Annotated in this window: 55 protein-coding genes and 1 riboswitch (1 of these 56 only partly in view); of the genes, 19 read left to right on the top strand and 36 right to left on the bottom strand. The window is 74.7% G+C overall.

Annotated features, from left to right (window positions below; all coding sequences use genetic code 11):
• The 5 genes in view from PHK61_RS14795 to PHK61_RS14775 are tightly spaced (each overlapping or abutting the next) and all read right to left on the bottom strand, a layout consistent with a single transcriptional unit that may run on beyond the window.
• Positions 1-8 carry the 5' portion of a CaiB/BaiF CoA transferase family protein gene (locus PHK61_RS14795; RefSeq protein WP_274281758.1) on the bottom strand. The gene continues 1096 nt to the left of window position 1, outside the view, so the window shows 8 of its 1104 coding nt (coding positions 1-8); its start codon is at positions 6-8; its stop codon lies beyond the left edge, outside the window.
• A complete protein-coding gene (locus tag PHK61_RS14790) occupies positions 5-745 on the bottom strand; it encodes an SDR family NAD(P)-dependent oxidoreductase (protein WP_274281757.1) in 741 nt (246 codons plus the stop codon). Before PHK61_RS14790 ends, PHK61_RS14795 begins: the two co-directional genes overlap by 4 nt.
• Positions 742-1257 (bottom strand): Rossmann-fold NAD(P)-binding domain-containing protein, encoded by a 516-nt coding sequence (locus tag PHK61_RS14785; RefSeq protein WP_274281756.1) that lies wholly within the window; start codon positions 1255-1257, stop codon positions 742-744. The genes PHK61_RS14790 and PHK61_RS14785 overlap by 4 nt, the downstream gene beginning before the upstream one ends.
• Complete coding sequence (locus PHK61_RS14780) at positions 1254-2408, bottom strand: thiolase family protein (RefSeq protein ID WP_274281755.1); 1155 nt, start codon at positions 2406-2408, stop codon at positions 1254-1256. The genes PHK61_RS14785 and PHK61_RS14780 overlap by 4 nt, the downstream gene beginning before the upstream one ends.
• Entirely contained in the window at positions 2405-2848 is a 444-nt protein-coding gene (locus PHK61_RS14775) for a Zn-ribbon domain-containing OB-fold protein (RefSeq protein ID WP_274281754.1), read from the bottom strand. Before PHK61_RS14775 ends, PHK61_RS14780 begins: the two co-directional genes overlap by 4 nt.
• 233 nt (positions 2849-3081) lie before the next feature.
• On the opposite strand from PHK61_RS14775, the gene PHK61_RS14770 reads away from it, so the two are divergent.
• The 5 genes from PHK61_RS14770 (at position 3082) to PHK61_RS14750 (ending at position 8293) form a co-directional block, all read left to right on the top strand.
• The gene (locus tag PHK61_RS14770) at positions 3082-4197 is read left to right on the top strand and encodes an NDMA-dependent alcohol dehydrogenase (protein ID WP_274281753.1); all 1116 of its coding nucleotides are present in this window, start codon (positions 3082-3084) and stop codon (positions 4195-4197) included.
• 8 nt (positions 4198-4205) lie between these two features.
• The gene (locus tag PHK61_RS14765) at positions 4206-5531 is read left to right on the top strand and encodes an MFS transporter (RefSeq protein ID WP_274281752.1); all 1326 of its coding nucleotides are present in this window, start codon (positions 4206-4208) and stop codon (positions 5529-5531) included.
• Positions 5532-5645: 114 nt separating this feature from the next.
• Complete coding sequence (locus tag PHK61_RS14760; protein WP_274281751.1) at positions 5646-6419, top strand: dienelactone hydrolase family protein; 774 nt, start codon at positions 5646-5648, stop codon at positions 6417-6419.
• Between the two features lie 67 nt (positions 6420-6486).
• A complete protein-coding gene (locus PHK61_RS14755; RefSeq protein WP_274281886.1) occupies positions 6487-7485 on the top strand; it encodes a zinc-binding dehydrogenase in 999 nt (332 codons plus the stop codon).
• A 25-nt stretch (positions 7486-7510) separates the two neighbouring features.
• Positions 7511-8293 carry an enoyl-CoA hydratase-related protein gene (locus tag PHK61_RS14750; protein WP_274281750.1) on the top strand — a complete coding sequence of 261 codons (783 nt, stop codon included), beginning with the start codon at positions 7511-7513 and terminating at the stop codon, positions 8291-8293.
• 192 nt (positions 8294-8485) lie between these two features.
• On the opposite strand, the gene PHK61_RS14745 is transcribed toward PHK61_RS14750, so the two are convergent.
• Together PHK61_RS14745 and PHK61_RS14740 are read right to left on the bottom strand one after the other, a co-directional pair.
• Positions 8486-8716 carry a hypothetical protein gene (locus tag PHK61_RS14745; RefSeq protein ID WP_274281749.1) on the bottom strand — a complete coding sequence of 77 codons (231 nt, stop codon included), beginning with the start codon at positions 8714-8716 and terminating at the stop codon, positions 8486-8488.
• A gap of 34 nt (positions 8717-8750) precedes the next feature.
• Positions 8751-9494: an alpha/beta fold hydrolase gene (locus PHK61_RS14740; RefSeq protein WP_274281748.1), complete on the bottom strand. Its 744-nt coding sequence runs from the start codon at positions 9492-9494 to the stop codon at positions 8751-8753.
• A 103-nt stretch (positions 9495-9597) separates the two neighbouring features.
• On the opposite strand from PHK61_RS14740, the gene PHK61_RS14735 reads away from it, so the two are divergent.
• Entirely contained in the window at positions 9598-10563 is a 966-nt protein-coding gene (locus PHK61_RS14735) for a quinone oxidoreductase family protein (protein ID WP_274281747.1), read from the top strand.
• A gap of 42 nt (positions 10564-10605) precedes the next feature.
• On the opposite strand, the gene PHK61_RS14730 is transcribed toward PHK61_RS14735, so the two are convergent.
• Both PHK61_RS14730 and PHK61_RS14725 read right to left on the bottom strand, forming a co-directional pair.
• Positions 10606-11445, bottom strand: coding sequence for an alpha/beta fold hydrolase (locus tag PHK61_RS14730; protein WP_274281746.1), 840 nt, complete (start codon positions 11443-11445; stop codon positions 10606-10608).
• Positions 11442-13421, bottom strand: coding sequence for an FAD/NAD(P)-binding protein (locus tag PHK61_RS14725; RefSeq protein WP_274281885.1), 1980 nt, complete (start codon positions 13419-13421; stop codon positions 11442-11444). The genes PHK61_RS14730 and PHK61_RS14725 overlap by 4 nt, the downstream gene beginning before the upstream one ends.
• 110 nt (positions 13422-13531) lie before the next feature.
• Here PHK61_RS14725 and PHK61_RS14720 point away from each other — a divergent pair, with 110 nt between their 5' ends.
• On the top strand, positions 13532-14203 hold the full coding sequence (locus tag PHK61_RS14720) for a gamma-glutamyl-gamma-aminobutyrate hydrolase family protein (RefSeq protein WP_274281745.1): 672 nt from the start codon (positions 13532-13534) through the stop codon (positions 14201-14203).
• Between the two features lie 79 nt (positions 14204-14282).
• Here PHK61_RS14720 and PHK61_RS14715 read toward each other — a convergent pair whose 3' ends face one another.
• Together PHK61_RS14715 and lepA are read right to left on the bottom strand one after the other, a co-directional pair.
• The gene (locus PHK61_RS14715; RefSeq protein WP_274281744.1) at positions 14283-16178 is read right to left on the bottom strand and encodes a DEAD/DEAH box helicase; all 1896 of its coding nucleotides are present in this window, start codon (positions 16176-16178) and stop codon (positions 14283-14285) included.
• Positions 16179-16323: 145 nt separating this feature from the next.
• Positions 16324-18237 carry a translation elongation factor 4 gene (lepA, locus tag PHK61_RS14710; RefSeq protein WP_274281884.1) on the bottom strand — a complete coding sequence of 638 codons (1914 nt, stop codon included), beginning with the start codon at positions 18235-18237 and terminating at the stop codon, positions 16324-16326.
• Positions 18238-18419: 182 nt separating this feature from the next.
• On the opposite strand from lepA, the gene rpsT reads away from it, so the two are divergent.
• A complete protein-coding gene (gene rpsT / locus PHK61_RS14705; RefSeq protein WP_274281743.1) occupies positions 18420-18713 on the top strand; it encodes a 30S ribosomal protein S20 in 294 nt (97 codons plus the stop codon).
• A gap of 60 nt (positions 18714-18773) precedes the next feature.
• On the opposite strand, the gene holA is transcribed toward rpsT, so the two are convergent.
• Complete coding sequence (gene holA / locus PHK61_RS14700; RefSeq protein WP_274281742.1) at positions 18774-19826, bottom strand: DNA polymerase III subunit delta; 1053 nt, start codon at positions 19824-19826, stop codon at positions 18774-18776.
• Positions 19827-19980: 154 nt separating this feature from the next.
• Positions 19981-20092, top strand: a riboswitch (SAM riboswitch).
• A gap of 11 nt (positions 20093-20103) precedes the next feature.
• Here holA and thrC point away from each other — a divergent pair.
• On the top strand, positions 20104-21363 hold the full coding sequence (gene thrC / locus PHK61_RS14695; RefSeq protein ID WP_274281741.1) for a threonine synthase: 1260 nt from the start codon (positions 20104-20106) through the stop codon (positions 21361-21363).
• 129 nt (positions 21364-21492) lie between these two features.
• On the opposite strand, the gene PHK61_RS14690 is transcribed toward thrC, so the two are convergent.
• The 5 genes from PHK61_RS14690 to rsfS all read right to left on the bottom strand — a co-directional run bounded on the left by PHK61_RS14690 (position 21493) and on the right by rsfS (position 26899).
• A complete protein-coding gene (locus tag PHK61_RS14690; protein ID WP_274281740.1) occupies positions 21493-23913 on the bottom strand; it encodes a ComEC/Rec2 family competence protein in 2421 nt (806 codons plus the stop codon).
• On the bottom strand, positions 23910-24977 hold the full coding sequence (locus tag PHK61_RS14685; protein ID WP_274281739.1) for a ComEA family DNA-binding protein: 1068 nt from the start codon (positions 24975-24977) through the stop codon (positions 23910-23912). Before PHK61_RS14685 ends, PHK61_RS14690 begins: the two co-directional genes overlap by 4 nt.
• A 151-nt stretch (positions 24978-25128) precedes the next feature.
• Positions 25129-25893, bottom strand: a complete 765-nt coding sequence (octT, locus tag PHK61_RS14680; RefSeq protein ID WP_274281738.1) for a diglucosylglycerate octanoyltransferase — start codon at positions 25891-25893, stop codon at positions 25129-25131.
• Entirely contained in the window at positions 25890-26504 is a 615-nt protein-coding gene (locus tag PHK61_RS14675) for a histidine phosphatase family protein (RefSeq protein WP_274281737.1), read from the bottom strand. Before PHK61_RS14675 ends, octT begins: the two co-directional genes overlap by 4 nt.
• Positions 26501-26899, bottom strand: coding sequence for a ribosome silencing factor (gene rsfS, locus PHK61_RS14670; protein ID WP_274281736.1), 399 nt, complete (start codon positions 26897-26899; stop codon positions 26501-26503). The genes PHK61_RS14675 and rsfS overlap by 4 nt, the downstream gene beginning before the upstream one ends.
• Positions 26900-27011: 112 nt before the next feature.
• Here rsfS and PHK61_RS14665 point away from each other — a divergent pair, with 112 nt between their 5' ends.
• Positions 27012-28169 (top strand): FIST signal transduction protein, encoded by a 1158-nt coding sequence (locus PHK61_RS14665; protein WP_274281735.1) that lies wholly within the window; start codon positions 27012-27014, stop codon positions 28167-28169.
• Between the two features lie 82 nt (positions 28170-28251).
• Entirely contained in the window at positions 28252-28668 is a 417-nt protein-coding gene (locus PHK61_RS14660; protein ID WP_274281734.1) for a TIGR03618 family F420-dependent PPOX class oxidoreductase, read from the top strand.
• A 4-nt stretch (positions 28669-28672) separates the two neighbouring features.
• Here PHK61_RS14660 and PHK61_RS14655 read toward each other — a convergent pair whose 3' ends face one another.
• A complete protein-coding gene (locus PHK61_RS14655; protein WP_274281733.1) occupies positions 28673-28921 on the bottom strand; it encodes a hypothetical protein in 249 nt (82 codons plus the stop codon).
• Between the two features lie 233 nt (positions 28922-29154).
• On the opposite strand from PHK61_RS14655, the gene PHK61_RS14650 reads away from it, so the two are divergent.
• A complete protein-coding gene (locus PHK61_RS14650) occupies positions 29155-29295 on the top strand; it encodes a hypothetical protein (RefSeq protein ID WP_274281732.1) in 141 nt (46 codons plus the stop codon).
• A gap of 19 nt (positions 29296-29314) precedes the next feature.
• Here the strand turns inward: PHK61_RS14650 and PHK61_RS14645 are convergent, their stop codons facing one another.
• From PHK61_RS14645 to PHK61_RS14630, 4 genes are all read right to left on the bottom strand, one after another.
• Entirely contained in the window at positions 29315-30373 is a 1059-nt protein-coding gene (locus PHK61_RS14645; RefSeq protein ID WP_274281731.1) for a DUF6777 domain-containing protein, read from the bottom strand.
• Positions 30374-30486: 113 nt separating this feature from the next.
• Complete coding sequence (nadD, locus tag PHK61_RS14640) at positions 30487-31122, bottom strand: nicotinate-nucleotide adenylyltransferase (protein ID WP_274281730.1); 636 nt, start codon at positions 31120-31122, stop codon at positions 30487-30489.
• Positions 31123-31150: 28 nt separating this feature from the next.
• On the bottom strand, positions 31151-32665 hold the full coding sequence (locus PHK61_RS14635; RefSeq protein ID WP_274281729.1) for a VWA domain-containing protein: 1515 nt from the start codon (positions 32663-32665) through the stop codon (positions 31151-31153).
• 55 nt (positions 32666-32720) lie between these two features.
• Entirely contained in the window at positions 32721-33548 is an 828-nt protein-coding gene (locus PHK61_RS14630; protein WP_420791392.1) for an AAA family ATPase, read from the bottom strand.
• Positions 33549-33628: 80 nt separating this feature from the next.
• On the opposite strand from PHK61_RS14630, the gene PHK61_RS14625 reads away from it, so the two are divergent.
• From PHK61_RS14625 to PHK61_RS14595, 7 genes are all read left to right on the top strand, one after another.
• A complete protein-coding gene (locus tag PHK61_RS14625) occupies positions 33629-35239 on the top strand; it encodes a hypothetical protein (RefSeq protein WP_274281727.1) in 1611 nt (536 codons plus the stop codon).
• Between the two features lie 249 nt (positions 35240-35488).
• Positions 35489-37618, top strand: coding sequence for a RecQ family ATP-dependent DNA helicase (locus tag PHK61_RS14620; RefSeq protein WP_274281726.1), 2130 nt, complete (start codon positions 35489-35491; stop codon positions 37616-37618).
• A 132-nt stretch (positions 37619-37750) separates the two neighbouring features.
• Complete coding sequence (locus PHK61_RS14615) at positions 37751-38071, top strand: DUF3040 domain-containing protein (protein ID WP_274281725.1); 321 nt, start codon at positions 37751-37753, stop codon at positions 38069-38071.
• A gap of 63 nt (positions 38072-38134) precedes the next feature.
• Positions 38135-39028: an MOSC domain-containing protein gene (locus PHK61_RS14610; RefSeq protein ID WP_274281724.1), complete on the top strand. Its 894-nt coding sequence runs from the start codon at positions 38135-38137 to the stop codon at positions 39026-39028.
• A 33-nt stretch (positions 39029-39061) separates the two neighbouring features.
• On the top strand, positions 39062-40567 hold the full coding sequence (locus tag PHK61_RS14605) for an acyl-CoA synthetase (protein ID WP_274281723.1): 1506 nt from the start codon (positions 39062-39064) through the stop codon (positions 40565-40567).
• Positions 40564-41262 (top strand): ComEA family DNA-binding protein, encoded by a 699-nt coding sequence (locus PHK61_RS14600; protein WP_274281722.1) that lies wholly within the window; start codon positions 40564-40566, stop codon positions 41260-41262. Before PHK61_RS14605 ends, PHK61_RS14600 begins: the two co-directional genes overlap by 4 nt.
• A gap of 166 nt (positions 41263-41428) precedes the next feature.
• Positions 41429-42073, top strand: coding sequence for a hypothetical protein (locus tag PHK61_RS14595; protein ID WP_274281721.1), 645 nt, complete (start codon positions 41429-41431; stop codon positions 42071-42073).
• Between the two features lie 143 nt (positions 42074-42216).
• Here the strand turns inward: PHK61_RS14595 and PHK61_RS14590 are convergent, their stop codons facing one another.
• The 14 genes from PHK61_RS14590 to PHK61_RS14525 all read right to left on the bottom strand — a co-directional run bounded on the left by PHK61_RS14590 (position 42217) and on the right by PHK61_RS14525 (position 56870).
• On the bottom strand, positions 42217-43494 hold the full coding sequence (locus PHK61_RS14590; protein ID WP_274281720.1) for an aldehyde dehydrogenase family protein: 1278 nt from the start codon (positions 43492-43494) through the stop codon (positions 42217-42219).
• Positions 43491-44630 (bottom strand): glutamate 5-kinase, encoded by a 1140-nt coding sequence (proB, locus tag PHK61_RS14585; protein WP_274281719.1) that lies wholly within the window; start codon positions 44628-44630, stop codon positions 43491-43493. The genes PHK61_RS14590 and proB overlap by 4 nt, the downstream gene beginning before the upstream one ends.
• Positions 44627-46111 (bottom strand): GTPase ObgE, encoded by a 1485-nt coding sequence (gene obgE / locus PHK61_RS14580; protein ID WP_274281718.1) that lies wholly within the window; start codon positions 46109-46111, stop codon positions 44627-44629. Before obgE ends, proB begins: the two co-directional genes overlap by 4 nt.
• A gap of 143 nt (positions 46112-46254) precedes the next feature.
• Positions 46255-46524, bottom strand: coding sequence for a 50S ribosomal protein L27 (gene rpmA / locus PHK61_RS14575; protein ID WP_274281717.1), 270 nt, complete (start codon positions 46522-46524; stop codon positions 46255-46257).
• A 10-nt stretch (positions 46525-46534) separates the two neighbouring features.
• Positions 46535-46834 (bottom strand): 50S ribosomal protein L21, encoded by a 300-nt coding sequence (gene rplU, locus PHK61_RS14570; protein WP_274281716.1) that lies wholly within the window; start codon positions 46832-46834, stop codon positions 46535-46537.
• A 180-nt stretch (positions 46835-47014) separates the two neighbouring features.
• Positions 47015-50347 (bottom strand): translation initiation factor IF-2 N-terminal domain-containing protein, encoded by a 3333-nt coding sequence (locus PHK61_RS14565; RefSeq protein WP_274281715.1) that lies wholly within the window; start codon positions 50345-50347, stop codon positions 47015-47017.
• A 184-nt stretch (positions 50348-50531) separates the two neighbouring features.
• The gene (locus PHK61_RS14560; RefSeq protein ID WP_274281714.1) at positions 50532-51362 is read right to left on the bottom strand and encodes a TIGR03936 family radical SAM-associated protein; all 831 of its coding nucleotides are present in this window, start codon (positions 51360-51362) and stop codon (positions 50532-50534) included.
• On the bottom strand, positions 51362-51868 hold the full coding sequence (locus tag PHK61_RS14555) for a GNAT family N-acetyltransferase (protein ID WP_274281713.1): 507 nt from the start codon (positions 51866-51868) through the stop codon (positions 51362-51364). Before PHK61_RS14555 ends, PHK61_RS14560 begins: the two co-directional genes overlap by 1 nt.
• Complete coding sequence (locus tag PHK61_RS14550; RefSeq protein WP_274281712.1) at positions 51865-53841, bottom strand: TIGR03960 family B12-binding radical SAM protein; 1977 nt, start codon at positions 53839-53841, stop codon at positions 51865-51867. The genes PHK61_RS14555 and PHK61_RS14550 overlap by 4 nt, the downstream gene beginning before the upstream one ends.
• A gap of 87 nt (positions 53842-53928) precedes the next feature.
• A complete protein-coding gene (ndk, locus tag PHK61_RS14545; RefSeq protein ID WP_274281711.1) occupies positions 53929-54333 on the bottom strand; it encodes a nucleoside-diphosphate kinase in 405 nt (134 codons plus the stop codon).
• 76 nt (positions 54334-54409) lie between these two features.
• Positions 54410-54835, bottom strand: coding sequence for a DUF4233 domain-containing protein (locus PHK61_RS14540; protein ID WP_274281710.1), 426 nt, complete (start codon positions 54833-54835; stop codon positions 54410-54412).
• A complete protein-coding gene (folC, locus tag PHK61_RS14535; protein ID WP_274281709.1) occupies positions 54832-56400 on the bottom strand; it encodes a bifunctional tetrahydrofolate synthase/dihydrofolate synthase in 1569 nt (522 codons plus the stop codon). The genes PHK61_RS14540 and folC overlap by 4 nt, the downstream gene beginning before the upstream one ends.
• An 11-nt stretch (positions 56401-56411) precedes the next feature.
• Positions 56412-56687, bottom strand: coding sequence for a DUF6457 domain-containing protein (locus tag PHK61_RS14530; RefSeq protein ID WP_274281708.1), 276 nt, complete (start codon positions 56685-56687; stop codon positions 56412-56414).
• A gap of 36 nt (positions 56688-56723) precedes the next feature.
• Positions 56724-56870 carry an MFS transporter small subunit gene (locus PHK61_RS14525; protein ID WP_274281707.1) on the bottom strand — a complete coding sequence of 49 codons (147 nt, stop codon included), beginning with the start codon at positions 56868-56870 and terminating at the stop codon, positions 56724-56726.
• Positions 56871-57027 lie beyond the last annotated feature (157 nt).

The following is a 57027-nucleotide window of genomic DNA, read 5'->3' as shown; positions in this document are numbered from 1 at the left end:
CTGGTCACGATGCCTCCTCGACGGGCGTGGCGTAGGGCGCGCCGATGCTGCGCCCGCCGCACACGACCAGCACCTGCCCGGTGACGTAGCCGGCGCCGGCCAGGTAGGAGACGGCGTCGGCGACGTCGTCGGGGCGGCCGGCGCGTCCGACGGGGATGGCCTCGAGCGTGCGTCGGCGGACCTCCGGCGGGAGGCCCTCGGTCATGGGTGTCTCGACGAATCCGGGCGCGACGGCGTTGACCGTGATCCCGTGGCGGCCCAGCTCGAGAGCCAGCGAGCGGGTGGCGCCGACCAGCCCGCCCTTGGCGGTGGAGTAGGCGGTCGAGCCGAAGGTCCCCAGCCACGCCCGGGAGGCGATGTTGACGATCGCCCCCGCACCGCGCGCGGCCATGTCCGGTGCGACCAGGCGCGCCAGCGCGATCGGGCCCAGGAGGTTGATCTCGGTCAGCCGCCGGAACACCGGGGGTTCCAGCCGGCGCACGCGGGCGTCGCGCAGCACACCCGCGCAGTTGACCAGCAGGTCGCACCCGCCGGTCCTGGTCACCGCCTCGCGCCGGGAGTCGGGGTCGGCGACGTCGAGCACCCAGGGCTCGGCCCCGACCGCCTCGGCGGCCTCGCGCACCGCCGTCGCGTCCCGGTCGGCGAGCAGGACGCGGAACCCGTCGCGTGCCAGCCGGGCACCGATGCCCCGTCCGATGCCGCCGGCGCCGCCGGTGACCAGTGCCGTCCGCGTCGTGGTCGTCACGGCCGCGCCCTCCCCAGGTCGGTGCCCGCGGTCAGGTAGATCTCCTGCCCGGTGATGGCCTCGCCGCCGGCGCCCAGCAGCGCGCCGAGCTGAGCGGCCAGCGCACCGGGAGCGGGGGCGTCCACGTCGGCCGCGACGACGTTGACGGTGACGCCGTCGCGGGCCAGCTCGATCGCGAGCGTCCGCGCCATCGACAGCACGCCGTGGGCCACCGCGGAGGCGGCGACGCCGTCGGCGACGCCCATCAGCGGGGCGTGCGGGAGCACGAACACCAGGCGGTCCAGCGGCTGCCCGAGCGTGGCCCGGACATCGGCGAGCACCGCGTCGAGCGTGTCGCCGACCAGCGCGTCGAGCCGGTCGTCACCCAGCTCGGCGAGCGGTCCGGGGCCGGGCACGGCGGGGACCACGACCGCGGCCGGGGCCGCCGGGCGCACGGTCGAGAGCGCGGCCCGGACCGCGGACAGGACGCTGCCCTCGCCGCGTACGGCGACCTCGACGACGGGGGTGCTCATCGGGCCATCACCACCGTGGTGACCGACCCGCCGTCCGTGCCGTTCACGGTGCCGCCCTTGCAGTAGGCCAGCCCGGTCCGGGCGCCGTCGACCTGCCGCCCGCCGGCGACGCCGCGCAGCTGCCAGGTCAGCTCGCAGACCTGGGCGGCGCCGGTGGCTCCGACCGGGTGGCCGCGGGACAGCAGCCCCCCGCTCGGGTTGACCGGCAGCCGGCCGCCCAGCGTGGTGTGCCCCTCGGCGGTCAGGGCGGCCCCTCCGCCGTGCGGGAGCAGGCCGAGCCCCTCCAGGCGCACGATCTCCGCGATGGTGAAGCAGTCGTGCATCTCGACCAGGTCGAGGTCCTCGGGGCCGACCCCGGAGAGCTTCCAGGCCTCCGCGCCGGCGCGTCGCGAGACCTCCTCCGCGTTGAGGTCACCGGTGCCGCTCTGCACCGACCCGCTGACCAGGCCGACGCCGAGCACCCGCGGCACGGGATCGTCGATGCCGAGGCGGCGCAGCCCGGCCGGGCCGGCCAGCAGCACCGCCGCGGCGCCGTCGGAGATGGGGCTGCAGTCGAGCAGGCCGAGCGGCTCGGCGATCGGGCGGGCGCCGAGCACCTGCTCGAGGGTGATCGGCCGTTGGTACTGCGCGTACGGGTTGTGCACCGAGTGGGCGTGGTTCTTCACCGCGACGGCCGCGACCTGCTCGCGGGTCGCGCCGTGGTCGGCCATGTAGCGGCGGGCGCTCATCGCGTGTCCGGCAGCCATGACGTAGCCGACCGCCGCGTCGAGGTCGCCCGGGTCGGGCCGGACGCCGCCGGCGACACGGTCGGTCATCTTCTCGACGCCGACCACCAGGACCACGTCGTGCAGGCCCGCCGCCAACGCGACCCAGGCCTCGCGGAGCGCGGTCGCCCCGCTGGCGCAGTAGTTCTCGTGGTTGGAGACGGGCAGGCCGTCGATGCCGAGACGGGCGGCGATCCGCTGCCCCGCGACCGGACCGCCGAAGACGTGGCCGACGTAGAGCCCGTCGACCGCGGTCCGCGGCGCGCCGGCGTCGCCGAGGGCGCGGCGGGCCGCGCCGACGGCGAGGTGCTCGAGGGTGACGTCGGCGGGGTACTTGCCGAAGCGGACCATGCCGACGCCGGCCACGTGGGCGGGGGCCAGGGTCATGCCGGAGCCTCCTGCGTCGCGCGGAAGCGGTGTCCGAGCAGCTCGACACCATCGTCGCCGGTCCCGAACGGGACGAGCTCGAGGGTCACCGGCAGGCCGAGCACGACGTCCTCGGGCGCCGGCCCCACGACCTGGGCCATCAGCCGGACGTCGTCGGCGGGCAGGTCGATCCAGGCCAGGACGTACGGCACCGGAGTCCCGGCCGGCGCCTGACGCACCACGGTGAACGAGTGCACCCGCCCCTCGGTCGAGAGCGCGGTGGGTGCGGGGGCGTCCTCGGCGCGGCAGGACGGGCAGACGTCGCGGGCGGGGAACGTCGTGACACCGCAAGCGCCGCACCGCGCGCCGATCAGATGCGGCGGATCGAGGGACAGCAGCCCTTCACGGAACGGGCGAGCGACGTGCTGCGGATCGCCCGGGGGACTCGCGGGGCAGGGCATCGACGCCTCCAAGGGCCAGGAGCAGAGGTCAATGTTTGATACAAGATGCAGGTTCTTGGCGTGCGCGTCAACGCCCCGGCCGTCCGGTTCGGCGAGGCTAAGCCGCTGGGACGTGCAGACCACGACCAGGACGGCGGGCTTGTGTTCACCGTTCTCCTCATGTTTTTGTATCAAATATTGGCCGTCACCGCGTCCTCGGTGTCACCGTCGACCTCCGTTCCAGGGAGCGCCCCATGAAGACACGCGCCGCCGTCCTCACCGGCTATCACCAGCCCTTCCAGATCCGCGAGATCGAGCTCGACGAACCCCGCGCCGGCGAGGTCCTGATGCGGATGTCGGCGGCCGGGCTGTGCCACTCCGACCTGCACATGGTCGACGGAGACAACATCGTCCGGTTCCCGATCATCGGTGGCCACGAGGCCGCCGGCGTCGTCGAGCGGGTCGGTCCGGGCGTCACCCGCGTGCAGCCGGGCGACCACGTGGTCTGCAGCTTCACCCCGTCCTGCGGGACGTGCCGGTACTGCTCCACCGGCAAGCAGAACCTCTGCAACGCCGGGGCGACCATCCTCGAGGGCTCGATGCCCGACGGCACCTTCCGCGCCCACGACGACGAGCTCGGCGACATCGGCGCCCTGTGCATGCTGGGCGCCTTCGCCGAACACGCCACGGTCCACGAGTTCTCGTGCGTCAAGGTCGACGACTGGCTGCCGCTCGACAAGGCGGTGCTCGTCGGCTGCGGGGTCCCGACCGGGTGGGGCAGCGCCGTCAACGCGGGCGGCGTCCGCGCCGGGGACACAGTGGTGATCTACGGCCTCGGCGGGGTCGGGATGAACGCCGTGCAGGGCGCGGCCCACGCCGGCGCGAAGTACGTCGTCGGCGTGGACCCGGTCGCGTTCAAGCGCGACACGGCCCTGGAGTTCGGCGCCACCCACGTCTTCGCCACGGCGGCGGAGGCCGCGCAGGCCACCCACCAGCTGACCTGGGGTGAGGGTGCCGACCAGGCCATCTGCGTCGTCGGCGTGATGACCGAGCAGGTCATCAGCGACGCCTTCGCCGTCATCGGCAAGGGCAGCACCGTGGTCGTCACCGGCGTCGCGAACCCGAACGATCTCACCGTGCACGTCTCGGGCTCGGAGATGGTGTTCCACCAGAAGACGATCAAGGGCACGCTCTTCGGCTCGTCCAACCCGCAGTACGACATCGTCCGCATGCTGCGGCTCTACGACGCGGGTCAGCTCAAGCTCGACGAGCTCATCACCCAGCGCTACAGCCTCGACGAGATCAACGAGGGCTACCAGGACCTTCGCGACGGCAAGATCATTCGCGGCGTCATCGACCACACGAAGTGAGCACGCCGATGACCTCCTCCCCCGCCTCCGCCGTGCCCCGCCGGGTCGTCGCCGCGACCCTCATCGGCAACTTCACCGAGTGGTTCGACTTCGCCGTCTACGGTGCGGTCGCCGTGACCCTCGGGAAGGTCTTCTTCCCGTCCGGCGACGCGGTCGGTTCGTTGCTGGCCTCGCTCGCCGTCTTCGGTGTCGCGTACGTGTTCCGCCCCCTCGGGGGTGCCCTGCTGGGCTCGATCGGCGACCGGCTCGGGCGGCGGGTGGCGCTGTCCGCCGCGGTGCTGGGCATCAGCGGGGCCACGACGCTGATCGGCCTGCTGCCGTCCTACGCCGCCATCGGCTTCTGGGCCCCGGCCCTGCTCGTGCTGCTGCGCTCGGTCCAGGGGCTCTCCGCCGGTGGTGAGTGGACGAGCGCGTCGGCCTTCCTCGCCGAGTACGCACCGGCAGGCCGACGCGGGGCCCGTGCCGCCCTCATCTCGGCCTCCGCCGGGCTGGCCATCGTCGTGGGCGTCGTGGCGGTGCTCGTGCTGGAGACGGTGCTCGACCCCGCGTCGATGCAGGCCTGGGGCTGGCGACTGCCGTTCCTGGCGGCCGCCCCGCTCGGGCTCGTCGGGTTCTACCTGCGCTCGAAGCTCGACGAGACGCCGGTGTACCGCGAGCTCCGCGAGCAGGACGAGGTGTCGGCCACTCCCCTGCGCGACGCCTGGCGCACCGAGCGGCCCGCCATGTTCGTGGCGTTCGCGTGCACCTCGGTGACCGGGGTCGGCTTCTACTACCTCGCGACCTACTTCGCGAACGCCATGTCGGTCGGGGGCGACCGCCACACCGCACTCGTCGTCACCTCGGTCGCGATGGTCTTCTACAGCGCGCTCTGCCCGCTCGCCGGGTGGGTCTCCGATCGGATCGGCCGGCGTCCGGTGTACATCGGCGCCGCGCTCGCTCACGCGGTGCTCGCGATCCCGGTGCTGTTGCTCATCGGGTCCGGGTCGGCGTGGCTCGCGCTGGTCGGCATGGTCCTGTTCGCGATCCCGCAGTCGGGCCTCAACGTGATGTCCTCGATCGTGCTGGTCGAGCTCTTCCCGGCCCGCACCCGCTCCAGCGGCGCGGCCGTGGCGTTCAGCCTGGGAGTCGGTCCGGTCGCGGGGACGGCGCCCCTCGTCGCGGCCGCACTCGCCTCCTCGGCGGGCAGCGCCGTCGGCAGCGCCGTCGCCTCCGCGCTCTACCTGGCGGTGATCGCGCTGGTCGTGGGCCTCGTCCTGGTCCGCGTCCTGCCCGAGACCAGGAACCGGTCGCTCACCGACGACGTCGAGACGTCGGTGGTCGCGGCGTCGCGGTGAGGTGGGCTCAGCGCAGCGGCCGGGTCCGGAGGAGTGCTGGGGACCGGAGCCCGATCGTCCGCCGGCCGCGAACACGGCCCCGGAGGGCCCGTCGCCTGCCTAGCGTCGACGGGCATGACGGTCACGACGCGCACGGTCTCCTACCCGGCGGACGGCCTGACGATGGTCTCCCACCTCGCGCTCCCGGCGGGCGACGACCGGCGTCCCGCGGTGCTGATCGGGCCGGAGGGACCGGGGCTCAACGCGTTCCAGCGCCGCCGCGCCGACGCCCTCGCCGAGCTCGGGTACGTCGCGTTGGCCTTCGACATCCACGGCGGGCGGTGGTTCTCCGACCCGCAGGAGATGCTGGCGCGCTGCCTGCCGCTGCTCGAGGACCCCGAGCGGATGCGCGCCATCGGGCACGCGGCGCTGGACGCGCTGCGCGCCGAACCCCGCACCGACCCCGACCGGATCGCCGCGATCGGCTACGGCACCGGCGGCGCGATCGGGCTCGAGCTGGCCCGCGCCGGCGTGCCTCTGCGCGCCGTCGCGACGGTGAACGGGCTGATCACGGGCCGGCCCGGCGAGGCCGCGGCCATCCGCTGCCCGGTGTGGGCGGGCGTCGGGTCGCAGGACCCGATCCAGCCGCCGGCGCAGCGCGAGGCCTTCACCGCCGAGATGCAGGAGGCCGGCGTCGACTGGCGCCTCGTGGTCTACGGCGGCGCGCAGCACGCCTTCCACCACCCGCCCACGCACCCCGACGGGAGCATCGCCGAGGACGGCGAGTACGGCCAGACGCTGCTCCCCGGTGTCGGGTACCACGCCCGCCACGCGCAGCGGGCCTGGGACGACGTGGTCGGGCTGCTCGCCGAGTGCCTGCCACTGGAGCGTTCCCCGGCTCCGGCCTGACGGGGCGGACGCGCGTCCACACGTTGACGGGCGCCCGACGCGCGGCAGGATCGTCCCCGTGGCGAGGATGCGTGCCGTCGTGCTCAGCGGTCCGGGGGACCTCAAGGCCCTGCAGATCAAGGAGCTGATCGTCCCCGAGCCGGAGCCCGGCCAGGTGCTCATCGCGGTGAAGGCGTTCGGGGTCAACCGCTCCGAGCTGCACACCCGGCTCGGGCTCGCCGAGGGCGTGACGTTCCCCCGCGTGCCCGGGATCGAGGCCGCCGGAGTCGTGGCCGTGTGCCCGGGCGGCGAGTTCACCCCGGGCCAGCAGGTGGTCACGATGATGGGCGGGATGGGCCGCACCTTCGACGGCGGCTACGCCGAGTACACCTGCGTGCCCGCCGCGCAGGTCATCCCGTTCACCAGCGACCTCGACTGGCCGACGCTCGGCGCGGTCCCGGAGATGCTGCAGACCGCGTACGGCGCGCTCACCGACGGGCTCGACGTGCAGGCCGGCCAGACGCTGCTCGTCCGGGGCGGCACGTCGTCGGTGGGCCTCGCCGCCGCGGCGCTCGCGAAGGCCCGCGGGCTCACCGTCGTCGCGACCACCCGCACCGGCGCGAAGATCGCCCGGCTGCGGGCGGTCGGGGTCGACCACGTGCTCATCGACGACGGCGAGGTCGCCCGCCAGGTCCACGACGCGCTCGGCGGCGGGGTCGACGCCGCGCTGGAGCTCGTCGGCACCCCGACCCTGCCCGACACGCTGCGCGCCACCCGGCGCCACGGGGTCGTGTGCTTCGCGGGGATGCTGTCCAACGAGTGGACGGTGCCGGACTTCTACCCCATCGACTACCTGCCCCGCGGCGTGCGGCTCACCGCGTACGCCGGCGACGCCTCCGACCTCCCCGCCGCCGTGCTGCAGACGTTCCTCGACGACGTCGCCGCCGGGCGCGCCAGCGTCCCGCTCGGCCAGGTCCTCCCCATCGAACGGATCCGCGACGCCCACTCGATCATGGAAGCGGACCGGGCGACGGGCAAGATCGTCGTCCTGCCCCGCCCGCTGCGCTGGCGCCCGCGGCCCCGCTGATCCGCCCCGTGTCACAGTGACGGTCATGGACCCGGACACCGGCGAACTGGTGCACCTCGACGTCACCGGCGGCACCGCGACGATCACGCTCGACTCGCCGCGCAACCGCAACGCGCTCTCCGCGCAGCTGCGCCGCGAGCTGTCGGCACACCTCGACGCGGCCGTCGACGACGAGGCCGTGCGCGTGATCGTGCTGACGCACACCGGGCCGGTGTTCTGCTCCGGCATGGACCTGCGCGAGTCGCGCGGCGCCGGCTCGTCGGACCAGGGCGTCAACGAGTTCCCGGCGATCCTCACCGCGCTCTGGTACTCCGACAAGCCCGTCGTCGCGCGCCTGGCCGGACCGGCGCGGGCGGGCGGGGTCGGCCTCGTCTCGGCGTGTGACATCGCCGTCGCCGCGCGGGAGGCGACGTTCGCCTTCAGCGAGGTGCGCATCGGCGTCGTTCCGGCGGTGATCTCGGCGACCGTGCTCCCCCGGCTGCTCCCCCGCGCCGCGCACGAGCTGATGCTCACCGGCGAGACCTTCGACGCCGACCGCGCCGCCGCCGTCGGGCTGATCAACAGCGCGGTCGACGCCGACGGGCTCGACGCCGAGGTCGCCCGGTACACCGCGATGCTCGCCCGCGGGGGCCCGAACGCCCTCGCCGCCACGAAGGCGATGCTGCGCCGTGACCGTGGCGAGCAGCTCCAGCAGGACCTCGAGGCCATGCTCGCGCTGTCGTCGGAGTTCTTCGCCTCCGAGGAGGGCCAGGAGGGCATGGCGGCGTTCGCCGAGAAGCGCGCGCCCTCCTGGGTCCCGGAGGGCTGACCAGCACGCGATCGTGATCTCCGCGGCTCTTCAGGATTCGGTCATCCGGCCGATGATCAGGACATATCGGGTCGTCCGGGGGAGCACGCGTGGTGCGCCGGGGTCAGGCCAGGTTCACCACGATCACGAGGACGAGCAGCGCGACCAGCGTCGCGGTGACCCAGAGCCGGGCGGCGCGCCGGTCCATCCCGCTCAGGCCTCGGGGGTCGTCGACGCCCGGTCCTGCTCACGGCGCCGGGCGCGACGCTCGGCGGCCTCCAGCCGGGCGGCCACCGAGCGCTCGACGACCGTGTCGATGACGGCCGCCACGACCCAGCACACCGGGCCCACGACGGCCACGACGAGAACGACCTGGGCGGCGAAGTCGAGCTGCGTCAGCCACAGCTCGACGCCGTCCCACCAGGTCGCGACGGCACGCAGCACCCCCCGGACGGTACGCCGGTGGGCGCGTCGCCCGTCACCGCCCCAGGAAGTCCTCCAGCAGCGGGGCGACGAGCCCGACCCGGCTGACGACCTCGGTGTGCTTCGTCCGGGGCAGGACGGCGAGGGCGGCGTCCGGGATGGTCTCCTGCATCGCGACCGCGTGGTCGACGCGCACGAAGTCGTGGTCGCCGATCATCACCAGCGTCGGGGCGGCGACCGTCGCGAGCTGCGCGGGCGTCCAGTTCTCCTCGGCCGTGACGATCGGGTCGAGCTCGGCCACCACCTGCTCGAAGGTGCTGAGCCCGTAGCGCTCGTACTCGGCGACCATGGCGCCGAACTCGGCCTCGGTGGGCATGCGCGTGGAGGTGGCGTAGGTCGACGGGTCGTGGATCTCGGCGTGGTAGCCGTCCTTGCGGGTGTGCACCGCCGCCAGGACGAGGCGGTCCACGCGCCCGGGGTGGCGGACGGCCGTCTCGAGGGCGACCAGGCCGCCCCAGCTGGAGCCCAGGACGTCGGCGCGCGCGAGGCCGAGGTGGTCGAGCACCCCGACCACGTCGTCGGCCATCCGCGCCAGGGTGATCTCGCGGCCCTCGGGGGCGGCGGTGCGCCCGTGTCCCTGGAGCTCGATGGGGATCAGCCGGCGGTGCGGGGTGAGCAGCGGCATGAGGGCGCCGAAGCTCAGGTCGAGGGTCAGCATGCCGCCGTGCAGCAGCACCAGCGGGTCGCCGGCGCCGTGGTCCTCGAAGTAGACGTCGATGCCGGGCAGCGAGGCGTACACGGGGGTCCTCCAGGGGGATCGTCGGGGTCGTCATCGGTGGAACCGCTCCCGCTCGCCGAACTCATCGGGCACCGGCCGACTCGTCCCGGATAGGTTGCGGGGCATGTTCGCGGTCTACGCCTCCGAGCCCAACGCCGACGACCCGATCGCCTCCCTGGTGGTGGGCGAGCGGCCCGATCCCGAGGTCCCCGAGGGCTGGGTGCGGGTCAAGGTCGAGGCGGCGAGCCTCAACATGCACGACCTGTGGACGCTGCGCGGCGTCGGGATCAAGGAGGACCAGTTCCCCATGATCCTGGGCTGCGACGGCGCCGGGACGCTCGACGACGGCACGCCGGTCGTCCTGCACTCGCTCATGGGCGACCCGGACTGGAAGGACGACGAGACCCTCGACCCGAAGCGCAAGATGCTCACCGAGTGGGCGCAGGGCAGCTTCGCCGACTACGTCGTCGTCCCGCAGCGCAACGCCCTGCCCCGCCCGGAGGGCATGACGGCCACGGCCGGCGCGGTCATGGGCACCGCGTGGCTCACCGCCTACCGGATGCTGTTCACCAAGTCCGGGCTGCGCGGCGGGCAGACGATGCTCGTGCAGGGCGCCTCCGGCGGGGTGTCGACGGCGCTGATCCAGCTCGGGCGCGCGGCCGGCATGCAGGTCTGGGTCACCGGGCGCAGCGACGAGAAGCGCGAGCTGGCCCTGCGCCTCGGCGCCCACCAGGTGTTCGAGTCGAACGGCAAGCTGCCCGGCAAGGTCCAGGCGGTCTTCGAGACCGTCGGCGAGGCGACCTGGAAGCACTCGGTGCGCGCGCTCGTGCCCGGCGGCACGATCGTCTGCTCGGGCGCGACGTCGGGCAACCAGCCGCCCGCCGAGCTCGCCCAGATGTTCTTCCTGCAGAAGAACCTGGTCGGCTCGACGATGGGCACGCTCTCCGAGCTGCGCGACCTGCTCGACTTCGTCGCCGCCACCGGCATCGCCCCCGAGATCGGCCAGGAGTTGCCGATGACCGAGGCGAAGGACGGCTTCCGGTCGATGCTCGACGGCGTCACCGCCGGCAAGATCGTCTTCACTCGTTAGACCCATGTGAGCGAACTTCGGGGCTATCGCCCCGAAGTTCGCTCACGTGGTCAGGAAGCGCAGCAGGGCGTCGGTGACGGTGTCGGGGTGGCGGGCGGGGAGCCAGTGGTCGCCGCCGGGGACCGGGACGTAGGTGAACGGGCCGTCGAGGTAGCGCGCCGACCCGGTCATCTGCGCCTCGCCCAGCGCCACGTCGGCCGTCCCCAGCATGCCCAGCACCGGGATCGCCAGGCGCGGCAGCCCGAGCGGCGCCTCGTCGGCGAAGGTCCTCGGGTCGACGGTCGCCCGGTACCAGTTCAGCCCGGCGACGAGCGCGCCCGGCCGCGCGAGGTCGGCGATCTGGGTGCGCACCAGCTCGTCGTCGGCGTCCCGGTGCAACCAGCGGCGCAGCAGGGCCCAGTCGTCGGCGGGCAGGGCCTCCTCGGCCACGCCCGGGAACTGGAACCAGAGCATGTACCAGGACCGGGCGCGCTGCTCGAGTCCCGCGGCGCGGAACGCCTCGGGGTGCCCGACGGACAGGGCGGCGTAGCGCGTGACCCGCTCGCTGCGCATCGCCAGCGCCCACCCGACCACCGAGCCGAAGTCGTGGCCGGCCACCGCGGCCCGCTCGATCCCGCGCTCGTCGAGCAGCGCGAGCACGTCGGCCACCGAGCGGTGCAGGCGGTAGGACGCGACGTCGTCGGGGCGGTCGCTGTCACCGAAGCCCCGCAGGTCGGGCGCGATGACGCGGTACCCGGCCGCCACCAGCGCCGCGATCTGCGGGCGCCAGAGCGTCGCGCGGTCGGGGAACCCGTGCAGCAGGAGCACCGCGGGCCCCTCCCCCGCATCGATCACCGAGAGCGTGACGTCGGGCAGGGTGACGCGGACCGGCTCCGGGATCACGCCGAGAGCCGTCCGGCTGCCGGGGCCACGTCGGCGAGCACGGTGAGCACGGCCCGGGCGAGCGCGTCGTTGGCCCGGAAGCTCAGCGCGTTGGTGTTCGGGCGGGTGAAGGCGCCCGGGAGCCGGACGTTCGTGTGCGGCCCGATCGCGAAGCGGCACGGGTCGGGGTTGCCCGCGGCGTCGACGAGCCGGAAGTCCGACGTGCGCACCCGCACGAGCCCGGTGTTGTGCAGGGTCACCGACACCCCGGAGTGCGCGACCGCGGCGTCGGCGGCGTGCACGGCGGTCCCCGCGTCGTCGGCGTGCTCCTCGCGCAGGGTCTCCTCGTCGAGCAGGCCCTCGGCGTGCAGCCCGGCGAGCATCGGGTCGTCGCTGCGGCTCACGCTCGGCGAGGACAGGCGCGCCTCGACGAAGGTCCGCGCGGTGACGTCGATGCGGTCGAGCGAGGCGCTGGTGGCCCGGAAGCCGCCGTCGACGGGGGTGACCTGCAGGCCGGCACCGAGGAACACGACGTACCCGGCGCGCGAGAGCGCGAGCAGCTGGCGCAGGCGCGGTCCGGGCGGGCCGCTGGCGAGCGAGCTGAAGAAGTTCTGCCACCACGCGAGGTCCTGGGCCCGCGAGCGCGGCGTCAGCGCCGGGGTGCCCGCCAGCTCCGCGACCTGCGCGAACACCGAGAGCAGGCCCACGAACGCCCCGAGCTCGGCGGTGTAGCGGTCGTCGACGTGGCGGGCGAGGTCGTCGAGGACGTAGCTGCGCAGGCGCTCCTGCAGGCTCGCGATGTCGGGCGCGCACACGTCCTCGAGGGGCCGGTCGATGCGCTCGAAGTCGAGCCGGTCTCCTGCGTCGGGCACGAACCCGGCGACGAGCTCGTGCATCGCCGGCGTGTACCAGTCGAGCGCGGCGTAGCGGAGCGCGAAGTCGTCCCACACGCCGCGCACGCGGTCGGGGTGGCCGGCGAAGAGCTCGTGGTAGTACGCCCAGCCGACCTCCTTGGCCATAAGCGGCCACACGTCGCGGCGCAGGTCGACGTCGCCGCGGCGGACGAACGCCGCGATCTCGTCGGGGCCGAGGAACCGCGGCAGCGGGGGGCGTGGTCCGCGCAGCCCGTACTCGGTCTTCGCGTGGTACGGCACGCCGCGCCCGGAGCCGACGTGCACGACGGGCTCGCGGCCCGAGGGCCGGTAGTCCAGCGTCCCGTCGCCGCGGTCGTGGAACGTCCCGCCGCGGCCCTCGAAGAGCAGGACCATGAGGTCGATGAACGCCAGGCCCATCCCGCGAGCGATCACCGTCTCGCCCGCCGGGATGCGGTCGAGGTCCGAGTCGGTGGTCTGCTCGGGCGGGAAGTACAGCAGCCCGTGCTGCTGGGCGTGCGCGGCCAGCGCGGCCTCGGCCTCGGTCGGCGCGGCGTCGAGGTGCCCCGAGGCGAGGACGAGCACGTCGGCGGGCAGCTCGCCGGGGCTGTCTCCCGGGCCGCCGTCGAGCAGCACGGTGTCCGGCGCGCCGCGGCGCAGCCCGATCGCACGCGTGCGGTGCCGGTGCACGCGGACCTGCGGCGGGAGGGTCGCGAGCACGCGGCGCAGCACGTAGTCCAGGTAGTGGCTCTGCAGGCGCCGGGTGGCGAAGGTGGCCGGTCCGAGGGCGCGCAGCTCGTCGCCGACCGGGCCGGCCGGGACCTCCTCGCCGTCGAGGTCGCCGTCGCGGACCGCCACCGCCCAGTCGTAGAGGGACGGGCCGGGCACGATCGGGCCCTCGCAGCGCACGCTGTCGTCGGTGAACATCGTGACGTCGGCGGCCATGGAGTTCATCCACAGCAGCGCCGACTGGTCCTCGCGCCAGATGCGGCCCGCGCCGTCCGGGTAGGGGTCGACGAGGTGGACGTCGAGGTCGTCGACGAACTCGGGCGCGCTCGCCGCGAGGCGTTCGAGCACACCGGTGCCCCGCGGCCCGCCCCCGACGATCACCACCGACCGTGGCATCTGCACCCTCCGACGTCCGCCTCGACATCAACCGTAGGCGGGGCCCACCGACCCGGCCACCGATCGGCGGCCCGGCGTGACGTACGGCCCAGTGGGAGGCTCGGGCGACGATGGACACTCCTCTGGTCGCCGTCACCGGCCGTCGGCGCGGGGCCGCGGGCCTGCACAGCGGCCCGCCGGCGCTGGACGCGCTCGAGATCGACGCCTACTTCACCGGCTACGCCGCCCACGTCGCCGCCGCCGGCGGCCTGCCCCTGCACGTGCCCGGCGACGTCGACGCGGCCGCCGTGATGGACCGCGCGGACGCCCTCCTGCTGACCGGCGGCAACGACGTCGACCCGGCGCGCTACGGAGCCGTCCCCGACGCCCACACGTCCGCGGTCGAGCCCGCGCGCGACGCCGTCGAGGTCGCGCTGCTCGCCGCGGCGCGCGAGCGCGGCCGCCCGGTGCTGGCGATCTGCCGCGGCATCCAGCTCGTGAACGTCGCGTGGGGCGGGACGCTGCACCTGCACCTCGAGGAGCACGCCCACACCCGGTGGCACGACGTCGCCGTCACACCCGGCAGCGTGCTGGCCGGGCTCCACGGCACCGCGGCGCGCGTCAACAGCCTCCACCACCAGGGCGTCGACCGCGTCGGCGACGGCCTGGTCGTGACCGCCCGCGCCCCCGACGGCCAGGTCGAGGGGCTCGAGGCGGACGGGCTGGTGTGCGTGCAGTGGCACCCCGAGCAGCTCGACGACGTGCCGCAGCCCGAGTTCCGCTGGCTGGTCGGCGCCTGCTGACCCCGCACACACGACCGCGCCCGCCCGTGCGGGGCACGGACGGGCGCGGGGTGTCGTGCGGTGTTGTCGTGCGGGGAGGCTAGCGCGGGCGGCGCTGCGGGCGGCCGGGACCGCGGCCGCTGCGCGCGGACGCCGCCTCGTCCCCCGACGCGCGACGCAGGCCCATCGGGCGGCCGGCGACGCGGGCGCGCTGCAGGCGCTTGACCACCGGGCCGGGCACGTCGGCGGGCAGCTCGACCAGCGTGTGGTCGGTGCGGATGTCGATGTGCCCGATGTGCGCCGAGTCCAGCCCCGCCTCGTTGGCGATGGCCCCGACGATGGCGCCCGGCCGCACGCGCTGGTTGTGGCCGACGTCGATGCGGTAGGTGTCGGTGCCGGACCCGACGCTCCAGTCGGGCGCCTTGCCGCGGCCCTGGCCGCGCTCGGGCTTCGGCCCGCGCTTGTCGCCCCGGTCGCCGCGCGGGGGCGGGGCGGGCAGGTCCTCGACCAGCAGCGGCTTGTCGCCCTGGACCATCTTGGCCAGCGCGGCGGCGAGCTCCAGCGGGTCGGCGCCGGTCTCGGCGACGTAGTCGCCGACGATGCCGCGGAAGACGTCCATCGGGTCCCCGCCGGCGACGGTGCCGTCGAGGGTGCCGGTGATCCGCTCGGCGAACCGGCGCTTGCGCACCGCGTTCACCTCGTCGGTGCCGGGCACCGACATCTCCTCGGCCTTCTGCTTGGTGACGCCCTCGATCATCCGCATCGTGCGGATCTGGCCGCGGGTGACGAACGAGATCGCCTCGCCGCTGCGGCCCGCCCGGCCGGTGCGACCGATGCGGTGCACGTAGGACTCGGGGTCGGTGGGCAGGTCGTGGTTGACCACCAGCGAGATGCGGTCGACGTCGAGGCCGCGCGCGGCGACGTCCGTGGCGACCAGCACGTCGATCTTCCCGGCGCGCAGGTCGCCGATCGTCTTCTCGCGCTGCGGCTGCGAGAGGTCGCCCGAGATCGCCACGGCGGCGAAGCCGCGACGGTTGAGGGCGTCGGTGACGTCGGTGGTGTTCTGGCGGGTGCGCACGAACACCAGGCAGGCGTCGAAGTCCTCGACCTGCAGGACCCGCGACAGCGCGTCGGCCTTCTGCCGCTCGGGCAGCACGACGTAGCGCTGGCGGGTGTTGACGCCGGTCTGCGTCTTCGACTTGATCGAGACCTCGGCGGGCGCGTTGAGGTGCCGCCGCGAGACCTCGCGGATGGCGCCGGGCATCGTCGCCGAGAACAGCGCCACCTGCCGGTCGGCGGGCAGCAGGTCGAAGATGTGCTCGACCTCCTCGAGGAAGCCCATCTGCAGCATCTCGTCGGCCTCGTCGAGCACGAAGTGCGCGACGTCGGTGAGGTCGAGGGTGCCCTTCTCGAGGTGGTCGGAGATGCGGCCGGGGGTGCCGACGACGATCTGGCCGCCGCGGCGCAGCCCGTGCAGCTGCGGGCCGTAGGGCGCGCCGCCGTAGAGCTGGACGACGTTCAGGCCGGGGACGCCGGCGCCGAGGCGCTCGATGGCCTCGGCGACCTGGATCGCCAGCTCGCGGGTCGGCGTCAGCACCAGGGCCTGGACCGAGCGCTGCGCGGGGTCGATCGCCGAGAGCATCGGCAGCGCGAACGCGGCGGTCTTGCCGGTGCCGGTCTGCGCGAGCCCGAGGACGTCGCGCCCCGAGAGCAGCAGCGGGATCGTCTCGGCCTGGATCGGCGTCGGGGTGTCGAACCCGGACTCGACCAGTGTGGGGAGCAGGCGCTCGGCGACCCCGAGCGCGGCGAAGCCCGAGGCGGGCGCCTCGTCCTCGGTGTCGTCGGTGTCGTCGGTGTCGTCGACCTCGGTGTCCTCGGCGTCGTTCGCGACGTCCTCGAGGCTCTCGGTGTTCGGGTCCTCGGTGTCGGAGGAGGAGGGGGAGATCACGTCGACGAGCTCGACGTCATGATCGGACAGGACAGCAGCGTTGGTCACGTAGATCTTTCAGGAGAGGGAACTCGGACACGAGAGCTGTCCGCGGACCCGGTCACACTGAGAGGTCCCACCCAGGCCGACAGCTCGGCGTTGACAACCAGTCTACGCGATCAGGCATTCCCGCCCGCCCACCGCGTGGGCGGCGCTACTTCTTGGCCTTGTTCTTCTCGACCGCGTTCTGGTCGGTGGACAGGGCCGCGACGAAGGCCTCCTGCGGGACGTCGACCCGTCCGATGGTCTTCATCCGCTTCTTGCCCTCCTTCTGCTTCTCGAGCAGCTTGCGCTTGCGGGTGATGTCCCCGCCGTAGCACTTGGAGAGCACGTCCTTGCGGATCGCGCGGATGGTCTCGCGGGCGATGATCTTCGCCCCGATGGCGGCCTGGATCGGCACCTCGAACTGCTGGCGCGGGATGAGCTCGCGCAGCTTCGTGGCCATCGAGTTGCCGTACTCGTAGGCCGCGTCGCGGTGGACGATCGCCGAGAACGCGTCCACCGGCTCGCCCTGCAGCAGGATGTCGACCTTCACCAGGTCGGCGGCCTGCTCGCCGGCGGGCTCGTAGTTCAGCGAGGCGTACCCGCGGGTGCGCGACTTCAGGATGTCGAAGAAGTCGAAGATGATCTCGGCGAGCGGCATCGTGTAGCGGAGCTCGACGCGGCTGTCGGAGAGGTAGTCCATGCCCTCGAGCGACCCGCGTCGCGACTGGCAGAGCTCCATGATCGGGCCGACGAAGTCCGCCGGGGCGAGCACCGAGACCTTGGTGATCGGCTCGTAGATCGTCGCGACCTTGCCCTCGGGCCAGTCGGCGGGGTTGGTGACCTCGGCCTCGGAGCCGTCGTCGAGCACGAGGCGGTACACGGTGTTGGGCGCCGTGGAGATGAGGTCGAGCCCGTACTCGCGCTCGAGCCGGTCGCGGGTGATCTCGAGGTGCAGCAGGCCGAGGAACCCGCAGCGGAACCCGAAGCCCAGCGCCGCCGAGGTCTCCGGCTCGTACGACAGCGCGGCGTCGTTGAGACGCAGGCGGTCCAGGGCGTCACGCAGGAGCGGGAAGTCCGACCCATCGATCGGGTAGAGCCCGGAGTAGACCATCGGCTGCGGATCGCGGTAGCCGCCGAGCGGCTCGGTGGCGCCCTTGCGCTCCCACGTGATGGTGTCGCCGACGCGGGACTGGCGGACGTCCTTCACGCCGGTCATGAGGTAGCCGACCTCGCCGACGCCGAGACCCCGGCAGGGCTTCTGGTCCGGCGAGATGATCCCGACCTCGAGCAGCTCGTGCACGGCGTTCGTCGACATCATGCGGATGCGCTCGCGCGGGGTGATGCGGCCGTCGACGACGCGGATGTAGGTGACGACGCCGCGGTAGGTGTCGTACACCGAGTCGAAGATCATGGCCCGGGCCGGCGCGTCGGCGTCGCCGACCGGGGCGGGGACGCGGCGCACGACCTCGTCGAGGACGGCCTCGACGCCGGCGCCGGTCTTGGCCGAGATGCGCAGCACCTCGTCGGGCTCGCAGCCGATGAGGTGGGCGAGCTCCTCGGCGTAGCGCTCGGGCTCGGCCGCCGGCAGGTCGATCTTGTTGAGCACCGGGATGATCTCGAGGTCGTGCTCCATGGCCAGGTAGAGGTTGGCCAGGGTCTGCGCCTCGATGCCCTGCGCGGCGTCGACCAGCAGGATCGCGCCCTCGCACGCGGCCAGCGAGCGGCTCACCTCGTAGGTGAAGTCGACGTGGCCCGGGGTGTCGATGAGGTGCAGGACGTGGTCGCGCATCTCGCCGTCGGGACCCGCGGCGTACCAGGGCAGGCGCACGTTCTGCGCCTTGATGGTGATGCCCCGCTCGCGCTCGATGTCCATGCGGTCGAGGTACTGCGCGCGGTACGCCCGGTCGCCCAGCACGCCGGTCATCTGCAGCATCCGGTCGGCCAGCGTCGACTTGCCGTGGTCGATGTGGGCGATGATGCAGAAGTTGCGGATCTGCGGGGGCGGCGTGAACGTCTCGTCCGCGAAGCCCTGCGTGCCCGGCCGTCCAGGCGTGCTGGCGGACTGCTGGGTGGTCTGGCTCAACGGGTTCCTCACGGTTCTGGACGTTCCTGCTCGCGACGGCTCGTCACCATCGTCCCATGAGGCCCGCCCGCGATCTGCGCGCAGCGGTGTTGCTAACCTTGGGGACACGTGTGAGGCGGTCGAGCGCCCCCGCGCGCTCCCGTGACGCCAGACAGCACCGACAGACGAGGTTCGAAGACTCCGTGGCGAACATCAAGCAGCAGGTCAAGCGCATCCGCAAGAGCGAAGAGGCGCGCCAGCGCAACAAGGCGGTCAAGTCGCGCATCAAGACCGCGATCCGCCGCTACCGCGAGGCCGTCCAGGCGGGCGACCAGGAGCAGGCCACCACCCGCCAGCGCGAGGCCGCGCGCCTGCTCGACAAGGCCGTCTCCAAGGGCGTCATCCACAAGAACCAGGCGGCGAACAAGAAGTCGCGCATGGCCCACCGCGCCGAGCGCTTCACCGTCGATGCCAAGGCGGGCAAGACCCCGGCCTGAGCCGGCCCAGTACTCCGACGGCCCGTCCCCGCAGCGCGTTGGGGGCGGGCCGTCGTCGTGTCAGCGGCGCGACGCGCCCCGGGCGGCGACGACCTGCTCGACGGCGTGCTCGAGCGCGTAGGACGGATCGGCCGCGGCGCCCTTGACGTCGGCGTTCAGATCGGCGACGACGCCCATGGCGCGCGTCAGCCCCTCGCCCGACCAGCCGCGGCCGTTCTGCTGGCCCCGCTTGACCTTCCACGGCGGCATCCGCAGCGAGGACGCGAGGCTGTACGGATCGCCGCGCCCGGCGGCCGTGACCCGCGCCGCGGTGCGCACGCCGTCGGCGATCGCGTCGGCCACCACCACGTGCGGCACCCCGGTGTCGAGCGCCCAGCGCAGCGCCTCGAGCGCCCCGGCGCGGTCGCCGGTCATCGCACGGTCGGCCACCGCAAACCCCGTCACCTCGGCGCGCCCGCGGTGGAACCGCCGCACGGCGTCGGCGTCGACGTGCCCGCCCGCGTCGGAGGAGAGCTGGGACGCGGCGGCGGCGAGCTCGCGCAGATCGGACCCGACGGCGTCCATCAGCAGGCCCAGCGCCTCGCCGGTGATCTTGCCGCCGGCCTGGCGGACCTCGGCGCGCACGAAGTCGGCCCGCTGGTCATCGGACAGGGACGCCGCCGACGCCTCAGAGGCGCCCGCGGCGCGCAGGCCCTCGAGCAGCGCGTCGCCCTTCGCACCGCCGCCCTTGGCCGCCGCGCCCCTGGCGCCGCCGCGCCCGGCCGGACGGCATCCCTTCGCGCCCTTGGGCGGGCCGCGGTGGACGACGACGAGCGTGACGCCCTCGCTGGGTGCCTTCGCGTAGTCGAGCAGCAGGGTGGTGACCTCGGCGCCCGCGTCGTGGCCGTTCTCCACCACGACCACGCGCGACTCGGCGAACAGCGACGGGCTGACCAGCTCGCCCAGCACCCCGGCGGTCAGCTCGCCGGCCGGCAGCCTGCTGACCTCGACCGCCGGGTCGGCCTCGCGGGCCGCCGCGATCGCCCGCACCACGGCCCGCTCGACCAGCAGCGCCTCGTCGCCGACGACGAGGTGCACGGGCGCGGGGGCCTCGGGCGCGCTGGTCGGGCTCACGGCGCCATCGTTCCACGGCCCGCCGACACCCCGGGCGCGCCTCGTGCGCACCCGCGTGAGGCACGTCTCGGCGGGTGCTCCTCGGTGGTCGGCCCGGTCCGGGTCCCGTAGTGTTCTCCGCCGGACACCCGAGGGTGCCCGCACAACCGAATACGGCTCATCCAGAGGGGTAGAGGGACCGGCCCGACGACACCCCGGCAACCGGCGTCAGTGTTCTGCTGGCGATCACGGTGCCAATTCCGACCCGTTCGCGGGGAAGATGAGGAGGATTCCTTCCATGACGCTGACCGCCCAGCCCACGACCACCGGGCTCGACCTCGGTCCCGCCTCTGCGCTCGCCTGCCGCGCCTGCGGCCACCGCCTGGACCTCGCCGCCGAGTTCGCCTGTCCGCAGTGCTTCGGCCCGCTCGAGATCGCCTACGACTTCGGCCGCGTGACCCGCGAGGACATCGAGCGCGGCCCGCGCAGCATCTGGCGCTACAAGGCGCTGCTGCCGGTGCCCAGCACCGTCGAGGCCTACCCGAACACCGACCCGGGCCTGACCCGCCTGCTGCGCGCCGACCGGCTCGGCGCCGAGCTCGGCATCCGCAACCTGTGGATCAAGGACGACACCGGCAACCCGACCCACTCCTTCAAGGACCGGGTCGTCGCCGTCGCCCTCGCCGCGGCCCGCGAGCTCGGCTTCAGCGTCCTGGCCTGCCCCTCGACCGGCAACCTCGCCAACGCCACCGCCGCCGCGGCCGCCCGCGCCGGCTGGGACTCGGTCGTGCTGATCCCCGCCTCCCTCGAGCGCGCGAAGATCCTCATGACCGCGGTGTACGACACCAACCTGCTGGCCTGCGAGGGCACCTACGACGACGTCAACCGCCTCGCCACCGAGCTCGCGTTCGATCAGGAGGACTGGGCGTTCGTCAACGTCAACGTCCGCCCGTACTACGCGGAGGGCTCGAAGACCCTCGGCTACGAGGTCGCCGAGCAGCTCGGCTGGCGCATCCCGGCCCAGACCGTCATCCCGATCGCCTCGGGCTCGCAGCTGACCAAGGTCGACAAGGCGTACGGCGAGCTGATCTCCCTCGGCCTCGTGGACGACGCCGCGTACAAGGTGTTCGGCGCCCAGGCCGCCGGCTGCTCGCCGGTCTCGACCGCCTTCCGCGAGGGCACCGACGTGGTCCGCCCGCAGAAGCCGGACACGATCGCCCGCTCGCTGGCCATCGGGAACCCCGCCGACGGGCCCTACGTCCTCGACGCCGTGCGCCGCTGCGGCGGCACGGTCACCGACGTCACCGACGAGGAGGTCCGCGACGGCATCCGGCTGCTCGCCCGCACCGAGGGCGTGTTCGCGGAGACGGCCGGCGGCGTGACCGTGGCCAACGCCAAGAAGATGGTCGAGTCCGGCGACCTCGACCCCGACGCCGACACGGTCCTGCTGATCACGGGCGACGGCCTGAAGACCCTCGACGCGATCGAGCACCAGGTCGGGCCGACGGCGACGATCCCGGCGACGTCGACGGCCGTGCGCGAGGCGCTGGGCCTGTAGTCCGTCGCGGGTCCGCGTGACCGACAGCTCGGACCTGCGGGGACGCTGATCGCCGAGCCCGACCCGTGTCCTCGGGACAGGGGTCGGCTCTCCCACCGCCCGCCCTCGAGTCGGGACCGGGAACACCGCTCACCGCTTCCGCGGATCGGGGCGCGGGTCGCCGCGCGCGACGACGCCGGGGCCGGCGCGCGGGCCGGCGCCGGCGACCACGGCCAGGTCGCCCGACTCGTCGGTGCGGCGCACGAGCGCGCCGGTGCGGGCGAGCAGGCCCACCACCTGCGGGTTCGGGTGCCCGTAGGTGTTGCCGCGCCCGACGCTGACCAGGGCGAGCGAGGCGCGGGCCGCGGTCAGGAAGGTCGGCAGCGACGACCGCGACCCGTGGTGAGGCACCTTGAGGATCTCCGCGTGGAGATCGGCGCCCGACCCGAGCAGGGAGGACTGCGCGGAGAGCTCCGCGTCGCCGGGGAGCATGACCCGCCCCACCGGGGTGTGCGCGCGGACCACCACCGAGGTGTCGTTCACCGCGGACCCGTCCTCGCCGTCGACGAACGCGGCCGGGCGCACCGGGCCCAGCACCTCGAGCACGAGTCCCGGCCAGCGCAGGACGGTGCCGCGCGCGAGGCCGACCAGCGGGGCACGCGCCGCCGCCGCCCGCCGGGCCACCTGCCCGAGCGTGTCCGCCGGCTCGCGGGCCGGGCCCAGCGCGACCCCGCCGACCGACCGTCCCGCGAGCGCCCCGGCGAGCCCGCCCACGTGGTCGGCGTGCAGGTGGGTCAGCACCACGAGCGCCAGCGAGCGGACCCCGAGCCGCACCAGGCACCCGTCGATCGCGCCCGCGTCCGGGCCGACGTCGACGAGGACCGCCCGGCCCGGCTCCCCCGTCGCGAGGACCAGGGCGTCGCCCTGGCCGACGTCGCAGGCGACGAGGGTCCACCGCGCGGGCGGCCAGCCCGGTGGTGCGACGCGGGTCGGGACGAGGACCAGCAGCGCGCCGACGAGCACCGCGGCGACCACCGCGCGCAGCCGCCGCCAGCGCAGCGCGGCCCCGACCAGCACGACGGCCGCGGCGAGCGCGAGCGCGCCCGGCACGCCGGCCGGCCAGTCCAGCGTCGCACCCGGGACCGCGGCGCACCGGCGCGCCACCCAGACCAGCCACGACACCCCGGGCCCGGCCGCCCCGACGAGCGCGTGGGCGCCCGCGGTCCACCACGGCGCCACCGCCGCGGCCGTCACCCCGAGCACCGTCACGGGGGCGATCACCGGCGCGGCGACCAGGTTCGCGACGACCGCGACGAGGCTGACCTCGCCCGACAGCCCGGCGATCACCGGCGCGGTCACCACGTGCGCGGCCACCGGCACCGCCAGCGCCTCCGCCACGCCCGGCGGCACCCGGCGCGCCCGCATCCGCGCGACGAACCCGGGCGCCAGCAGCACCAGGGCCCCGGTGGCGAGCACCGAGAGCGCGAACCCCGGATCGGTCGCCAGGCCCGGGTCGACGAGCAGCAGCACGATCACCGCCGCGCACAGGGCCGGCACCACCGAGCGCCGCCGACCGACCGCGAGCGCCAGCACCGTGACCCCGCCCATCACGGCCGCGCGCAGCACGCTCGGCGAGGGCCGCGCGAGGACCACGAAGCCGATCAGCGCCAGCCCCGCCAGCACCGCCGCGGTCCGTGGACCCAGCCGCCCCAGCCGCGCGAGGAGCAGCACCGCCCCGCACACGATCGCCACGTTCGTGCCGGACACCGCCGTGAGGTGCGTGAGGCCGGCGGTGCGGAAGTCGTCGGCGAGCCCCGGGGAGACGCCCGAGGTGTCGCCGACCACGAGCCCCGGCAGCAGGCCCGCCGGGTCCTCGGCCAGCACGGCACGCGCCGCGTCCCGCAGGCCACCGCGCAGGTCGCCGGCGACCCGCTGCACTGCGGGCACCGGGCCCACCGCGCGCGGGGGTCCGCGGACCTGCAGCACCGCGACCGTGAGGTCGGCGCGGTCGGGCGGGCCGAGCCGGCCCCGTGCGCTGACGAGCTGGCCGGGCAGCAGGCCGGCCCAGTCCTCGGCCGGCGCGAGGAGCACCACGCGACCGCCGGCACGCCAGCCCGGTCCCGCGCCGACCTGGCCGCCGACCAGCTCCCCCCGCACCACCACCCGCCCCGGGCCCGGTACCGAGGACCGGACGGGCCGGGGGTCGGCGGTGACGACGAGGTCGAGGCGTGCCGACACCCCGGCGCCGGTCGCCGGGCGCAGCGGGTGGCTCGCCACCGCGAACGCCCCGAGCCCGGCCACCAGCCCCACGGCGGCCGTGCACCCGCCCGCCGCCACCACGACCGCGCGCAGTCCGGGGCGCCCCGGGCCGCGACGACCGGTGGCCCGCCGGGCCGCGATCACGGCCGCCACGGCGGCGAGCGCGACGAGCACGAGGGCGGCGCCCCACCCGGCCGTGAGCGCCGCGATCGCCACACCCCACGACGCCAGCGCCGCCGGCACGAGCCGCAGATCGGGCGGCGCGGGCGGCGGCTCCTCCGCCGGGTCGCCGCGCGCGGGGCGGCCGCTCACACCGTGACCAGGTCGCGCAGGGTCGCGAAGCGGGCGTCCCCGATCCCGCTGACCTCCTGCAGCTGCTCGACCGCGCCGAAGCGCCCGTTCTGGGTGCGCCACTCGAGGATCCGCTGGGCGGTGACCGGCCCGACGCCGGGGAGCTGGTCGAGCTGCTCCAGCGTCGCGGTGTTGAGGTTCACCGGCCCGCCGGGCGCGGCGGCACCGGCACCACCGGAGCCACCGGCACCACCGCCCGCCGGTGCGGCACCCGCCGAACCCGCGGCCGGGGCCGCCGCGGCCGCCGCCGGCACGCCCACGACCACCTGCTCGCCGTCGGAGAGACGCGCCGCGAGGTTGAGGCCGGTCATGTCCGCGTCGGGTGACGCCCCGCCCGCCGCGTCGACGGCCTCGCCGACGCGGCTGCCCGGCGGGAGCCGCACGAGCCCGGGGCGCGCGACCTTCCCGGACACCGAGACCACGATCGGTCCGGTGTCGGCCGCCGGGCCGCCCGGGAGGACCGGCACCGGCGAGGGCGCCACGGGCGCGCCCGCCACCAGCGGCAGCGCGGGCACCGGCTCGGCGACCGGACGGTCGGACCACACCCCCACCGCGGCGACCACGGCCGCGACGGCGGCGACCGCCGCGAGGGCGAGCCCTCCGGTCCGGCCCGGGTCCCACCGCGCGCCCACCCACGACGACGGCAGCCAGCGCGTCACCCACCGCCGTGCGCGCTCACCCCGCTCCGGCGGGTCCCACGCGCTGCCCCGGCGCGCGCCCGGGAGCGGCTCGTCGTCCTCGTCGTCCCACCACGGGTCATCACGCGCCGGCCGGTCGTCCCGCGCCGGCGGGTCGTCCCGCACCGGTTCCCGCGCCCGGACCGGCGCCTGCGGTCCCAGACGCAGACGCGCGGCCGGCGTGCCCGGCGCCGCTCCGGGCCACCCGACCCGCGCGCCGTCGTCGGACGCCGGCTCCCCGACCTCCACCGCGTCCCGCCCGCCCCAGCCACCGGCACGGCCGCCGCCCCCGAGGGAGCGCAGGCGGGCGCGGGCGTCGTCGGTGTCGGGCGGTGCGGGACGGGCCATGCGCGGGACGCTAGGAATCGCCCCGACCAGCAGCCCAGGACCGGGCGCGCGCCTGGGGACAACCCCACGGGGTGGGGACGGACCGGCGCCGCGCCCGCGTCGGGAGTCGCCGGAGCAGACGAGGACGAGCGGCCGACCGGCGGAGCGTCGCTCAACGACCCAGCGCTGCCGCCACCTCGGTGCCCACGGCCTCGCCGACCGCCTCGTGCGCCGACCAGCCCCAGTGGATGCCGTCGGGGTTGCCGTGCCCGCCGAGCACGTGGTCGGCGACGAGCGGGGCCGGGTCCACCAGCCGCACCCCGCGCTCGCCCGCCCAGGCCGTCATCGCCGTCACGTGCCGGTCGCGCCCCGCGTGCACGCCGCCGTAGAACGGGGACCGGTGCACCGCGGGCAGCATCCCGACCACGGGCAGGCGGGGGATCAGGGTGGTCACCGCGACGCGCAGGCGCTCGAGGTGGCGCACGGTCTCCCCCGGCGGCAGCGCCACCGGGCCGGCGCGTCCGAGCACCCGCGCCGCGCGCGGCACCACCCACGCGTGCGCGTCCCGGGCCGCGTGCCGGACACGCGGCGAGTGCACCGCCGGGATCAGCTCGCGCAGCGCCGTCGGCACCGGCGACGGGAGCGTGTCCATCCCGCCGACCCCCAGCACGACGGCGTCGGCGTGGCGCAGCGACGCCCAGATGCGCGGGTCGCCGATCATCGCCCGCCAGGCGTGCCGCGCGGTCCACCCCAGGCCCGCGTGCAGCTCGGCGCGACCGCCGGCCACCCGCCCGGCGACGTGCGGCCACAGGCGGGGCTCGTCGGCGGGCTCGGCGCGGTCGGGACCGTGGAAGGACAGGGAATCGGCGAGGACGACGAGGACGGGAGCGGTGTCGAGGGCCGAGCTCGGCCGAGCTCCGTCTCCCCCGGACGTCACGCCGCGAGCCCCCAGGCGCGCAGGCGCCAGCGATCGAAGCGACGCTCGAGGATCGCCCACGCGCAGTTGTGCAGCGGCTGGAGCGAGTGCCACGCCGAGACCGGCCAGCCCAGCGTGGACGCCGTCAGCGCGCTGATCGTGCCGCCGTGGGCCACGACCATCGCGGTCTGCCGCTCGTCACTGCCGGCCAGCTCCTCGTCCAGCTCCGCGAGCACCGGAAGGGCGCGTTCGGCCACCGCGACCCGGGACTCCCCGCCCGGCGGCGCCCACGCGGGATCGCTGCCCCAGGACGAGAGCCCGCCGGGCCAGCCGGCCTCGACCTCGGCGCCGGTCAGGCCCTCCCAGTCGCCCAGCGACGTCTCGCGCAGCCGCGGCTCGGGGCGCGGCACCAGCTCGGCCTCCTTGGCGACGGCCTCGGCCGTGCGCCAGGCGCGGACCTGGTCGGACGCGACGAGCAGCGCCGGCGCGTACGCCGCGAGCAGCGGCGCGGCCGCGAGCGCCTGGGCGCGGCCGACCTCGTCGAGATCGGGGTCGAGCCGTCCCTGCATCCGGCTCTCGGCGTTCCACAACGTCCGCCCGTGCCGGGCGAGGACCAGCCGGTGCAGGCTCACTCGCCCGCGGTGGTCTGATCGGCGGGCGGCCCGTGGACCTCGGCGGGCAGCGGCACGGCCGGGCAGTCCTTCCACAGCCGCTCCAGGCCGTAGAACTCCCGCTCCTCGGTGTGGAAGACGTGGACGACGATGTCGGCGAAGTCCAGGAGTACCCAGCGGGCCTCCTGGGTGCCCTCGCGGCGCACCGCCTTCGCGTCGAGGTCGCGGAGCTTCTCCTCGACGCTGTCGACGACGGCCTGCACCTGGCGCTCGTTGGGCGCCGAGGCGATGACGAACGCGTCGGTGAGCGGGAGCCGCTCGGACACGTCGATGGCGACGACGTCCTGCGCGAGCTTGTCGGCGGCGGCGAGTGCGGCGGTCTCGGCGAGACGGCGCGCGCGATCGGTGACGGCCACGAAACCCTTCAGGGGTCGACGACAACGGCGCTGGCGATGGTACTCGACTCCACCCCGTGGTCTCTCCGTCGCGACCGCCCACGCCGTCGGGGCCGCGGCGCATACTGGTCCGATGTCGCACTACGGGGACGGGCTGGCCCAGGGTGCCGACCTGGTGGCCGCCGCCGAGAACGCCGTCGCCCAGGCCACGGCCCCGCTCGGGGGCCGGCGTCCCGACCTGCTCGCGGTCTTCGTCTGCCACCCCGACCCGGACGTGGTCGCGCGGGCCGGCGAGCGGGCGATGGAGGTGGCGGGCGCGCGGGTCGCCGTCGGCTGCAGCGCCGGCGGGGTGATCGGCGACGGTCGCGGTGTCGAGGCGCAGCCCGCGGTCGCGGCGTGGGCGGGCGCGCTGCCCGACGCCACGCTGACCCCGTTCCGCCTCGACGCGAGCCGCACCGAGACCGGCATCGTCGTCGGCGGGATGCCGCAGCGCACCGACGCCGACGAGGTCGCGCTGGTGCTCGCCGACCCCTACACGTTCCCGATCCAGGGCTTCGTCGAGCAGTCCGCCGAGGCGCTGCGGGGCCTGCCGCTGGTGGGCGGGCTCGCGTCGGGTCCGGGCGGGGCCGGCGCGACCCGGCTGTTCCTCGACGGCGCCGTGCACGAGCGCGGCGTCGTCGGCGTCACCATCGGCGGCGACGTCCGGGTCCGCACGCTGGTCAGCCAGGGGTGCCGGCCGGTCGGGCCGGCGATGACCGTCACGGCCGCCGAGGGCCCGCACCTGCAGGGCCTCGCCGGGCAGCCCGCCTACCGCAAGCTCGAGCAGATCGTGGGCGAGCTCGACGAGGCCGAGCAGCAGATGGTGGCGCAGGGTCTGCACCTCGGCGTCGTGATGGACGAGTACGCCGACGACCACCGTCAGGGCGACTTCCTCATCCGCGGCGTCGTCGGCGCCGACCCCGAGCAGGGCACCGTGACGGTCGGTGACGTCGTGGAGGTCGGGCGCACCGTGCGCTTCCAGGTCCGCGACGCGGCGAGCGCGGACGCCGACCTCGACTGGCTCATGACGCGGCACCGCGGCGACGGCGACACCGCGGGCGCGCTGCTGTTCTCGTGCAACGGGCGCGGGCGGGCCATGTTCCCCGACGCCGACCACGACGTGGTCGCGGTGCGGCGCGGGCTCGGCCCCGAGGGCGTCGCCGGGTTCTTCGCCGCCGGCGAGATCGGCCCGGTCGCGGCCCGCAACCACCTGCACGCGTTCACCGCGTCGGTGCTCGCGTTCGGCAGCTGAGGGACCCCTCGCACGGCTCGTCGGCGCCGGTCCTACCGTGGTGGGCGCCCGCGAGCCCACCACGGAGGACCACGATCGCGCGATGAGCGTCGAGCCACGGCCGGACGTACGCCTCCCGGAGGACGTCGTCTCCCTGCTCCGCAGCCCGACCACGTGCTTCGTCGCGACCGTGCGGCACGACGGGTCGCCGGAGACCACCGAGAGCTGGGTGGACACCGACGGCACCCACGTCGTCCTCAACGCCGTCGAGGGCCTGCAGGACGTCGAGAACGTCCGCCGGGACCCGCGCGTGTCCGTCGCGATCGCCGACACCGGCCGGCCGGGCCGTTACGTGGCGGTGCGCGGCCGCGTCGTCGAGGTGACACCGCACGGCGCCGCCGAGCACATCGAGTCGCTCGCCCGCCGCTACCTCGGCCGGCCCTACCCCTGGCACCGCCCCGACCAGACGCGGCTGATCCTGCGGATCGCGCCGACGGCCGTGCACCGCCCCGGCTCCTGACGCCCTAGCGGGGCCCCGGCTCGCTCACGGTGGCGAACGGCGAGGTGGCCGACAGCCCGAGCAGGTCGGGGCGCACGAGCGCCACGCCGAGGACGGCGAGCATGGCCACGAGCAGCACGATCGTCGACATCAGCAGCGCACTCGTGCTCCGCCGCGCCGGCGCCGGGGGCGGCACGACCGGCAGCGGCACCGAGCGCGGGCGGGCCACCTCGGGGTCGGCGGGCCACGGCCCCCAGCCGTCCGCGGCCCCCACGGGAGCACGCGCGGGGGCTCGATCCGGGCGATCGGGATGCCGTCGGTGCGCGCGAACTCCCCCGGGGCGTCGGACCAGGCGGGCGCACGGTCCCGGAGGGTGACCAGGGCGACCCGCGGCGAGGGCACCCGGATCGGACCGGTCGGCGCGTCGTCGACCGCGACGTCCTCGACGACGGGCGCCTCGAGCTCGCCGGCGTCCTCCACGCGGTGCCGGCTCACGACGCGACCGAGGTGAGCGAGCAGCTGCCGGACGGCGAGGTCCACGCGCTCGGGGACCCGGTGAACGTGACGGGCGAGCCGCCGGTGGGCGTGACGACCAGGTCGCCGCCCTCCATCGCCCACGACCCGGCGTCGCCGGCCGCCGAGGTGTAGGTCCCGGCGCCCGACAACGTCAGGGTCCAGGTCGCGAACCGGCACCCCGTGCGGTGTAGTCCCCGGACGGCGCACTCGCCGACGTCGTCGTCGTGCTCGACGGAGGCGTCGTGGTCGTCGTGCCCGTGGTCGTCGTGCCCGTGGTCGTCGTGCCCGTGGTCGTGCCGGACGTCGTCGGACCCGTCGAGCCGACCGCCGCCGGCGGGCCCTCCGACGTCGGGCCCGCCGCCGGGTCCGGGCTCTCCGGCACGACCGCCCGCACCGACGCGTTCTCGGTGTCCTCCTCGCCGTCCGAGCCGTGCGGGCGGTCGTGCCCGCGGCCGGTGTGCACGTCGATGATCGTGAGGTCGGTGGTGACCTGCGTGGTCCGGTGCGTGATCACGGTGATCGAGGTGGACGTGAACGAGGACCAGCGCGGGCCGACGTAGGCGACGGTGCGCAACGACTGCGCCGCGGTGAGCGGGTTGCCGCAGGCGCAGCGGGTGACGAGGTTGCCGTGCTGGTCGACGAGCACCGCGGTGCCGGCCTGCAGGACCGCGGGCCAGGACGTGACGTGGCCGCCGGCCCAGCCGTGGTTGGTGACGTAGGTGTCCGAGCGCAGGACCACCGAGGTGAGGCCGTCGACGTAGCTCGACACCGTCGAGGCGGAACCGTCGCGCAGACCGAGGACCGCGGCCCAGCCGGCGGCGCGGTCGGGGTGCTCGCCGAGGAAGCGGCTCAGGCGCGCCCGGTCGCACACCGCGGTGCTCCCCGACCCGCCGTAGAGGCCCGGCGTGGTGCCCGACCAGCTGCCGCCGGTGTGGGCGACCGGGCGGACGTCGGGGACGTCAGTGCCGACGCTCGCCATGAAGGGGTTGGCGCCCGCGGTGGCCACCGGCTCGAGCGTGACGTCGGTCGGCGCGGCCAGCTCCCGGGCGACGACGACGCCCCCGAGCGCGGCGACCAGCACCGCGAGCACGACGACGGCGACGAGTGCTCCCCGCGAGGTGCGTCGCGGTGCTGGTCGCCGCGCTGGCTCGACGGCGACGGGCGGCGGCATCGGCACCGAGATCACTCCCCCGATGGGTGCCGCACCCACGGACGGGCACGGCGTTCGGGACGGATCTCGGTGGGTCGACGCAGCGTGTTAGTCACCGCGCCGTCATGTCACTCGTCCGTGTCGCGGTGCGTCCGGACGGAGGACGCCGACGGCTACTCGGAGGCCACGTGCTCCGTCGGCCCGAGCACCCATCCGTGTCCCCGCGGCTGGTAGAGCCCGCGCTTGGCGATGTACTGCACGACGCCGTCGGGCACGAGGTACCAGACCGGCTCCCCCGCGGCGACGCGTTCCCGGCAGGCGGTCGACGAGATCGCCATGGCCGGCACCTCGAGGAGGCTGACCGCGCCGCGCGGGAGGTGGTCGCCGTCGAGCTCGAAGCCGGGCCGGGTGACGCCGACGAAGTGGGCGAGCCGGAACATCTCGTCGGCGCGGTGCCACGACAGGATCTGCTCGAGGGCGTCGGCGCCGGTGATGAAGAAGAGCTCGTCGTCGGGGAAGATCTTCGCGAGGTCGGCGAGGGTGTCCACCGTGTACGTCGCGCCCTCGCGGTCGACGTCGACGCGGCTCACGGTGAACCGCGGGTTCGACGCGGTCGCGATGACGGTCATGAGGTAGCGGTCCTCGGCGGGGCTGACCGACTCGCTGTCCTTGCGGTAGGGCTGCCCGGTGGGGGCGAACACGACCTCGTCGAGCGCGAACCGGATCTGCGCCTCGCTGGCGGCCACGAGGTGCCCGTGGTGAATGGGGTCGAAGGTGCCGCCCATGACCCCGATCCGGCGGCCGCTCATCCGTTCAGCCTAGATCGTCGCGCGCGGCTCACACCGGCAGCAGTCCCGACACCACACCGGCGAGCTGCGCGGCGGTGCGGCACTCGTGCATGGGGACGACCTGCCCGTAGCTGCGGGCCGCCGAGTCGCCGGTGCCCCACTGGGCCTGGGGCTCCGGGTTGAGCCAGTGCACGTGGCGGGCCTGCTCGGCGAGGGTGCCGAGGACGCCGAGGTTCGGGTCGCGGTAGTTGGTGCGGGCGTCGCCGAGGACGAGCAGGGAGGTGCGCGGGCCGACCACGTCGGGCCAGCCCTCGCGGAAGCGCCCGAGCGCCGAGCCGTAGTCGCTGTGCCCGTCGAAGGCGATGAGCCCGGGGCGGGCGGTGATCTCGGCCATGACGCCGCCGAGGTCGGCGTTGGGGCCGAACAGGTCGGTGACCTCGACGCACCCGTCGACGAAACAGAAGATCCGGATGCGGGAGAACTGCTCGCGCAGGGCCTGGACCAGCATCATCGTGAAGTGGCTGAACCCGGCCACCGACCCCGACACGTCGCAGAACAGCACCAGCTCGGGGCGCCCGGGCCGGGGGCGGCGGAACGCCGGGCGCATCGGCACGCCGCCGGTGGACATCGACCGGCGCAGCGTGCGGCGCAGGTCGATGGGGCCGCGGCGGGCGCGACGGCGGCGGGCGGCGAGCCGGGAGGCGAGGGGGCGCGCGAGCGGGGCGACGCGGCGGCGCAGGTCGGCGAGCTGCTCGGAGTTGGCGGTGAGGAAGTCGACCCGGTCGCCCTGCTTCGGCACGCCGGTGCGCGCGGCCGCCTCCCGCCCCCGAATCTCCGCGCCGCGCCGGCGGGCCTCGTCGGTGACCATGCGCCGGAACGACGAGATCCGCTCGCGGACCTGGCGTCGCAAGACCTCCTCGGCGAACGGGCTGTCCCCGTCCGCGTCGGTGTCCCCGGGTCGAGCTCCGCTGCGCTGCGTCTCCCGCCCCCGGCGCAGATCGGCGAGCACCCGCGCCAGCAGCGTCTCGGGGCGCACCGCATTGAGCGCCTGGTATGCCGACCACGTCGACGGGCGCCCGCCGCCGCCCTCTCCGCGGTCGCCGCCCCCGCCGCCCTGGCCCTGGCCCGGCCCGCCCTGACCCTGCCCGCCCTGCCCCTGGCCGCGTCCGACGGCACCGAGCCCGTCGACGATCGCGCGGGCGAGCTCGGCCATGGCGGCGGTGTCGCCGTCGCGCAGCAGGCCGGCCAGCAGGTCGCGCAGCGCCTCGACGTCCACCGACCCGTCCTCGGCGTAGGGCAGCGCGACCTCGCCGAGCGCGGCACCCTGCCCGAGCGGGAACCACAGGTCGAACAGCGCGTCGAACACCGCCCGCTGCCCCGAGCGGCGCAGCATGGCCGCGGCGAGGCCCTCGCGCAGCTGCTCGCGCTGCAGGAGGTCGAGCTCGGCGACCACCGCGGCGGCGTCCACCGACTCCCCCGGCCCCACCGCGATCCCGGCCCGCCGCAGCGCGCCGACGAAGTCGACGAGGTGGGCGGGCAGACCGCCGGTGACGACCGGACTCATGGTCCAGCTCCCCTATCGGCGTGCTCCCCTGAAAGCTTCGCGTCCGGGCTCATGATCAGTTCAGCCGCAGCTCGGCCATGGCGCGCTGGGCGTCGGCCTGGTGCTTGAGGACGACGCCGAGGGTGGAGCGCACGGTGTCGTCGTCGAGGGTGTCCAGGCCCAGCGCGAGCAGCGTGCGGCCCCAGTCGATCGTCTCCGACACCGAGGGCGCCTTGCGGAGCTGGATGCCGCGCAGGACGCCGACGATGCGCACGAGCTCCTCGGCGAGGGCCTCGGGCAGCTGCGGCACGCGGGTCAGCACGATGCGGCGCTCGAGCTCGGGGTCGGGGAAGTCGAGGTGCAGGAACAGGCACCGGCGCTTGAGCGCCTCGGACAGCTCGCGGGTGGCGTTCGAGGTGAGCAGGGTGAACGGGCGCTGGTTCGCCGTGATCGTGCCCCACTCGGGGACGGTGACCTGGAAGTCGCCGAGCACCTCGAGCAGCAGGCCCTCGACCTCGACGTCGGCCTTGTCGGTCTCGTCGACCAGCAGCACGGTCGGGTCGGTGCGCCGGATCGCGGTGAGCAGCGGGCGCGGCAGCAGGAACTCCTCGGAGAACACGTCGTCGCGCGTCGCGTCCCACGACTCGCCCTGGCTCGCGGTGATGCGCAGCAGCTGCTTGGCGTGGTTCCACTCGTAGAGCGCGCGGGCCTCGTCGATGCCCTCGTAGCACTGCAGGCGCACCAGCCCCGAGCCCGTCGCGTCGGCGACCGCGCGCGCCAGCTCCGTCTTCCCCACGCCCGCCGGGCCCTCGACCAGCAGCGGCTTGCCGAGCCGGTCGGCGAGGAAGACGGTCGTCGCGACCGCGGTGGAGGGCAGGTAGCCGACGTCGGTGAGCCGGGTCATGACGTCGTCGACGGAGTCGAACAACGTCTTCTGGCCGACCGGCTCGGTGCTCACGCGCCGCATCCTGCCTCGCCCGCCCCGTGTTGTCCCGGCGATGTGGTCGACGCCTGCGGCACGCTGATCGCTCATCGATCGACCGCGGGCTGCGTGCCGAGCAACCTCTCCGCGTTCACCTCGTTGAACGTGAGGTGAACGTGAAGCCGTCCGGAACCGCACCACGGTTGCTCCTGGTGGTCCTCGTCACGGTGGCCGTGGCTCTGACTGCCCTGTCGGTCGTCATCGCCCTCGTCCGCCCGACACCTCCGGGGCTCTGGGCCTACGTCGACGTGCTCGAGCCCTACAACCTCCCGACATGGTTCGCGGCAACGACCCTGCTCCTGACCTCCCTCGGTTGCCTCGCGAACGGGCTGGTCGCCGGAGAGCGTGGCCGGTCGGCCACCCGGCTGTGGGTCGGGGCCGCGACGGGAGCGGCCGCGGCATCGCTGTGCACCACGACCCGCCTGCACACCCGCCTCGACGGACTCGCCCGTCAGGTGGTGGGGACCAACCCTCTGACCACGGACTGGCTCCTGACGGCCGTCGTGGTCGGTGTCCTGCTCGCGGTGCCGTTCGCGCTCCTCGCCCGGCGCCTACGAGATGGTCGATCGATGATCATCGCCGTGGTGACGTTCGCCGCCGGCGCTCTCGGCAGCGAGCTCGTGGGCCGGAGACTCGGCGACGACGCACGATTTCTCGGAGCGGTCGCCGAGGGGCTGCAGGCGATCGGGGCAGCCCTGCTCCTCATGGTCGTCGTGGTCGCGCTCCACGCGACCCGGCGCGGACGAGAGCTCCGCGCGACGTCCGACCTCAATGACGAACGCCCGCGGGACCTCGCTGCGACGCCGAGTCGTCGGACGGTCTGGTCCATCGTGATCGCCATCACGCTGGTCCTGAGCGCGCTGAGCCTGGCCGTGAACCTGGCGATTCCCACTCCCGGCCCGAAGCTGGCCCAGTGGGTCGGCTATCTCGACGTCAACAGTGAAGGAAACTTGCCGACCTGGTGGAGCATCGGCCTCTTGGTGACGGCGGCCGCCGCGCACCTGGCGGCCGGCATCGCCGGAAGGGTGGCGGGTGCCGGCGGCTCCGTCGGATGGCTGGTCACCGCCACGATCTTGGCAGGCATGTCGTTGGACGACATGACCTCGATCCACGAGCGGGTCGGCGACCTGGTCCGCCCCGAGGGAGCCGCGGCCTCGGGGGACCCGGCAGGTGACTTCTCCTTCTTCTGGGTGGTGCCCGGCGCCGGTGTCGCACTCGTGATCGCGATTGCCGTTGGTCTGCTCGCCCTGACGTTGCACGGCCGACCTCGGCGCCTGCTCGTGACAGGGCTCGGCGTGCTGTTCTTCTTCGCCCTCGGGCTCGAAGGTGTCCAGGGCGCAATCCTCGCGAGCGGGGGCGGCGGGCGGGTCCTGGAGGTGGTGGCCTATCACGTCGAGGAGCTGGGCGAGAACCTCGGCGCGCTGCTGCTCCTCGGTGCCGCCACGAGCGCGCTGGCCCTCCGGCGTCGCGAGCGTGGCCTCGATGTCCGCTACACCGGCGTGCTCGGCGTCGCCTCCGAGGTCGCCGACGACGGCCCGGCAGACGCGGACATCACCGAGCGGCCGACCGAGGCCATCCCCGTGGTTGCCCACCACCCCGTCACGCGTCCCTGAGCCGCTCGTCGAGATACTCGGGCGTTCCATGACACGTGCGGACCGACCGGCCGTTGCGATCGTCCCCGCCGAGGGGACGTCCGCGCCGGACGGCCAGCTCCCCGGGTCCCGGAGCGAGGAACGCAGGAACGCGCCTTCGCTCACCGCGAGGACCCTGACACCGGCCCGCGACGCGCCACCACCCCCGGGAGGTCCGCAGGGGTGGACGTCCGGCCCCACGCCGTCGGACCCCTGTGCTTTCGTGGAGCCATGACGGCGACCACCGACCTCCGCGCGGACGCCGAGGCCACCCTGCAGCGCCTCGCCGGCCCCGACGCCGCACTACGCGAGGACCAGTGGGCCGCGATCCACGCGCTCGTGGCCGAGGGGCGGCGCGCGCTCGTCGTCCAGCGCACGGGGTGGGGCAAGAGCGCGGTCTACTTCGTCGCCACGGCCCTGGTCCGGCAGCGGGGCGGCGGCCCGACGGTCATCGTCAGCCCCCTGCTCGCCCTCATGCGCAACCAGATCGACGCGGCCGCCCGGGCGGGCATCCACGCGGTGACGGTCAACTCCGCCAACACCGACGACTGGAGGGACGTCTACGCCGAGGTCCAGGCCGGCGCGGTCGACGTGCTGCTCGTCAGCCCGGAGCGGCTCAACAACCCCGAGTTCCGCGACCAGGTGCTCCCCGAGCTCAGCCGCACCGCCGGCATGCTCGTCGTCGACGAGGCGCACTGCATCTCCGACTGGGGGCACGACTTCCGGCCCGACTACCGGCGGCTGCGCACCCTCATCGCCGAGCTGCCCGACGGCGTGCCCGTGCTCGCCACCACGGCGACGGCCAACGACCGGGTGACCACCGACGTGGCGGACCAGCTCGGGGTGTCCAGCAGCCACGACCACGCACTGGTGCTGCGCGGCGAGCTCGACCGCGAGTCGCTGCGCCTCGGGGTGCTGCCGCTGGACAAGGGGGCCGACCGCTTCGCCTGGCTCGCCCAGCACCTCGACGACCTGCCGGGCTCGGGCATCGTCTACACGCTGACCGTGAGCGCCGCCGACGAGCTCGCGGCCTTCCTGCGCGAGCGGGGCCACGCCGTCGCCGCCTACACCGGCAAGACCGACCCGGCCGAGCGCGAGCGCGCCGAGGACGACCTGCTGGCCAACCGCGTCAAGGCGCTGGTGGCGACGAGCGCGCTGGGCATGGGGTTCGACAAGCCCGACCTCGGGTTCGTGGTGCACCTCGGCGCCCCGCAGTCGCCGGTGGCGTACTACCAGCAGATCGGCCGCGCCGGCCGTGGTGTCGAGCGCGCCGAGGTGCTGCTGCTCCCCGGTCCCGAGGACCGCGACATCTGGGCCTACTTCGCCTCGCTGGCCTTCCCCGCCGAGCCGCAGGTCCGCGTCGCGCTGTCGGTGCTCGGCGACGCCGGGCGCCCGCTGTCCACCGCGGCGCTCGAGCCCCGCGTGGAGCTCAGCCGCGGGCGCCTCGAGATGATGCTCAAGGTCCTCGACACCGACGGCGCCGTGCGGCGGGTCAAGGGCGGCTGGGAGGCCACCGGGAGGCCGTGGGAGTACGACGGCGCCCGCTACACCGGGCTCGCGAAGGCCCGCCGCGCCGAGCAGCAGGCGATGCTCGACTACATCGCCACCGACGGCTGTCGCATGGAGTTCCTGCGCCGCCAGCTCGACGACCCGGGCGCCGCCCCGTGCGGACGCTGCGACAACTGCACCGGCCGCCACGCCGACCCCACGATCGGCGAGGACGTCCGCGTGCAGGCGCAGACGACGCTCGACCGCCCCGGCGTGCCGCTGGCGCCCCGCAAGCAGTGGCCCAGCGGCATGGACGCGCTCGACGTGCCGCTCAAGGGCAAGATCGCGCCCGGCGACGCCGCCGAGGAGGGCCGCGCGCTGGGCCGGCTCACCGACGTCGGCTGGGGCCCGCGCCTGCGCCCGCTGCTGCGCGCCGACGACCTCGTGCCCGACGCCGCGGTCGACGCCGTCGTCGAGGTGCTCAAGGGCTGGGACTGGGCGCAGCGCCCGGCGAGCGTCGTGTGGCTGCCCTCGCGACGGCGCCCGGTGCTCGTCGAGAGCTTCGCCCAGCGCATCGCGCGCATCGGGCGCCTGCCGCTGCTCGGCGCGCTGGCCGACACGGCTCCCCCGATCTACGAGGACCCGGAGGACCCCGACAACGGAGCGGAGCCCGAGCAGCCGAACTCCGCGCAGCGCCTCGCCGAGGTGTGGTCGCGGCTCGCGGTGCCGGCGGGCACGGACCCGAGCGCCGGGCCGGTCCTGCTCGTCGACGACGTCGCCGACTCCGGCTGGACGCTCACGGTCGCGGCCGCCCTGCTGCGCCGCGCGGGCGCGCCGGCGGTGCTCCCGCTGGTGCTGGCCACCACGAACTGATCCGGTCCTCGTCGGCTTCTCGCCCTGCTCTCAGGCCCCCATCAGCCCCGCCGCCGAGACTCGAGGGCGAATCGTCGGGATCGCCCCTTTCCCGGCCTCGCTGCGCCCTCCCGCCGACGAGAGGACCCGAGCATGACGACGCCTCGCCTGCCCGAGCCGTCCGACGAACCGCGCCCGCTCTCCGATCACGAGAAACGCGCCCTCCAGGACCTCGAGCACCGCCTGGCCGACGACGACCCGGCGCTGAGCATGAGCCTGCGCCGGTCCGCCGCCTGGCGCGAGCACCTCCCGGACCGGACGCTCAACCTGGCGATCCAGGTCGGGGTCGTGCTCGTGCTGCTCGTCGTCGTGCTCCCGACGCCGTGGGCGACGGCCATCGTGGTGGTCACGCTCATCGCGGTACCCGGCGCGCTCGCGGTGATGGCGGCCCGGCGCGCAGAGCGCGACCCCTGAGAGCCCGCGACCCGACCGGACGGCCGGTTCCCGTCGCCGTGTCCGGGGTGGTATGCCCTGCGGGTGACGATCGCCGCGCTGTTCCGCTACCCCGTCAAGTCGATGCTCGGAGAGTCCCTCAGCCGTGCCGTGGTCGATGAGCGGGGGGTCGCGGGCGACCGCGCCTACGCCGTCCTCGACGTCGAGTCCGGCATCATCGCGAGCGCCAAGGTGCCGAAGCGGTGGGCGAAGCTGCTGGAGTTCTCGGCGGCGTTCGCGGGCGAGCCGGTGGTCGGCGAGGCCGCCCCGCCCGTCGTGATCACCTTCCCGGACGGGTCGACCCGGCGCAGCGACGACCCGGACATCGACCAGGCCCTCTCCGACGTCCTGGGCCGCGAGGTCCGGCTGGTGACCACCGCGCCGGACGCGGCCAAGTTCGAGGAGCTGTGGGCCGACCTCGACGGCCTGGACCGGGAGAGCCTGGCCCCCGAGCACATCATCGACGCCACGACGTCGCGCCAGGAGGACACCGGCGAGGCCATCAGCAGCTTCGACGTCGCCGCGTTCGCCCCGCCCGGGCGGTTCTACGACCTCGCCGCCCTGCACGTCGTCACCGAGTCGACGCTCGCCCGGCTCGCCGAGCTCGCCCCCGAGAGCGACTTCGACGTCCGCCGCTACCGCCCCAACATCGTCCTCGCCGACACCGAGCCCGGGTTCGTCGAGAACGACTGGCCGGGCCGGGAGATGACGCTGGGCGACGACGTGCGGGTGTCCTACACCTTCCAGACCATGCGCTGCGTCATGACCACGATGGCCCAGGGCGACCTGCCCGACGACCGCGACACCCTGCGCACGGTGGCGAAGAACAACCGGATCATGATCGAGAAGCCCGAGGTCGCGGGCAAGTGGGCCTGTGCTGGGGTGTACGCCGACGTGAGCGCCGGCGGCGAGGTCGCCGTCGGCGACGCCCACGCCTGACGCACCCGGTCCACCCCGAGGAGACCAGCACCCGTGGACACCCGCTCGAGCACCGTCGACGGCGTGCTCGCCCGCAGCGCCCGCCGCGCCCCGCACCGCGTCGCGCTGCACTTCTCGGACCGCACCTGGACCTACCGGGAGCTCGACGACGCCGTCACCCCGGCCGGGTTCCTCGCGGAGCTCGGCGTCGGCGCGGGCGACCGCGTCGCCACCTACGGCAAGAACTCCGACGCCTACCTGCTCGCGTTCCTGGGCTGCTCGCGGCTCGGCGCGGTGCACGTGCCGATCAACTACGCGCTGACCGGCGAGGAGCTCGGCTACCTGGTCGAGCAGTCCGGCAGCCGCCTGCTGCTCATCGACCCGGCGCTGGCCGGCCCGGTGGACGCCCTGCCCGAGCAGCCCAAACAGGTGGTGCCGCTGCGCGACGCCCCCGGCTCGCTGCTCGACCGGGCCCGCACCGGGGACATCCCGGAGCTGACGACGACGGTCGCCGACACCGACCTCGTCCAGCTGCTCTACACGTCGGGCACCACGTCGCGGCCCAAGGGCGCGATGATGACCCACCGCGGGCTGGTGCACGAGTACGTCTCGGGCGTGCACTCCCTGGCGATGTCGCAGGACGACCGCCCGCTGCACCCGATGCCGCTCTACCACTCGGCGGGCATGCAGCTCTTCCTCATGCCCTACCTGATGGTCGGCGCGACCAACCACCTCATGGAGGCACCGGACATCCCCGAGATCCTGCGCCGGATCGAGGCGGACGGCATCGGCGCGATCTTCCTGGCGCCGACCGTGTGGGTGCCGCTGGTCAACCACGCCGACTTCGGCACGCGCGACCTCGCCAGCCTGCGCAAGGCGTTCTACGGCGCCTCGATCATGCCGGTGCCGATCCTGAACAGGCTGCGCGAGGCGCTGCCCGCCCTCGGGGTCTACAACTGCTTCGGGCAGTCCGAGATCGGCCCGCTGGCCACGGTCCTGCAGCCCGAGGAGCACGACGAGCGCCCCGAGTCGTGCGGGCGCCCGGTGCTGTTCGTCGAGCTGCGGGTGGTCGACGACGACGGGCACGACGTCGAGCCGGGCGGCACCGGCGAGGTGGTGTACCGGTCGCCGCAGCTCTGCGAGGGCTACTGGGACAAGCCCGAGGAGACCGCCGAGGCCTTCCGCGACGGGTGGTTCCACTCCGGCGACCTGGTGCGGATCGACGAGCAGGGCTACATCACCGTGGTCGACCGGATCAAGGACGTGATCAACACCGGCGGGGTGCTGGTCGCGTCCCGCGAGGTGGAGGACGCGCTCTACACCCACGAGGCCGTCGCCGAGGTGGCGGTGATCGGCACGCCGGACGACCGGTGGATCGAGGCCGTCACGGCGTTCGTCGTCCCGAGGAGCGAGGTCTCCGCGGACGAGCTGATCACCCACGTCCGCGGCCGGCTCGCGGGCTACAAGACGCCGAAGCACGTCCACTTCATCGACGAGCTGCCCCGCAACCAGTCGGGCAAGCTGCTCAAGCGCGTCCTGCGCGACCAGGTGCCGGGGTGACAACCCCGGCGCCGCCGCACTCCGGGAACTGGTTCACCCGCGGCGGCTGGTGGTTCTTCGTGCACGTGCTCAGCATGGGTCTCCTGCTGCCCGTGCCGCTCGCGCACGCGGCCGTGCGGACCCGCCGGGCGCCCTACGTCGCGCTCACCGTCGCCTCGGTGGTCCTCGTCGTCGGGTCGTTCGCGCTGAACCAGGCCGCCGACCGCACGCCGGACGGGCAGTACCACGGCCTCGCGTCGGCCCTCTCGTCCCTCGGGCTGGTCACCGGCCTCATCGGGGGCCTCGTGCTGCTGATCCTCATCCGCCCGCGGGTCTTCCCGCGCCCGGCCCGGCCCACCGGGTGGGACCGGCCGCCGCCGGACCCCGCCATCGCCGCGGTGCTGGCCGCCCGCGACCGCCGCGCCGAGGCCCGGCGCCTGGCCGCGGAGGACCCGCTGCTCGCGCGCGAGCTGCGCATCGGGCGCCCGGACCTGGCGCGCACCTACGACGACGGCGGCCTCGTCGACCTCAACACCGCGCCGGGCCCCGTGATCGCCCGGACCCTCGGCATCGCCCCTGTCCACGCCGAGCGCATCGTCGGGTGCCGGGCGGCGGCCGGCCGGTTCGCCGCCGTCGACGACGTCTTCGCCTGGGCGGACCTGCCCTACGAGGTGTGGGACCAGGTCCGCGACCGGGGCGTGGTCCTGGGTCGCTGACGCTCACCCTGCGCAACCGGTCGGCGGCCGTCCGCACCGGCGCTACCGCCGGCAGCCCTGGTGGGTTTCACTGAGGGTGAGCAACCACAGGGGGGACGTCCATGAGCCGCGAGAAGGACCGACGCACACCGCTGCCCCAGCTCGTCGTCACGCCCGGCGGGTCCGGGTGTTCGCGCCCGAGCTCGTGAAGGACCGCAAGGACCTGCAGGAGACGGTCGTCCGCAGCGACCTCCGGTACCAGAACAACGGGCCCGAGGACTCCCTGTTCTGGACGATGACGATCCTCGGCGGCATCGGGCTCCCGCTGCTGCTCGGGACGTCCCTGCTGAGCTACGTCCTCTGGTTCGTCGCGGGCGTCGTCGGCGGCTTCGTCGTGGGCGGGATCATCGCCGGGATCATCGGCCCGGACCGGGAGAAGGAGTACCGCGAGGACCACCGCGACACCGACCCCTGGGCCGAGATCCCGGCCGACGACCCGCGGGCCACGGTGTGCTCGCTCGCCGAGGAGATCGCCTCCACCCTGGCCTGGCAGGACGGGATCCTCGACGCGCCGCGCCACCTGGCCGCCATCGTGTGGTCCGCCGTCTCCAAGGACGCCGCCCACAGCACCGACGAGGACGCCGAGGACGTCGCCGTGGTCACCGAGAACCTGCGCGAGCTCCTGCGCGTCGCCCGCGATCTCGACCACCGCCGCGAGTACGGCACGGCCGCGGTGCACGAGCGGATCAGCGCGAAGGAGCCGACCGCACGGGCCCGCGCCCTGTCCGCGGAGGCCCTCGAGAACGGGCGCGCCACCCGCGACCTGCTCTGAGCCCCCGACCCGTGTCCGCGGGACCACGGGTCGCCCGGGCCCGACGGCCGCATCCCCCGCCGTGCCCCGCGTCCTCCTCGTGGGCAACCGATCGGGGGATGGGCGTGCGCCACGGACTGTGGAGCCCACAGCCGACCCCGGGACTACTCCGGGTGCCCGATCGCCGTCGACGCGGGCACGACCACGTACTGGCGCAGGCACAGGTCGGTGAACACCACCGGGCCGCGCGGGCCGGGGACGTGGTCGACGTTGATCCCGGTCTCCGGCACGCGGCGCAGCTTCACGCCGTCGAGGAGCCGGGTCGTCGCGTTCCAGAAGGCGCCGGTGCCGGCGTAGGTGTCGAGGAACGCACGCGCCGCGGCCTCGTCGGCGGTGGCGATCGCGGCCGCCAGCCCCGAGGTCTCCCGGTTGGCGATGGCGGCGGCGTCGGCGGGCCCCTCGGCGGGCGCGACCGTCACCGTCGCCTCGTGGCCGTCGTCGAGCGCCCACTCGTGCCCGAGCGCGTGGTCGTGCGGGGGCAGCGAGGCGCGCAGCCCGTGCCCCTCGAGCAGCTCGACGAGCCCCGGGACGACCTCGTCCCACCGGTGGCGCTCGACGAGGAGGAGATTGAGCCGGTTGCAGACGCCGAGCCGGTCGATCGACGCGGTGACCATCGAGCGCGTCAGGTCCGGCGGGGCGGCGCGGTCGATGTAGAGGACGCCGCCGCCGTCGGCGTGGGCGAGGGTGCGCACGCCGTGCTGGGCGGCCTCGAGGCCGAGCGAGCGGGTGGTGTCGCCGGAACCGCGCAGGATCACCAGCGGGATGAGCGCGGGGCGGCGCACGAGCTCGACGGCGCACTCCCGGCGCGGGTCGGTGACCAGCACGACCGCGTCGGGGTCGAGGCCCGCGCCGGCCAGGGCCGGGGCCACGACGGTCTCCATGAGCGCGGTGGCCGAGGCGAGCGCGGCGCCCCCGGTGCGCAGGACCCCGGCGTTGCGGGACTTCACCAGCTGCGACGCGACGTCGACGACCACGTTCGGCCGGGCCTCGAAGTTCGCGCCGATCACCCCGACCGGCCGCCGCCGCTCGATCAGCCGCAGGCCGTCGGGACGCTCCTCGAGCACGGTGTCGATCGCGGGCGAGGGCACGTCGGCGAGCTCGCGCAGCGTCGCGGCCATCGCGTCGAGGCGCGGCCGGTCGAGGCGCAGGCGGTCGACGAGCGCGGCCGTGGTGCCGGCCTGCTCGGCGGCCTCGAGGTCGGCGAGGTTGGCGGTGAGCACCGTGTCCGCGGCCTCGGTGAGCAGCCGGGCCATGCCCCGCAGGGCCTCGGCGACCTCGTGGTCGTTCGCCGCGGCCATGCGCGGGGCCGCGGCGGCGGCGCGGCGGCCGCAGTCGGTGACGATCGCGGCGGGATCCGCGGCGACGGGGGGTGCGGTGGTCACGGCGAGCTCACCTCGGCGGATTCGGGGGACGGGACCGTCGTGACGACGGGCACCAGGTCGTCGGCGTGCACCACCTCGCGGCGCAGCTCCGCCGGGAGGTCGTCGCTGGAGCGTCCGGAGATCTCGGGCAGCTCCTCGGCATCGAACGCGACGACGCCGCGGGCGACGACCTCGCCGCGCGGGTCGACGAGGTCGACGACGTCGCCGGCCTCGAAGTCGCCGTCGGAGCCGACGATCCCGGCCGCGAGCAGCGAGCGGCGTCGCCCGACGACGGCGCGGACCGCGCCCGCGTCGAGGTGCAGACGCCCGCGCGTGCCGGCCATGTGGCGCAGCCAGAACCGGCGCGCCGAGAGCCGTGGCCCGTGCGGCGCGAACACCGTGCCCACCCCGGCGCCGTCGAGCGCCGCGGGCGCGTCGGCGGCGGCGGCGACGAGCACGGGCACCCCGGCGCCGCTGGCGAGGTCGGCCGCGGCGAGCTTCGACGCCATGCCACCGGTGCCGAGCGAGGACGCCTTGCCGACGCGGACGCCGGCGAGGTCGGCGCCGCCGGTGACCTCGCGGACCAGCGTCGCGCCCGGGGTCCTCGGGTCGGCGTCGTACAGCCCGTCCACGTCGGAGAGCAGGACCAGGGCGTCGGCGGAGATGACGTGGGCGACGAGCGCGGCGAGCCGGTCGTTGTCGCCGAAGCGGATCTCGTCGGTGGCCACGGTGTCGTTCTCGTTGACCACCGGCACGACACCCAGCCCGAGCAGGCGCTCGAAGGTGCGCTGGGCGTTGCGATAGGGCTGGCGGCGCACCACGTCGTGCGAGGTCAGCAGCACCTGGCCGACCGTGCGCCCGTGGCGTGCGAACGCCTCGGCATAGGCGTGGGTGAGGTGCAGCTGCCCGACACCGGCCGCCGCCTGCTGCGTCGCGAGGTCGCGGGGCCGGCGCGGGAGCCCGAGCGGGCGCAGCCCCGCGGCGATCGCCCCCGAGGACACGAGCACGACCTGCGTGACGGTCGCCCGCGCGGCGACCGCGTCGACCAGGGCCTCGAGACGGGCGACGTCCAGGCCGCCGTCGACGCTGGTCAGCGACGTCGAGCCGACCTTGACGACGAGCCGGCGGGCGCCGGCCACGGCCTCGCGCGCGCTCACCGAGGGTCGTCCTCGTAGTCCTCGTGCCACGGCGCGATGCCGAGCTCGAAGTCGCTCTGGTGCCGGCGGCGCTCGTCGCGGGCGGCGCGGCGGTCGGTGGCCGACGGGCGGTCGACCCGCTCGGCGCCCTCGAGGCGGGGGTCGGTGCCGCGGTTGCCGCGCATCGCGGCGACGCCGGCCGGGGTCGAGGGCTCCCAGTCGAAGGTGTGGATGCCGATCGTCACCCTGTCGCCCGGCCGCGCGCCGGCCTCGGCAAGGGCCTCCTCGACGCCGAGGCGGGCGAGCCGGTCGGCCAGGTAGCCGACCGCCTCGTCGTTGGCGAAGTCGGTCTGGCGGACCCACCGCTCGGGCTTCTCGCCCGTCACGACGAACCCCTCCTCGGGGTCGGGCTCGACGGTGAAGCCGGTGTCGTCGACGGCGGTGGGGCGCAGCACGACCCGCGGCGCGGTCGAGGGCACCGCGGCGGCGCGGGCGTCGTCGACGGCGGCGGCCATCGTGTAGGCGAGCTTGTCGAGCCCGGCGTGGCTCGCCGTGGAGATCTCGACGACCGGCCAGCCGAAGGCGGCCACGTCCTCGCGGACCATCTCCGCGAGGTCGGCGGCGTCCGGCACGTCGATCTTGTTCAGGGCGACGATCCGGGGCCGGGCGGCGAGGTCGGTGCCGAGCGCCGGGGTGTAGGCGGCGAGCTCGTGCTCGAGGGCGCGGATGTCGGAGACCGGGTCGCGGTCGGCCTCGAACGTCGCGCAGTCGACGACGTGCACGAGCACCGAGCAGCGCTCGATGTGGCGCAGGAAGTCCAGGCCGAGGCCCTTGCCGCTGCTCGCCCCCGGGATGAGCCCCGGGACGTCGGCGACGGTGAAGGTGCTCCCGCCGGCCGAGACGACGCCGAGGTTGGGCGCCAGCGTGGTGAAGGGGTAGTCGGCGATCTTCGGCTTGGCGGCGCTGAGCGCGCTGACCAGCGAGGACTTGCCGGCGCTCGGGTAGCCGACGAGCCCGACGTCGGCCATCGAGCGCAGCTCGAGCACCAGGTCGCGCGACTCCCCCTCCTCGCCCAGCAGCGCGAACCCGGGGGCCTTGCGCGACGGGCCGGCGAGCGCGGCGTTGCCGAGGCCGCCCCGGCCGCCGCGGACGGCGACGAACCGCGTGCCGGGGCCGGTGAGGTCACCGAGGACCTCGCCGTCGGTGTCGAGCACGACCGTCCCCTCGGGGACCGCGAGCTCGATGTCCTCGGCGTTGGCGCCGTTGCGGAAGCTGCCCATGCCCGGGCGGCCGTTGCCGGCCGTGGCGTGCGGGCGGTGGTGGAAGTCGAGCAGCGTGTGCACGCCGGGGTCGACGACCAGCACGACGTCGCCGCCGCGTCCGCCGTTGCCGCCGTCCGGGCCGCCGAGCGGCACGAACTTCTCGCGGCGGATCGAGGCGCAGCCGTGGCCGCCGCTGCCCGCCGTGACGTGCAGCGTCACGTGGTCGACGAAGCGGGCCATCGCGTGCTCGGTCCTTCCCGGGGTGCTGTTGTCGGGGGTCGTGACGACCGAAAGGGGTGGGCCCGATCCCGGACCCACCCCTGACGGTACTGCTGACTGTCGTCGGCCTTCGGCGCGGCAGCTCCGCCGCGCTCCGTGCCGCCTCAGGCGGAGACGGTCTCCTCCGCCGGGAGGACGCCGACGGTCTTGCGGCCGCGCTTCGACCCGAAGGTCACCGAGCCCGCGACCAGGGCGAACAGCGTGTCGTCGCCGCCGCGGCCGACACCGACGCCCGGGTGGAACTTGGTGCCGCGCTGGCGGACGAGGATCTCGCCGGCCTTGACGACCTGGCCGCCGAAGCGCTTGACCCCGAGCCGCTGGGCGTTGGAGTCGCGACCGTTGCGGGAGCTGGACGCACCCTTCTTGTGAGCCATCTTGCTCCCCCTACTTGGAGATGTCCGTGACCTCGAGGCGGCTGTAGCGCTGGCGGTGGCCGACGCGCCGCTTGTACCCGGTCTTGTTCTTGTACTTCAGGATCTTGATCTTCGGGCCCTTGGTGTCACCGACGATGCTGCCGGTGATGGAGACCTTCTCGAGGTCCTTGGCCGAGCTGAGCACGGTGCTGCCGTCGACGACCAGGACGGGCTGGAGGTCGACACTGTCACCGTCGAGGAGCTCCACGTCGATGACGTCGCCGACCGCGACCTTGTACTGCTTGCCGCCGGTCTTCACGATCGCGTACATCTTCCGCGTGGACTCCTGTCTGCGTGGGCTTCCGGCTCCGGCGCGCGGCTCGTGCGGTGCGAGCCCGGCGCGCTGGCGCCGCGGGGTGACGACCCGGCGGGCGCCGATCTCCTAGGGTACCCGCCCCCGTGGTGCGGGTCCGACCCCGGGGGCCGGACCCGCCACGGTGGGTCCGATCGATCAGTCGGTGGGCGGTCCCGCCGGGCGCGAGGCCGCGCGGCGGCGGCCCCGACGGGCGGTCCCGGTGCCGGTGGGGGCCGCGGCGGGCTCCGGCGACGCGGCGGGCTCCTCGGCGACCTCGGGGGCGGGCCCCGCGGGCGTCACGAGCGCCTCGTCCCGGCCCTGCCCGTTGCCATGGGCGGCCCCGATGGCACCGGTGATGCGGGGCGCCGGCGGGGTGTCCGCCGGTGCTCCGGCCGGCGCGTCGGCCGGTCCGCCGGCCCCGGCGTCCGGCCCGGTGCCGTTGCTGCCGGGGGCGTGCTCCGCGAGGTCGGCCTCGAGCGCGACCTCCGCCTGCACGGCCTCGTGGATGGTCTCCTCGACCGACTCGACGGTCTCGACCGATCCGTCCTCGGTCCCGTCCGCGACCTCGGCGCCGTCCTGCTCGGCGCCGCTCGCCGCGGCGAGGCCCGCCTCCAGCTCGACCTCGGCCTCGTCCGCCTCGACGACGGTCTCGGACTCGACGGTCCCGGACTCGACGGTCTCGGACTCGACGGTCTCGGACTCGACGACGGTCTCCGCGCCCGGATCGAGGACCTCGGTGCCCGCGGTAGCGTCGAGGGCCTCGGACTCCGCGTCCTCGCTGTCCTCGTCGCCCGACGGGACGAGGCCGCTGGCCGCCGCGACGGTCGCCGGCGAGCCGCCCTCGGAGCGCTCGGACCGGCGGCCGCGGCGCCCCCGCCGTCCCGACCCACCCTCCTTGGCGTCCTTCTGCTGGTCCTTCGACTCCTTGGCGTCCTTGGCGTCCTTGGGGCCGCCGCCGTTGCCGGACGACGCCCCCTGATCGGAGCCCATCACCGGCTCGGTCGAGACGATGACGCCACGGCCGCGGCAGTGCTCGCACGTCGTGGAGAACTCGTCGAGCAGACCCTGCCCGACGCGCTTGCGCGTCATCTGCACCAGGCCGAGCGAGGTGACCTCGGAGACCTGGTGACGGGTGCGGTCGCGGCCGAGGCACTCGGTGAGGCGGCGCAGAACGAGGTCGCGGTTCGACTCCAGGACCATGTCGATGAAGTCGATGACGATCATGCCGCCGATGTCGCGCAGCCGGAGCTGGCGGACGATCTCCTCGGCGGCCTCGAGGTTGTTGCGGGTGACCGTCTCCTCGAGGTTTCCGCCGGAGCCGGTGAACTTGCCGGTGTTGACGTCGACGACGGTCATCGCCTCGGTCCGGTCGATCACCAGGGTGCCGCCGGAGGGCAGCCAGACCTTGCGGTCGAGCGCCTTGATCAGCTGCTCGTCGATGCGGTACGCGGCGAACACGTCCTCGGGTCCGGTGTGGCGGGACAGGCGCCCGGCGAGCTCGGGGGCGACGTGCGCGACGTAGTCCTCGAGGGTCTCCCACGCCCGCTCGCCCGAGACGACGAGCGAGGAGAAGTCCTCGTTGAACATGTCGCGCACGACGCGGATGAGGAGGTCGGGCTCCTCGTAGACCAGCGTCGGGCCCTTCGAGCCCTTCGCGCCGGCGGCCGAGGACTCGATGACCTCCCACTGCGCGGTGAGCCGGCGGACGTCGCGCTCGAGGTCGGGCTCGCTGACGCCCTCGGCCGCCGTGCGGATGATGACGCCCGACTCGTCCGGGACGATCCGCTTGAGGATCTCCTTGAGCCGCTTGCGCTCGGTGTCGGGCAGCTTGCGGCTGATCCCGGTGGCGCCGCCCGCGGGCACGAACACGAGGAAGCGCCCGGGCAGGCTGATCTGGGTGGTCAGGCGCGCGCCCTTGTGGCCGACCGGGTCCTTGGTGACCTGGACGAGCACCTGGTCGCCGGTGGACAGCGCCTGCTCGATCTTGCGCTGCTTGCCCTCGAGGCCCGACGCGTCCCAGTTGACCTCGCCGGCGTAGAGGACGGCGTTGCGCCCGCGGCCGATGTCGACGAACGCCGCCTCCATCGACGGGAGCACGTTCTGCACCCGGCCGAGGTAGACGTTGCCGACCATGGAGTTCTGGCCGTCGCCGGCGACGAAGTGCTCGACGAGCACGCCGTCCTCGAGCACCCCGATCTGGCTGCGCCCGGCCTGCTGGCGCACCACCATCGTGCGCTCGACGGCCTCCCGCCGGGCGAGGAACTCGGACTCCGAGAGGATCGACGGGCGGCGGCGGCCCGACTCGCGGCCGTCGCGGCGGCGCTGGCGCTTGGCCTCCAGGCGGGTCGAGCCCTTGACGCCGCGCACCTCGTCGTTCGAGGACTTGCCGCCCTCGGGGCGCTCGACCCGGTCGCGGACGTGGGTGACGGTGTCCGGCGGGTCGTCGCCCTCGGAGGAGCCGTCGCCCGACGAACCGTCGTCGGAGGAGCGGCGCCGACGCCGACGCCGGCGCCGCGAGCCGCCCGAGGAGCCGTCGCCGGTCGCCTCGTCGCCCTCGGCGCCGTCGTCGGTGTCGCCGTCGGACTCGCCGTCGTCGCTCTGGTCCGTCTGCTCGCCCGCGTCGTCGGTGTCGCCCGAGTCGTCGGAGTCGCCCGACTCGGCGTCGTCGCTGCCGCCCCGGCCGCGCCCGCGTCCGCGGCGACCCCGGCGGCGGCGCCGGCGGCCGTTGTCGTCGTCGTCCTCGGACCCGTCGCCCGTCGCGTCCGACTCGGACGAGGAGTCGGTCGACGCGTCCTCGTCCGTGTCCGCCGCCGTGTCCGCCGCCGGGGCCGCCGCGGGCTGCTCCTCGGCGTCCGGCGCGGGCTCGCCGGTGGTCTCGGTCTCGGTGGACTCGCCGGGGGTGACGACGCCGGTGGAGCGGCTGCCGCGACGCCGGCGGGTGCGCGTCGGGACGGCCTCGGTGTCGGAGGCCGTCGACTCCGGCGCGAGGAACATCGGCGCGGCGAAGGCCGGCGCGGCGGCCGACGCGGTGACGTGGCCGGTGGTGTCGCCGGAGTCGGGCGCGGTGTCGAGCGGGGTGTCGTGCGCGGTGTCAGGACCGGCGTCGGCGGTGGTGTCGCGGCCCGTCTCGGGCAGCGCGAGGTCGCCGGCCGCGTCCGAGGGCGCCGGCGCGTCGCCGAGCACGGCCGCGGCCGAGGCGCTCGCCTCGGCGACCGGGGTCGCCGCCCGCGCGCCGGGCGCCGGGAACAGGTCCTCGACGACCTGGTTCACGACGCCGCGGTCGACGCTGGACTGTGCGCTGCGCGCCCCGACGCCGAGCCGGGCGAGCACCGCCAGCAGCTCACGGCTGGACGTGCCCACGACGCGGGCGAGCGCGTGCACCCTGACCTTGTCCGGGAGCGCGGCCAGGGCCGCGTCGTCGGGGCGTCCGGGTGCGACGGAACCCCCCGCGGCGACGGAGCCGCCGGAGGGGGTGTCGGTGTCGGTCATCCATCTCCTCCGTCCCCGGGCGCGACACGGATGTCGCGGCCACACGGGGACCTCGCGTGGTCTCGCCTGGGCGGCCGCCGGGGACGGTCGCCGACTGCGGCACGACCGACGGATCGGGTGGCCGTCTCGTCGTGCGGTGCGGCGACGCGACCAGCACCGAGGCCGACCGGGCCCGTCCGGGGGGCTACGCGGGGGTGGCCGCGCGGTCCGCCGCGAGCGGGTCGATCAGCTCTCCGCGATCGTCGAGCCGACCCTGGGCCCACCGGGTGGCCCTGACGGGCTCCGGGAACTCGAGACCGGCGACGGCACGGAGGGCACTGCACACGTCGTCGGGTCGTGCGGCCGGCGTGGTGTGCCGTACGACCGCCGCCAGTCTCCCACACGTCGCCGCTCGTGCACGGTCCTCCCGGTCCGGGCTCGCCGGTTCGTCCGTCCGGGTGAGCGAAAGACGGAGTTCGGCGACGGCCGCTCGCACGTCCAGCGGCTTGGGACCGTTCTTGGTGACCCGCTCCACCGACACCTCCGGGGCGGCGAGGAACGCCTCGATGGCGCGGGCGAGCTCCTCGTCGCCCACGCCGGGGGTCTCGATCTCCCAACGGCTCGCGTCGATCCGGTCGGCGAGCGCCCCGGGACCGGCGACCACCACCTCGACCACGGCGATCCCCTCGGGGAGCACCGCGTCGACCTCGCGCGCGACGAGGGCGGGGTCGAGGTGCTCGGTGACGCCGATCTCGACGTACTCGGCCTCGCTGGCGGCGCCCGTCGGGGCGGCCCCGATCCACGAGAGCCGCGGGTGCGGGCTGAAGCCGTGCGACAGGGACACCGGCACCCCGGCGCGGCGCAGCGTCCACTCCATCGTCCGCGCGACATCACGGTGCGAGCTGAAGCGGGCGCGCCCGCGCTTGGCGAACTGCATCCGCAGCTTCGCCACCGTCGGCGCGGACGGGTGCGCCGCCTCCCCGGGCTTGGTGCCCCGACCCGGGCGAGCTCCCTTCTGCTCCGTCTCCCCCGCCATCACGCTCCCCCTCCACCGGTCGACAGCACCATCATCTCCTCGCCGGCCGGGCGGAACCCCGCCGCGCGGTAGAAGGCCGCCCCCGAGGCCGACGGGCGCAGCACCAGGCGGACCAGCCCGCGCTCGCGCGCGTGGGTCACCGCGGCGCCCAGGAGCCTGCGGGGCACGCCGCGCGGCGCGGCCCCGAGCGCGACGAGGCTGCCGACGTAGCCCCACCGCTCCCCCGGCCGCCCGGGCGCCGGCATGGCGGCCACCTCGGCGACGTCGAGCGACCCGACGGCCCGCCACTGCGCACCGTGCATCGCCTCGGCGACCCACACCGCGTGGTGCGAGAGCTCGGCGCGCCACCAGGTGGCGAACCCGTGCTCGAAACCCGGGTCGGCGCCGGGCGCGATCCGGCCGCGCTGCTCGACCCAGGCCCGGCGCAATGCGGCGACCGCGTCGCCGTCCGTGGTGCCGGCCCGGCGGACACGCACCTCGGCGTCGGGGACCTCGGCCGCGCTCACCGACGGTCGGCGGCGAGCGCGGGGTTGTGGACCGGGGTCGACGTGCGGTGCTCGACGGGGGTGATGGGCAGCGACGGGCGCCCCGACTGTGCTACCGGGCTTGGGCCGATCTGGATCTCGGTGCCCATCGTGGGGCACACGCCGCAGTCGAAGCACGGCGTCCAGCGGCAGTCGTCCTGCTCCTCGGCGGCGAGCGCGTCCTGCCAGTCGTCCCACAGCCAGCCCCGGTCGAGCCCGGAGTCGAGGTGGTCCCAGGGCAGGATCTCGCGGTCGTCGCGCTCGCGGGTGGTGAACCAGTCGACGTCGACGCCGTCCAGCTCCGCCGCGGCGGCGTCCATCCACCTCTCGAACGAGAAGTGCTCGCTCCAGCCGTCGAACTGCTGGCCATCGCGCCACGCCCGCTCGATGACCCGCCCGATGCGGCGGTCACCCCGGCTGAGCAGGCCCTCGACGAGGCTGGGCTGCCCGTCGTGGTAGCGCAGACCGATGTTGCGGCCCAGCGACCGGTCGCTGTTGATGGCCTCGCGGAGCTTGCGCAGCCGCTGGTCGACCACGTCGGGCGGGGTCTGCCCGGCCCACTGGAACGGGGTGTGCGGCTTGGGCACGAAGGCGCCGATCGACACCGTCGTGCGGATGTCCCCGCGGCCCGCGGCCTGGCGCCCGGCGCGGATGACCTCGTGGGCCATCGACGCGATCTGCAGGACGTCCTCGTCGGTCTCGGTGGGCAGACCGCACATGAAGTAGAGCTTGACCTGCCGCCACCCGTGCTCGTAGGCGGTGGCGACGGTCCTGATGAGCTCCTCCTCGGAGACCATCTTGTTGATCACCTTGCGGAGGCGCTCCGACCCGCCCTCGGGGGCGAAGGTGAGCCCGGAGCGGCGGCCGCTGCGGGTCAGCTCCTCGGCCAGCGTCACGTTGAACGCGTCCACCCGCGTGGACGGCAGGCTCAGGCCGGTGCCGGTGCCCTCGTAGCGGTCGGCGAGCGAGGTCGCGATCTCGCCGATGCCGGAGTGATCGGCGCTGGAGAGCGAGAGCAGCCCGACCTCGTGGTAGCCGGAGTTCTTCAGGCCCTCCTCGACCATCTCCCCCACGCCCTGCGGCGAGCGCTCCCGCACCGGCCGGGTGATCATGCCGGCCTGGCAGAACCGGCAGCCCCGCGTGCACCCGCGGAAGATCTCGACGCTCATCCGCTCGTGGACGGTCTCGGCCATCGGGACCAGCGGCTTCTTCGGGTAGGGCCAGTCGTCGAGGTCGCTGGTGGTGCGCTTGTGGACACGCGCGGGAGCCGCGTCGCTGGTCGGCGTGACCGCCACGATGGCGCCGTCCGCGCCGTAGGAGACCTCGTAGAGCCCCGGGACGTACACGCCGGGCACGGCCGCGAGGCGCTCGAGGGTCTGCCGCCGCGTCAGCCCCGACGCCGTGGCCTCCTTGACCGCGTCCGTGATGTCGCCGACGACCTCCTCGCCGTCGCCCAGGGCGACGATGTCGACGAAGTCGGCGATCGGCTCGGGGTTGAACGCGGCGTGACCGCCGGCGAGCACGAGCGGGTGGGAGGTGTCGCGGTCGGCGCTGCGCAGCGGGATCCCGGCGAGGTCGAGGATCGAGAGCAGGTTCGTGTACCCGAGCTCGGTGGCGAAGCTGACGCCGAGGACGTCGAACGCGCCGACCGGGCGGTGCCCGTCGACGGTGAACTGCGGGACCCCGTGCTCGCGCATGAGCTCGGCGAGATCCGGCCACACGGCGTAGGTGCGCTCGGCGAGCGCGTCGGGGCGCTCGTTGAGGACCTCGTAGAGGATCATCAGGCCCTGGTTGGGCAGACCCACCTCGTAGGCGTCGGGGTAGCAGAGCGCCCAGTGGACCGGCACCGACTCCCACGGCTTGGTCCCCGCGTTGCGCTCGCCGCCGACGTACTGGACGGGCTTGCGGACCCGGGGCAGCAGCGGCTCCAGGCGTTCGAACACGGACTCGACCACGGACCCAGGGTAACGATCGCGATGGCCCCGCCTCGTGCGTGGTTCGGGTCGCCGGAGCGACCCGAACCACTCACGCGGCGTCGGCCGTCAGCCGAACCAGAGCTTGATCTCGCGCTCGGCGGACTCGGGCGAGTCGGAGCCGTGCACGATGTTCGAGCCGGTCTCGAGGGCCAGGTCGCCGCGGATCGAGCCGGGCACGGCCTTCTCGACGGGGTCGGTGCCGCCCGCGATCTGGCGGAACGCGGCGATGGCGCGCGGGCCCTCGACGACCATCGCGGCCACCGGGGCCGAGGTGATGAACGAGATGAGCTCCTCGTAGAAGCCCTTGCCCTCGTGCTCGGCGTAGTGCTGCGACGCGAGGTCGCGGTCGACCGACTTCAGCTCCAGCGACACGAGGCGCAGACCCTTGCGCTCGATGCGCGAGACGACCTCGCCGATCAGGCCCCGCTCGACGCCGTCGGGCTTGACCAGCACCAGGGTGCGCTCGTTCACGTGGTTCCTCTCAGGGTGGACCGCAGTTCGACGCCGAGGGTAACGAGCGCGCTCGGCCGCCCTGCTCCGCCCACTGCTACTCGGGTCCGGCTCCGCTGCGCTCCGCGAACAGTCGCTGGCGGCGCAGCACCTCGTGGCGCATCCACAGCATCAGCGCCCAGACGAGGCAGAAGACCAGCCCGAGCACGCCGAGCGACGGCGAGACGACCCAGCCCAGCAGCATGAGCACCTGCAGGCCCAGGGCCAGCGGCAGGCCCCACGGCCGCGAGAAGGTCGCGATCGCGACGATCATGCCGACGGTCAGCACGACCACCCAGGCGATCTTGGCGGGCGTCAGGCCGCCCTCGACCTTGTCCATGACGAGCAGCCCGAGCGGCACGATGACCACCTCGAGCGACAGGCACGCGCTGGCCGGACCCCGGAACGCCTTCTTCGCGGCGGCGCCGCCGTCGGGGCTCGTCCCGATGGTCGAGCTCCGCTCCGCTCCGTCTCCCGAGCTCACGCCGGCTCCCTCCCCAGCAGCGTGCGGGCCTCGCCCGCGGCCACCACCGAGCCGACGACGAGCACGCCCGCGCCCGCGACCGGGGTCTCCGGGTCGTCGGTCTCCTCGGCCAGCCCGATCGCTGTCTCCAGCGCCGCGTCCATCCGGGTCTCGACGACGACCCGGTCGGCGCCGAAGAACCCGACCGCGAGGCTCGCGAGCTCGTCGGCGTCCATCGCGCGCGGCGAGGCGACGGCGGTGACGACGACCTCGTCGAGCACCGGCTCGAGCGCGGTGAGGATGCCCTCGGCGTCCTTGTCGCGCATCACGGCGACGACCCCGACGAGGCGGCGGAACGAGAACTCCTCGCGCACCGCGGCCGCGGCCGCCCGGGCCCCGTGGGGGTTGTGGGCGGCGTCGACCACGACGGTCGGCGCCGAGCGCAGCCGCTCGAGGCGCCCGGGCACCCGCACCGAGGCGAACGCGTCGCGCACGGCGGCGATGTCGAGCTTGCGCGATGCCCCCGCGCCGAAGAACGCCTCCACGGTCGCGAGCGCCAGCGCGGCGTTCTTGGCCTGGTGCTCGCCGAAGAGCGGCAGGTAGATGTCGTCGTACTCGCCGCCGAGGCCCTGCAGGCGCAGCTGCTGGCCGCCCACGGCGACCTCGCGGCCGAGCACCCCGAACTCCATCCCGGCCCGGGCGACCTCGGCGTCCATCGCCACCGCGCGCTCGAGCAGCACCGTGGCCGCCTCGGGCGACTGCTCGGCCATGAGGGCGACGGCCCCCTGCTTGATGACGCCGGCCTTCTCGGCGGCGATCCCGCCGAGCTCCGGGCCCAGATAGTTCACGTGGTCGATGTCGATCGGCGTGATCGCGGCGACCGCGGCGTCGGCGAGGTTCGTGGCGTCCCAGCTCCCGCCCAGCCCGACCTCGAGGACGGCGACGTCGACCGGCGCGTCGGCGAACGCGGCGAACGCCATGCCGGTGAGGACCTCGAACTTCGAGAGCTTCGGACCATCGCCCTGCGCCCGGTCGACGATCCCGAGGAAGGGGGCGATCTCCTGGTAGACCTCGACGTAGCGGCGCGCGCTGATCGGGACGCCGTCGATGGCGATGCGCTCGGTGGCCCGCTGCAGGTGCGGGCTCGTGTAGCGCCCGGTGCGCGGTCCGATGCGGGTGAGCAGGGCGTCGATCATGCGCGTGACCGAGCTCTTGCCGTTGGTGCCGGCCACGTGGATCGCCGGGTACGAGCGCTGCGGGTCGCCGAGCACCTCGACGAGCGCGCGGATGCGCTCGAGCGAGGGCTCGATGCGGGTCTCGGGCCAGCGCTGGTCGAGCTCGGCCTCGACGGCGCGCAGCGCGGCGAGCGACTCGGCGTCGTCGGGCTCGTGGCCGGGCGCACCCTCGATGGCGCCGGTGGTGACGCCCTGGCTCAGCGCGTCGGCGAGCGCCCCACCCCCCGGGCCGGAGCCCGCGTCGTCGGCGCCCCCGGCCATCGCCAGGAGCTGGGCGAGCTCGTCGGCGTCGGCGTCGCCCGACGCGTCCTGGTCGGCCCCCACCGGACCCCATCGGTCGTCGCTGCTCATCACCCCTGATGCTACGGCGGGGTCTCGCCGCGGGCGCGCGCCGCCAGCCGGTCCGCGAAGCCCTGCGCGAGCTCGCGCTCCCCCGGCCCCGACCCGGCCGCCCGTCCCACGGCGAGGCCCAGCAGGTAGGCGCTGACGGGCGCCGCGGGCCGGGCCACGCCGTGGGCGACGTCCTTGGTCATGTCGAGCACCAGGGGCGTGACGACCTCGGGGGCGACGAGGTCGCCGAGCTCGTCGATGCCGAGCTCGCGGACGACCTCGTCGATCCAGTCGGAGAGCGTGCTCACCTCACGACCCTCCCACGCCGCCGACCCGGAGGTTCCTCAGAAAAGGGCCCCGACGTTCTGCAGCAGCGACCACACCCCGTACAGGAACGGGATCACCACCCACAGCCACACGACGACGGTCAGGGCGACGCGGCCGGCGGACGGCGAACCGGCCCCGCTCTCGTTGCTGGTCGGGTTGCTCATCGGGATGCTCCCTGCCTGCGCTCCTCGGCGGCGTCCGAGCCCTCGGGCGCGGCACGCTCGGCGTCACTGACGTAGTGCTTCGGGTTGATCGGGCGGATCAGCTCGTTGGCCACGAACCCGATGATCAGCAGCCCGATCATGATCGAGAACGAGACCG

Source organism: Actinomycetospora lutea (assembly GCF_028737205.1).
Taxonomy (GTDB): domain Bacteria; phylum Actinomycetota; class Actinomycetes; order Mycobacteriales; family Pseudonocardiaceae; genus Actinomycetospora; species Actinomycetospora lutea.
The sequence above is the reverse complement of the archived record's forward strand: the minus strand, read 5'-3'. Positions and strand labels throughout refer to the sequence as shown.

Bases quoted from the DNA above. Each gene is read 5' to 3' on its own strand.
- PHK61_RS14525 (WP_274281707.1), bottom strand. From the start codon at position 56,870: ATGAGCAACCCGACCAGCAACGAGAGCGGGGCCGGTTCGCCGTCCGCC.
- PHK61_RS14735 (WP_274281747.1), top strand. From the start codon at position 9,598: ATGTTCGCGGTCTACGCCTCCGAGCCCAACGCCGACGACCCGATCGCC.
- PHK61_RS14785 (WP_274281756.1), bottom strand. From the start codon at position 1,257: ATGAGCACCCCCGTCGTCGAGGTCGCCGTACGCGGCGAGGGCAGCGTC.
- rpmA (WP_274281717.1), bottom strand. From the start codon at position 46,524: ATGGCTCACAAGAAGGGTGCGTCCAGCTCCCGCAACGGTCGCGACTCC.
- PHK61_RS14750 (WP_274281750.1), top strand. From the start codon at position 7,511: ATGGACCCGGACACCGGCGAACTGGTGCACCTCGACGTCACCGGCGGC.
- PHK61_RS14565 (WP_274281715.1), bottom strand. From the start codon at position 50,347: ATGACCGACACCGACACCCCCTCCGGCGGCTCCGTCGCCGCGGGGGGT.
- PHK61_RS14630 (WP_420791392.1), bottom strand. From the start codon at position 33,548: ATGACCCGGCTCACCGACGTCGGCTACCTGCCCTCCACCGCGGTCGCG.
- PHK61_RS14725 (WP_274281885.1), bottom strand. From the start codon at position 13,421: ATGCCACGGTCGGTGGTGATCGTCGGGGGCGGGCCGCGGGGCACCGGT.
- obgE (WP_274281718.1), bottom strand. From the start codon at position 46,111: ATGGCCCGCTTCGTCGACCACGTGACGCTGCACGTCACGGCGGGCAGC.
- PHK61_RS14620 (WP_274281726.1), top strand. From the start codon at position 35,489: ATGACGGCGACCACCGACCTCCGCGCGGACGCCGAGGCCACCCTGCAG.
- PHK61_RS14720 (WP_274281745.1), top strand. From the start codon at position 13,532: ATGGACACTCCTCTGGTCGCCGTCACCGGCCGTCGGCGCGGGGCCGCG.
- PHK61_RS14635 (WP_274281729.1), bottom strand. From the start codon at position 32,665: ATGAGTCCGGTCGTCACCGGCGGTCTGCCCGCCCACCTCGTCGACTTC.
- PHK61_RS14775 (WP_274281754.1), bottom strand. From the start codon at position 2,848: ATGCCCTGCCCCGCGAGTCCCCCGGGCGATCCGCAGCACGTCGCTCGC.
- PHK61_RS14685 (WP_274281739.1), bottom strand. From the start codon at position 24,977: ATGGCCCGTCCCGCACCGCCCGACACCGACGACGCCCGCGCCCGCCTG.
- PHK61_RS14770 (WP_274281753.1), top strand. From the start codon at position 3,082: ATGAAGACACGCGCCGCCGTCCTCACCGGCTATCACCAGCCCTTCCAG.
- PHK61_RS14765 (WP_274281752.1), top strand. From the start codon at position 4,206: ATGACCTCCTCCCCCGCCTCCGCCGTGCCCCGCCGGGTCGTCGCCGCG.
- PHK61_RS14615 (WP_274281725.1), top strand. From the start codon at position 37,751: ATGACGACGCCTCGCCTGCCCGAGCCGTCCGACGAACCGCGCCCGCTC.
- folC (WP_274281709.1), bottom strand. From the start codon at position 56,400: ATGAGCAGCGACGACCGATGGGGTCCGGTGGGGGCCGACCAGGACGCG.
- PHK61_RS14760 (WP_274281751.1), top strand. From the start codon at position 5,646: ATGACGGTCACGACGCGCACGGTCTCCTACCCGGCGGACGGCCTGACG.
- PHK61_RS14665 (WP_274281735.1), top strand. From the start codon at position 27,012: ATGTCGCACTACGGGGACGGGCTGGCCCAGGGTGCCGACCTGGTGGCC.
- rplU (WP_274281716.1), bottom strand. From the start codon at position 46,834: ATGTACGCGATCGTGAAGACCGGCGGCAAGCAGTACAAGGTCGCGGTC.
- PHK61_RS14560 (WP_274281714.1), bottom strand. From the start codon at position 51,362: ATGGCGGGGGAGACGGAGCAGAAGGGAGCTCGCCCGGGTCGGGGCACC.
- PHK61_RS14780 (WP_274281755.1), bottom strand. From the start codon at position 2,408: ATGACCCTGGCCCCCGCCCACGTGGCCGGCGTCGGCATGGTCCGCTTC.
- PHK61_RS14755 (WP_274281886.1), top strand. From the start codon at position 6,487: ATGCGTGCCGTCGTGCTCAGCGGTCCGGGGGACCTCAAGGCCCTGCAG.
- PHK61_RS14660 (WP_274281734.1), top strand. From the start codon at position 28,252: ATGAGCGTCGAGCCACGGCCGGACGTACGCCTCCCGGAGGACGTCGTC.
- nadD (WP_274281730.1), bottom strand. From the start codon at position 31,122: ATGAGCGGCCGCCGGATCGGGGTCATGGGCGGCACCTTCGACCCCATT.
- thrC (WP_274281741.1), top strand. From the start codon at position 20,104: ATGACGCTGACCGCCCAGCCCACGACCACCGGGCTCGACCTCGGTCCC.